Here is a 56,585-nt window from a genome sequence, read left to right on the forward strand (position 1 = left end):
CGCCCCGCGGGGGGGTTGCTGGTTTTTTTGACCTATAAGTTAAAAAAATTGACCGGCGGTCCCATTATAAAACTTGGGGGGGGGGGGGGGGGGGGGCGCCCCCCCCCCCCCCCCACGACGGTGAGAGTGGGCTTTATGCCGCGCGGATCTTGCCGAGGAAGTCGCTGACCTCGTGGCCGAGCTGGTTGCTCTGGGTTTCGAGCATCTCGGAGGCGCTCTTCACGTTGTCCGCGGCCGCGGCTGCAGCATTGGCATCGGCTTTCACGCCGGTGATGTTGTCCGAGACGTTCTTGGTGCCCTGCGCCGCATATTGGGTGCTGCGCGTGATCTCCTGGGTCGCCGCGCCCTGCTCCTGCACGGCGGCCGCAATCGCGGTCGCGACCTCGTTGACCTCGCCGATGATGCCGCCAATGGTCTGGATCGCGTTGATGGCATCGCCCGCGACCTTCTGGATGTCGGCGATCTGCTCGGAGATTTCTTCCGTCGCCTTCGCCGTCTGGCTCGCCAGCGATTTCACCTCGGAGGCGACGACGGCAAAGCCGCGGCCGGCTTCGCCGGCGCGGGCGGCCTCGATGGTGGCGTTGAGCGCGAGCAGGTTTGTCTGCTGCGCGATGGTGTTGATCAGGCCGACGACCTCGCCGATGCGGCTTGCGGACTTCTGCAGGCCCTGCACGGTGCCGTCGGTCTCGCGCGCCTGGGTGACGGCGCGGCTGGCGATGCCCGCAGCGTGCGCCGCCTGCTGGCTGATGTCGTTGATCGAGGCCGAGAGCTCTTCCGCAGCCGCCGCGACGCTGTCGACGCTCATGGAGGCATCGTTGGAGGCCTTGCCGGCGACCTGGACTCGGTCGTTGGTCTGGCGCGAGACTGCGGAGAGATCGCCCGAGGTCTTGCGCATCCGCCCCGACGCATCGTTCAGCTCACCCAGCGTCTTGCGCACCGCGCCCTCGAACTCTCCGACATAGGCTTCCAGTGCGCGCTGGCGCGCGGCGGCTCCGACGTTGCGCTCGCGCTCGTGCTCCTCGATCTTGAGCTTTTCGGTGGCCTGCTGCTTGAAGGTTTCCAGCGCGCCGGCAAGGGCGCCGATCTCGTCCTGGCGATCGAGATAGCCGCTGTCGACGGCGAGATCGCCGCCGGCGAGCTTGAGCATGGCGTCACGGATGGTGTTGAGCGGATTGATGACGCGGCGGCTGACCAGCATGATCGCGCCGACGGCAAGGCCGATCGCAAGCGCGAGCAGCACGAGCTGCACGATCAGCGCGCGCTGCGCAGCGCCGCGCTGGTCGAGTGTGTGCGCCCTGGCGGCGTCGAGGGCGGCTTCGGCCACCGCGACCGCGCTCGCCATGCGGCCGACGGTGAGCGGGCTCCACTGGTTGGCGGTCAGCTCGGCCTTCTCGCCCTTGACCAGCGTGTCCGCGAGGCGGTCACGCAGGGTCAGATATTGCGGCTCGAAATAGGCGGTCTTGGCGCCGGCCATGGCGGAGGCGAGCGCCTGCGGCAATTGCATGCCCGAGGTCGACAATTCCAGCGCCTTCCACATCGCGCTCGTGCCGCCGACATATTGGGTATAGGCATAGCGGCTCTCGGGCGAGATTTTGCCGGCGTTAAGGCCGATCGAGACGATCAGCGAAGCTTCGCCCGCGGTGTTGCGTAGCAACCAGGCGTTCTGCTTGATCGACAGCAGCTGGTCGATCTCGGCATCCTGGTGGTTGACGGTGGCGGCCAGTGTGTTCCCGAGATTATCGAGCACGTCGAGCAGGCCCTGCGTCGTCTCCATGTATTCCTTTGGCAAGCCCGCGCGGCGCTGATCCTTGGACTTGGTGACGTCCTCCCAGAATTGCTTCTGCTCCTCGATCAGCAATTTGTTGAGGCGCGCGAGCTCCGGCACCAGCGTGCCGGACCGCGGGAAGTCCATGCTCGGCAGCAGCTCGAGCGCGCGTGCCATCGCCGGCATCTGCGCGTCGCGCAGCGCACGCAGGTATTTCTCGATCTCGGAATCCATCGGCTCGGTCGCGTTGAGGAGGCGCGTCGTGGTCGAGCGGTCGGTGCGCAGGTTGTGCATCGCCTTGAACAGGTCGGCGGAGGCGTCGGCGATCGCCGAGATGCGGTTGGCGGTCTTGAGGCGGTCCCAGGACTCGTAGGCGGTGAGCGAAAGTGCGATCACCACGCAGATCGACGTGATCGCGATCACCGTTTTCAACAGTGCGGACACGGTCAGGCGATTGAGCATCGAAGTCCCCCAAATTCCCATTTCAAAGTTCGGCAAAGACGCCCCGGCAAAATCGAGAGAACGGGGGCGGCAGCATCGGCAATTGCATACCGTTCGCGGCACGCGGGCCCGTACGGTTTCTGCATCTGAAACGAAAAGGGTAAAGTTTTAGGCGCTCAGCCTGCAGGTAGAATTACGCATTTACCAGAAGTTGCAGTGGGTTGCGTGCATGGAACCGGCGCGCGAGACAGGCGTTAGGATCTCGTTAGCAATTTGTCTTGAAGGGGGCCTTGCGATGCTTGTCGGCGTACTCGTCACCTTTCTCGTCGTCATACTCGTGCTTTATCTCATTAACATGCTGCCGATGGACGGCCGCGCCAAGCAGATCGCACGCGTCGTCGTCATCATCATCGGCATCGTGTCGCTGCTGAAATATCTGACGGTGTTTTAGCGGGGCTTCCGATCTCCAACAAAAAAGCCCCGGCGTCAGCCGGGGCTTTTGATGTTCGAGCGGCCTTGTCAGCCCGTCGCCTTCCTAGCCAAGCGCCTTGGCCTCGCGGCGGCGCGCGGTGAGGATGTATTCGGTGTAGCCGTTCGGCTGCTCGCGTCCCCTAAAGATAAGGTCGCTAGCCGCCTTGAAGGCTGTGCCGTCGAAGGCGGGCGCCATCGGCTTGTAGATCGCGTCGCCCGCGTTCTGCTTGTCGACGACGACGGCCATGCGCTTGAGCGATTCCATCACCTGCGCCTCGGTGATGACGCCCTGGTGCAGCCAATTGGCGAGATGCTGGCTGGAGATGCGCAAGGTCGCGCGGTCTTCCATCAGGCCGACATCGTGGATATCAGGCACCTTGGAGCAGCCCACGCCCTGGTCGATCCAGCGTACGACGTAGCCCAGAATCCCCTGGCAGTTGTTGTCGATCTCCTGCTTGACGTCGTCGGGCGCCCAGTTCGATTTCGACACCGGAATGGTGAGGATGTCGGAGAGTTTTGCGCGCGGACCGCTCTTGGCCAGCTCCTGCTGGCGCGCAGTGACGTCGACCTGGTGATAGTGCAGCGCGTGCAGCGTCGCCGCGGTCGGCGAGGGCACCCACGCCGTGGTGGCGCCGGCCTGCGGATGGGCGAGCTTCTGCTGCAGCATGTCCGCCATCTTGTCCGGCGCGGCCCACATGCCCTTGCCGATCTGGGCATGGCCGGGCAGGCCACAGGTCAGGCCCATGTCGACGTTCCAGTCCTCATAGGCCTTGATCCAGGCCTGCGCCTTCATCTCGTTCTTGCGGATCATCGGACCCGCTTCCATCGAGGTATGGATCTCGTCGCCGGTGCGGTCGAGGAAGCCGGTGTTGATGAACATGATGCGCTTGGAGGCGCGCTGGATGCAGGCCTTGAGGTTGACGGTGGTGCGTCGCTCCTCGTCCATGATGCCGACCTTGAGCGTGTTCTCGGGCAGGCCCAGCATCTTCTCGACGCGGTCGAAGATCTCGCAGGTGAGCGAGACCTCGTCCGGCCCATGCATCTTCGGCTTGACGATATAGGCAGATCCCGTGCGGCTGTTCTTGACCTTGGAGTTGCCTTTCAAGTCGTGAATGGCGAGAAGTCCGGAGACCGCGGCATCGAGCAGGCCTTCCGGGACTTCCTCGCCGGTCTCGTCCAGCACCGCATCAGTGAACATGTGGTGACCGCAATTGCGCATCAGCAGTAGGCTGCGGCCGTGCAGCTTGACCTCGCTCTTGCCGTCCGGCGTCTTGTAGGAGCGGTCGGCGTTGAGTGAGCGCGTCAGCGTCTTGCCGCCTTTTTCGAAGTCCGCCGACAGCGTGCCGTTCATCAGGCCGAGCGTGTTGCGATAGATCAGTACCTTGTCCTCGGCGTCGACCGCGGCGACCGAGTCCTCCATGTCGAGAATGGTCGACACGGCCGATTCCATGATCATGTCGGCGACGCCGGCCGGATCGTCCTTGCCGATCATGCTGTTGCGATCGACCTTGACCTCGACATGCAGGCCGTTGTTGGCGAGCAGCACCGCGCTCGGCGCGGCCGCATCGCCCTGGAAGCCGGCGAACTGCGCGGCGTTCTTCAGCGCGGTGGCGTTGCCGCTCTTCAGCTTCACCGCGAGCTGGCCTGCGACGACGCTATAGGCGGTCACGTCGGTGTGGCTGCCGGTCGCCAGCGGCACGGCGGCGTCGAGGAATGCCTTGGCCTTGGCGATCACCTTGTCGCCGCGTGCCTTGTTGTAACCCTTGCCGCTCTCGGACGGATCGTGCGGGATCGCGTCGGTGCCGTAGAAGGCGTCATAGAGCGAGCCCCAGCGCGCATTCGCCGCGTTCAGCGCGTAGCGCGCGTTGGTCAGCGGCACGACCAGCTGCGGGCCGCAGATCTTGCCGATCTCCTCGTCGACATCAGCGGTCTCGACCTTCTGCGTCGCGGGCTCGGGGACGAGATAGCCGATCTCTTTCAGGAAGGCGGTGTAGGCGCCGAGGTCGAACGCCTTGCCCTTGTTGGCGCGGTGCCAGTCGTCGATCTTGGCCTGCAGCGCGTCACGGAAGGCGAGCAGCGACCGGTTCTTCGGCCCCAGCTCCTTGATGATGGCGGCCACCCCGGCCCAGAACGCATCCGGCGCGATCCCCGTTTTCGGGGCGGCTTCCTTGGCAATGAAGTCGAAAAGGACGGGGGCGATCTTCAATCCGTGGGCGTCAACGCGTTTCATGATGGTCTTTCTTGTTGGAAATGGCTGTTTTTGGCTGCTTTGACCCGACAGCAGCAAAATGCGCCCGCGTGGGGCGGCTTTCGGGACCTATTAGCCCCAAAATCGGGGCGGTGAGAAGACCCCCGACGTCTGTCAAAATGTCAAGGAGAGGTGGCGGCTGCTCCGCGCGCCGCCGTCATTCCCCGCGAAGGCGGGCAATCCAGTACGCCGCAGCTTTTCCGTATCCCAACGCTGTCTCTGGAATACTGGGCGCCCGGTCAAGCCGGGCGACGACAGGTGCGGAAATGCGATCAGCTCAAATATTCGCGGCGAGGTCCACGACTTCGTCGAACAGCACGCCGGTGGTCTTCAGCATCTGCTCGATCTCGTCGGCCGCGTCAGCAACCGTCCGCGTCGAAGTGTCGATCACGAGCTCGGCGGCCTCGGGCCGCTCGTAGTCGTTGCCGATGCCCGTGAAAGAGGCAAGGGCGCCGGCGCGGGCCTTCTTGTAATGGCCCTTGGGATCGCGCTCCTCGCAGATTTCGGCCGGTGTCGCGACATGGATCTCGCGAAACGCGGCGTCAGCGATGCGACGTGCGGTGGCGCGGTCCTCGCGGGCCGGTGAGACGGCGGCGACGATGGCGATGTGGCCGTTGCGGGCGAGATGGGTTGCGACCTCGGCGAGCCTGCGGATATTCTCGCTGCGATCGGCTGCGGAGAAGCCGAGATCGCCATTGAGCCCGGCCCGCAGCGTGTCGCCGTCGAGCAGGATCGGCGAGCCGCCATTGGTGAAGAGACGCCGCTCCAGCGCGTTCGCCAGCGTCGACTTGCCGGAGGCCGGCAAGCCGGTGAGCCAGACCACGGCACCGTTGTGCTGATAGCGCGCGGAGCGCTCGTCGGGCCGCAGCGCCGATTCCACCGGCACGATATCGACCGGCACGGCGCGCTGGCCGGCATCGACCGACAGCACCAGGCCGCCGCCGGCGATGCGCCCGGAGACCTCGATCACGAGACGGCCGGTGCGCGGATTCTCGGTGTAGGGATCGGTCGCGATCGGATTGGACAGGGAGATGTCGATCTCGCCGACATGGTTGCGGCCGATCGCCTTGTTCTCGATGCTCGAGAGCTCGCCAGGATCGACCGCCTTTTCGATGGCGACGACGGTGGCGCGGCTCTCCTTCGGCCCGCAGCGGACCAGGAGCTGATCGCCCTTGGCGAGCGGCTTGTCGTGCAGCCAGAAAATGCGCGCGCGCAGCCGCCGCGTCTCGCGCGGGGCGGTGTCCGTATGCGCGATGATGTCGCCGCGCTCGATGAACAATTCGCGGTCGAGCGTGATGCCGACCGAGCGGCCGGCGCCCTGCCGTCCCGCGATCGGGGTCACCGGCCAGCTCTCGACCGTTTTGATCCTGGCGATCTTGCCGGCCGGCATGATCACGATCTCGTCGCCGGCAATCAGGCTGCCGGATTCGATGCGGCCCGCGACGATGCGGCGGTCGTCGAACTTGTAGATCGCCTGTACCGGCAGGCGCAGCGCCAGCGCTTCGAGCGGCCGCGCCGGCTCGAGTCCATCGAGCGCCTCGACCACGGTCGGCCCCTTGTACCAGCCGATGCGGTCGGTGCGCTCGGCAACGCCGTCGCCGTCGCGCGCGGAAATCGGGATGATCGCGGCCGGCGTCACGCCGAGGCCGTTGAGATGCGCGGAGATCTCCTCGCTGATCTCCTTGAAGCGGTCGGCGGAGAAATCGACGCGGTCCATCTTGTTGACGACGACCGCGACCTGCTTCACGCCGAGCAGATGCAGCAGATAGCCGTGACGGCGGGTCTGGTCGCGCACGCCTTCGAGCGCGTCGATGATCAGCACCGCGCCGTCGGCCTGCGAGGCGCCGGTGATCATGTTGCGCAGGAATTCGGCATGGCCGGGCGCGTCGATCAGCACGATGTCGCGCGAATTGGTGCGGAAGCGGATCTGCGTGGTGTCGATGGTGATGCCCTGGTCGCGCTCGGTCTGCAGCGCGTCGAGCAGGAACGACCATTCGAACGGCATGCCGCGCCGCGCGCTGACGGCTTTGAGCATCTCGAGCTTGCCGTCAGGCAGGCTCCCGGTTTCGTGCAGGAGACGGCCGACCAGCGTCGACTTGCCGTGGTCGACATGGCCGACGATGACGATGCGGACCTGCGGTCGCGTCGTGCCATTCGGCATCGAACTGGTGTCGTTCGGCGTGGCGGGCGAAGCGGGAGTGACGATCATGTTCATACGACTGCGCGTCCTTGATCAGAGATAGCCGGCGACGCGCAGGCGCTCGAAAGCGTCCTCGGTCTCGTGGTCGAGCGCACGGCCCGCGCGCTCCGGCACCTTGGTCTGCTCGAGCTCGGCCAGGATCTCGTCGATGTTCGACGCGCTCGATGCGACCGGATTGGTGATGTCCTGATCACCCAGCGAGCGATAGCGCTTGCCATTGTGCGAAAGATAGAGCGGGATGATCGGGATGTTCTCGCGCTTGGTATAGGCCCAGATGTCGGCCTCGGTCCAATGCAGGATCGGGTGGATGCGCAAATGCGCGCCTTGCGGCGGCGATGCGTTGAAATGATCCCAGAACTCCGGCGGCTGGTCGCGCACGTCCCAATTGCCTTCGAGGCCGCGCGGCGAGAACACGCGCTCCTTGGCGCGCGTCGCTTCCTCGTCACGGCGGATGCCGGCGATCAGGCCGTCGAAGCCGTATTTCGCCAGCGCCATCTTGAGGCCTTCGGTCTTGCGCGCGGCGGAACGGGCGGCCGGCGGCAGCGTTGGGTCGACGGCATCGATGGGCGGGCAGGGCTCGACGCGCAGGTCGAGCTCCCACTGCTTCCCGTAGTGATCGCGGAAGCGATACATCTCCGGAAACTTCTTGCCGGTGTCGACGTGAAGGGCCGGGAACGGCAGGCGGCCGAAGAAGGCTTTCCGCGCCAGCCAGATCATGACGTTGGAGTCCTTGCCGAGCGACCACAGCAGGGCGATCTTCTTCAGGCGGGCAAAGGCCTCGCGGAAGATGTAGATGCTCTGGGCTTCCAGCTGGTCGAGATGGTCCATGCTGGGGGCGGTCAGCGCGACGGGAATTTGCTCGGAAGCCGGGGCGCGGAGGTCCCGTCCATCTGCACCAGAATCGGTCCTGAGAAGATGCATCTCTGCCACTTTGCGTTTGGAGGCGAATTTTCTATAGTTGCGTTGCAGAAGAGAAGAAAAAATTTTCTCTTTGCGCGTCAGAAACGACACATATATAGAAAATAATTCCAGTCAACCCCGGATGTGGGGGAAGCGAGTATCGCATGCGGTTCTTGCCGGTGTTCCTAGATCTCAAGGCCGGTCCGGTGGTCCTCATCGGCGCGGGCGAGCTTTTGCGCGCAAAATTGCGCGTGCTCGCCGCTGCCGGTGCGCGTATCCGCGTGCATGCGATCGACGGCAATCAGGACCTGGGTCTCAGCTCCGATGACGCGGCGCGTATCGAGATCGCGACGGGCGATCCGCTCACCGCCGATCTCGCCGGTATCATTGCCATCGTCTGCGCAGGCGCGGGCGATGTCGGCGTGGCGATGTCGGCGCGGGCGAAGTCGCTTGGCCTGCCCGTCAACGTCATGGACGATCTCGAACATTCCAGCTTCATCTTCCCGGCGATCGTCGATCGCGGCGATGTCGTGGTCGCGGTCGGCACCGGCGGCACCTCGCCGGTGGTGGCGCGGCGCGTGCGGGAGAAGATCGAGGCGCTGCTGCCCGCGCGCATCGGCGCGCTCGCCGAATTCATCGGCGGCTTCCGCAAGTCCATCAACGAGCGCATTGCCGAGTTTCCGCTGCGCCGCCGCTTCTGGGAGCGCGTCGTCGACGGTCCGATCGGCGCCGCCGTGTTGGCCGGCCGCAAGGACGAGGCTGACGCAGCACTCAAGCAGATTTCCGATCCGTCCGCGTTCGCGCGCGCCGACAAGCCGGACGGCTCGGTGGCGCTGGTTGGCGCCGGCCCCGGCGATCCCGATCTCCTCACCATCAAGGCGCTGCGCGCGCTGCAGGATGCTGACATCGTCTTCCATGACGAGTTGGTCTCGCCCGAAATTCTTGACCGCATCCGTCGCGACACCGCGCGCATTGCCGTTGGCCGTCGTGTCGGCAAGCCCGGCATCGGCCAGGACGCCATCAACAGGCGCATGATCGAGGCCGCGCAAGCTGGCCAGCGCGTGGTGCGGCTGAAGGGTGGCGATCCCTTCGTGTTCGGCCGCGGCGGCGAAGAGGTGGAAGCGCTGCGCGCCGCCGGCATTGCTTATTGGATCATTCCCGGCATCACCGCAGGCCTCGGCGGCGCCGCTGATTTCGAGGTGCCGCTCACTTACCGTCACGAAGCGACCCGCATCACCTTCCTCACCGCGCATAAGGCGCGCGACGCAGAGACGGTGGATTGGTCGACGCTGACCGACACCAAAATGACTGTTGTGGTCTACATGGGCATGACCGCTGCGCCGGCCGTTCGCGCTGGCCTGTTTGCAGCCGGCCGTTCGCCGGAGACGCCGGTCGGCGTGTTCGCCCGCGTCACGCGGCCGGATGCGCAAGGCGCAATCGGCACGCTGCGCGACCTGCCCGAGCTCGTGCGGCGGACCAATGGCGGTCCCGCCATTCTCATCATCGGCGACGTGGTCCGGCATGCCGGTTCGCTTCGCCGTCAAACACCCAAACAAATCATCTCTGACCTATTGGATGCAGCCGAATGACCTCCCCGCTTGAACAGAAGAAGATCAAAATCGCCGGCCCCTCGGTCGTGACCGCCAACCGCACCTGGGATGGCATCGTGGTGTACCGCACCGCCGCCAAGAGCTGGTCCGCGGACCTGTCGGAAGCCGCGATCGTGCGCAACTCGGATGAAGCGAAGACGTTGCTTGCGGAGTCGGTCGCCGATGACGTCGGCGCGATCGGTCCCTATATCGCCCCGGTGGAGGTCGGCGCGGATGGCAAGATCGAACCCGGCAATCTGCGCGAACAGATCCGCCGCACCGGTGTGACCATCGGACAGCCGGCCCAGGTTTAAGGCATTCTCTTATGTACGCTTACGACGAAATCGACCGCACGCTCGTCAACGAGCGCGTCTCGGAGTTCCGCGACCAGGTGAAGCGCCGCCTCTCGGGCGAGCTTACGGAGGATGAGTTCAAGATCCTGCGGCTCCAGAACGGCGTCTATCTGCAACTGCACGCCTATATGTTCCGCGTCGCCATTCCTTACGGCACGCTGGCGACGAACCAGCTGCGGGCGCTTGCCCATGTCGCGCGCAAGTACGACCGTGGCTACGGCCACTTCACCACGCGGCAGAACATCCAGTTCAACTGGATCAAGCTCGCCGAGCTGCCGGATGCGCTCGCCGATCTCGCCGAGGTCGGCATCCATGCGATGCAGACCTCCGGCAACAACATGCGCAACGTCACCTCGGACCAGTGGGCCGGCGTCGCGCCCGGCGAGATCGAGGACCCGCGCATCTGGTCGGAGCTGATCCGCCAGCACACCACGCTGCATCCGGAATTCTCGTTCCTGCCACGCAAGTTCAAGATCGCGATCACCGCGTCGGACCATGATCGTGCCGCGATCAAGATTCACGACATCGGATTGAAGCTGATCAAGAACGAGAAGGGCGAGACCGGCTTCGAGGTGCTCGTCGGCGGCGGTCTCGGCCGTACCCCGTTCATCGGCAAGACCATCAAGCACTTCGTCCATGGCCGCGATATCCTCAGCTATATCGAGGCGATCCTGCGCGTCTACAACCAGTACGGCCGCCGCGACAACATCTACAAGGCGCGCATCAAGATCCTGGTGCACGAGCTCGGCATCGAAAAATTCTCACGCGAGGTCGAGGAGGAGTGGCAGCAGATTCGTAACTCCTCGCTCCAGATCGACGACGAGGTGATCGAGGACATCCGCTCGCGCTTCACCTATCCGAACTACGAAAAGCTGCCGCACATGCCGGACGAGCTGCGCCAGGCCGCGGCCGATGGCGACTTTGAGGCGTGGCGCAAGAACTCGGTCTCGCCGCACAAGGTGCAGGGCTACTCGATCGTCACGATCTCGCTGAAGCCGATCGGCGCGCCTCCGGGCGATGCCACGGCCGAACAGATGGATGCGCTGGCCGATCTCGCCGACAAATATTCCTTCGGGGAGATCCGCGTCGGCCACGAGCAGAACCTGGCGCTGCCCCATGTCGCCAAGCGCGACCTGCCGGCGTTGTGGAAGGCGCTCGACAAGCTTGGGCTGGCGACGCCGAACGTCAATCTGATCACCGACATCATCGCCTGTCCGGGTCTCGACTATTGCTCGCTGGCCAATGCACGCTCGATCCCGATCGCGCAGGAGCTGACACGGCGCTTTGCCAATCATGAGCTCGCCAATCTGATCGGCCGGCTGCACATCAACATCTCGGGCTGCATCAATGCCTGCGGTCACCACCACGTCGGCCATATCGGCATTCTCGGCGTCGAGAAGAACGGCGAGGAGGTTTACCAGATCACCATCGGCGGTCGTGCCGACGAGGGTGCTGCGCTGGGCAATCTGATCGGACCCGGCGTCAAGTTCGACGAGGTCGCCGACGTGATCGAAGACGTCGTGGAAGCCTATCTTGCGCTGCGCGAGCGGCCCGAAGAGCTGTTCATCGACACGGTGAAGCGCCTCGGCGTCGAACCTTTCAAGGAGCGCGTCTATGCCACTCGTTAACGGCGGAAAAATCGCCGACGACAGTTTCGTCAAGCTGGCCGTCGACACGCCGCTGCCAGAGAGCGGCGACATCCTGGTGCCCGCCGAGCGGTTCCTGGGCGATGCGGACGCGCTGCTCAAGCGCGGCGGCAAGATCGGTGTGATCTGGCCGAACAATCGCGACATCGCCGAGCTCGTGCCTTATCTCGGCAAGGTCGCCGTCGTCGCGCTGGTGTTCCCGACCTTCCGCGACGGACGCGCCTACAGCCAGGCGCGGCTGCTGCGCGAGCGCTACGGTTATCGCGGTGATTTGCGTGCCACCGGCCAGGTGCTGCGCGACCAGTTCGTGTTCATGCTGCGCGCCGGCTTCGATTCCTTCGAGGTCAAGAAGCAGGCGGATGCGGAAGCCTTCATGCAGACCGCGAAGCGCTACTCGGTGTTCTACCAGCCGACCGGCGACGGCCGGATCACGGCGCTGCACCGGCGCATGCAGCTGCGTCACTCCGAGGGAGTCGGTACGTGAACGCCATGGCTACTCAATTTGCATCCCAATCGACCTCGGAGTTGCCGACCGCGGCTGAGCTCGACCGCGCGCTGCGCGACGCCGCTCCGGCCGAAATCATTGCTGCCGCGCTGAAGACCGTCGGCCGCGATCAGCTCGCCGTGGTGTCGTCGTTCGGGACGGAGTCGGCCGCGCTGTTGAAGGTGATGGCTGATGTCGATCCGGCGATTCCGGTGATCTTCCTCGATACCGGCTGGCTGTTCGAGGAGACGCTTGCCTATCGCGACATGCTGATCGCCAAGCTTGGCTTGAGAGATGTTCGTTCGATCAAGCCGCTGGAGGAGGCGCTGAAGCGGGACGATCCCGATCAGGAGCTCTGGTTCTCCAATCCCGATGCCTGCTGCCGTATCCGCAAGGTCGAGCCGCTGGCGCGGGCGCTGAAGCCGTTTTCAGCGTGGATCAATGGCCGCAAGCGGTTTCAGGGCGGCGTGCGCGCCGACATTCCGGTCGTCGAGGTGGATGGCGGGCGGCTGAAGTTCAATCCTTTTGCCAATGTCTCGCGCGAGGAGATCAAGGACATCTACGCGCGTGCCAAATTGCCGCAGCATCCGCTTCAAGCGTCGGGTTTCATGTCGGTTGGGTGTATGCCTTGCACCAGCAGAACGACCGATGGCGAGGACGAGCGCGCGGGTCGCTGGCGCGGCCGCGCCAAGACAGAATGCGGCATCCACACGATGAAGACTTCGTAGCACAGGCAAGCTGCCGGGCTGCGAACAAGAAAATCCGGTTCCGTTGACTTGAGCGTGTTTCGCCACGAGTTTCGCCTGCATGCCTTCGCCGACAGTGACGTCGTCGAGGTGAATGGAGATGGACATGATGCGTCGTATCGTTCCGCTCGCGGCAGGACTGCTCGTGACAGGATTCTTGGCAAGCTCGGCTCTCGCCGCTGACATCAACCTCTTGAACGTGTCGTATGATCCGACGCGTGAGCTCTATGTCGAGTTCAACAAGGCGTTCGCGAACGCCTATAAGAAGGAAACCGGCAAGAGCGTCGAGATCAAGCAGTCGCATGGCGGCAGCGGCTCGCAGGCGCGCGCCGTGATTGACGGGTTGCAGGCCGACGTGGTGACGCTCGCGCTCGCCTATGACATCGACGCCATCGCCGGCAAGGGCCTCACTGCAGCCGATTGGCAGAAGCGGCTGCCGCAGAATTCATCACCCTACACCTCGACCATCGTGTTCCTGGTGCGCAAGGGCAATCCGAAGGGCATCAAGGACTGGGACGATCTGCTCAAGCCGGGCGTCGCCGTGATCACGCCGAACCCGAAGACTTCAGGCGGCGCCCGCTGGAATTATCTGGCGGCCTGGGGCTTTGCACAGAAGAAATACGGATCGGTCGACAAGGCCAGGGATTTCATCGGCAAGCTCTATCAGCAGGTGCCGGTGCTCGACACCGGAGCGCGCGGCGCCACCGTGACCTTCGTCGAGCGCGGCGTCGGCGACGTGTTGCTGGCCTGGGAGAACGAGGCCTATCTCGCGCTGAAGGAATTCGGCCCGGAGAAATTCGAGATCGTGGCGCCGCCGCAATCGATCCTTGCCGAGCCGCCGGTCGCGATCGTCGACAAGGTGGCCGACAAGAAGGGCACCCGCAACGTCGCCGATGCCTATCTCCAGTATTGGTACACCAAGGAAGGGCAGGAGATCGCAGCGCGCAACTTCTACCGTCCGCGCGATCCCGAGATCGCTAAAAAATATGAAAACTCCTTCGCAAAGGTCGAGCTGTTCACGATCGACGATGTGTTTGGCGGCTGGACCAAGGCGCAGAAGGAACATTTTGCCGACGGCGGCGTCTTCGATCAGATCTACAAGAACTGATCGGGCGCTGTCGGAGGGGTTTGAACAGGGGGCCTGGTGAGCGCAATCGCAGCACGACGCCGGACATTGCCGGGCTTCGGTCTCACGATGGGACTGACGCTGACCTGGCTGTCCGTCATCATCCTGATTCCGCTCGCGGGGCTGTTCCTGAAGTCGCTCGAGCTCAGCCCCGAGCAATTCTGGAACATCCTCTCGAGCCGCCGCACCCTGAACGCGCTCCGCGTCTCCTTCGGGCTCGCGTTTGCGGCGGCCTGCGTCAACCTTGTGATGGGCAGCATCATCGTCTGGGCGCTGGTGCGGTACCGCTTCTCGGGCCGGCGGCTGTTCGACGCCATCATCGATGTGCCGTTCGCCTTGCCGACAGCCGTTGCCGGTGTCGCGCTGACCTCCCTGTTTGCCGAGAAGGGCTGGCTGGGCGCGCCGCTTGCCGCGCTCGGCATAAAGGTCGCATTCACGCCGCTCGGCATCTTCGTCGCCATGATCTTCATCGGCATTCCCTTCGTGGTCCGCACCGTGCAGCCGGTGCTGCAGGATCTCGACCCCGAGATCGAGGAGGCAGCCGGTAGCCTCGGCGCCAGCCGCTGGCAGACCATCATCCGCGTGATCCTGCCTTCGCTTGCGCCGGCGCTGCTCACGGGGCTCGCACTCGCCTTTGCGCGCGCGGTCGGCGAATACGGTTCGGTGATCTTCATCGCCGGCAATCTGCCCAACGTCTCCGAGATCGCGCCGCTCTTGATCGTGATCCGGCTGTCCGAGTTCCGCTATGCCGACGCGACCGCGATCGCCGTCGTCATGCTCATCGTCTCCTTCGTCGTCATCTTCGCGGTCAACCGGTTGCAGCGCTGGGCGCAGAACCGGGTCCCGGTGCATTGAGGCGGGATGCGATGACGATGCAGATCGCCGATTCCGTTTCGCTGTCTTCACCCGAGGCAAAGGCGCGCGCGCATGCCGCAGCCGCGCGCAACAATCTCCGCACCGAGCCCAGGGCGGTGCGCATCGCCATCATCACGCTGGCGATATTATTTCTCTCCGTTTTCGTCGTGCTGCCGCTGGTGCTGGTGTTCGCGCAGGCCTTCTCGAAGGGCATTCTGGCCTATTTCGACGCGCTCGCCGAGCCGGAGGCACTGGCTGCGATCAAGCTGACGCTGCTGGTCGCGGCGATCTCGGTCGTCCTCAACCTCGTGTTCGGCCTCGTCGCCGCCTGGGCGATCGCCAAATTCGAGTTTAGAGGAAAAACCTTCCTGATCACGCTGATCGACCTGCCGTTCTCGGTGAGCCCGGTCATCTCCGGCCTCGTCTTCGTGCTGCTGTTCGGCGCGCAAGGCTATTTCGGCGGTTGGTTGAGGGATCACGACATCCAGATCCTGTTCGCGGTGCCCGGCATCGCGCTCGCCACCACCTTCGTGACCTTCCCGTTCGTGGCGCGCGCACTGATCCCCTTGATGCAGGAGCAGGGCACGCAAGAGGAAGAGGCCGCGATCTCGCTCGGCGCCTCGGGCCTGCAAACCTTCTTCCGCGTCACGCTGCCCAACATCAAATGGGGCGTGCTGTATGGCGTCCTGCTCTGCAACGCGCGCGCGATGGGCGAATTCGGTGCGGTCTCCGTCGTCTCCGGCCACATCCGCGGCGAGACCAACACCATGCCGCTGCTGGTCGAGATTCTCTACAACGAGTACCAGTTCGTCGCCGCGTTCGCGATCGCCTCGCTGCTGGCGATGCTGGCGCTGATCACGCTGATCGCCAAGACCATTCTCGAACGTCATCTCGACGAAGGACACGACGTCAATGACCATTGAAGTCAAAAATCTCGTCAAGAAGTTCGGCAGCTTTGTGGCGCTCGACGGCGTCGACCTCAAGGTCAATGACGGCGAGCTGCTCGCTCTGCTCGGCCCCTCCGGCTCGGGCAAGACCACGCTGCTGCGGATCATCGCCGGCCTCGACTGGCCGGACTCAGGCGAGGTCGCTTTCAACGGCGAGGATGCGCTGGCGCAGGGCGCGCGCGAGCGCCATGTCGGCTTCGTGTTCCAGCACTACGCGCTGTTCCGCCACATGAGCGTGTTCGAGAACGTCGCCTTCGGCCTGCGCGTGCAGCCGCGCGCGGTCCGCAAGGACGATGCGACGATCCGCGCCCGGGTCAAGGAGCTGCTCGACCTCGTGCAGCTCGACTGGCTCGCCGACCGCTATCCGAGCCAGCTCTCCGGCGGCCAGCGCCAGCGCATCGCGCTCGCTCGCGCGCTTGCGATCGAGCCGCGCATCCTTTTGCTCGACGAGCCCTTCGGCGCGCTCGATGCGAAGGTGCGGAAAGAGCTGCGCAAATGGCTGCGCTCGCTGCATCATGAGATCAACGTCACCTCGATCTTCGTCACCCACGACCAGGAAGAGGCGCTCGAAGTCGCCAACCGCGTCGTGGTCATGGACAAGGGCAGGATCGAGCAGATCGGCTCGCCCGACGACGTCTACGAGACGCCGGCGACCGCCTTCGTGCACGGCTTCATCGGCGAATCCATCGAGCTGCCGATCCAGGTCGAGGGCGGCGTCATCAGGCTCGGCGACCGGCCGCTGCGGCTTGTCGCAGACGGGCTTGCGCCTGGCGCGTCAAAACTGTTCGTACGGCGACACGACATGCTGGTCGGTCCACCCGGTTCGGGCGCCTTCGAGGGGGCGGTTCAGCATGTCCGGAATTTCGGCCCCGTGCAGCGAGCCGAGGTCGCATTGTCAGGCGGCGAGACCATCGAGATCGACGCTCCCCGCGACCGGGAACTGCGCGCCGGCGACACGATCGGCCTCGAGCCCCGCCGCTATCGCATATTTGCGGGCACCTGAGCGGGTCCCGACAGGTCGAATTTTCCTCAAAATTCACCTTTCAGCCACGGTTGGTATGCAACAACGGCCCCTCATTGGGGGCCCCGATTCATGCGCGCTGCGGCCGCAATTCTCATCACTTTGCTTCTCGCCGGCTGCGCCGGCAATGAAGCGCCGGTCCAGCAGCCGTCGATGTATGCCGACATGTCGGTCCCGGGCGCCAAGCTCGATGCGCCGGCGGCCGCGATCATGATCTCGCAGTACCGCCAGAACAACGCTCTCGGCACCGTCATCGTCGACCCCGATCTGATGCGGCTCGCCGAATCCCAGTCCAACGCCATGGCTGCAGCCAACAAGATGGACCACGACGTCCGCGCGCCGCTCGCCAAGCGCCTTGTCGCCGGCGGCTATCCCGCGACCGTGGCGGTCGAGAACATCTCGGCCGGCTATCATACACTGGCGGAAGCGTTTTCCGGCTGGCGCGACTCGCCTCCGCACCGCGCCAACATGCTCAAGGGCGGTGTCACAAAATTGGGCATAGCGGCGAGCTATGCTCCGGGCACCAAATACAAGGTGTTCTGGACCATGATCCTGGCATCGACCGATCCCCGATAAGCCAGACTTGATCCCGGGATGCATTGAAGTCGCGGCAGACTGTCGCCACGGTGGCTCGCCTTCTGCTAATGTTCCCGAATGACAGATCATAGCCCGGAAGTCGCAACAGTCCCCGCGAAGGCGCAACGTGTCCTGGTTCTTCAGGGCGGCGGCGCGCTCGGCTCCTATCAGGCCGGCGCCTATCAGGCGCTGTGCCATTTCGATTTTGAGCCCGAATGGGTTGCCGGCATCTCGATCGGCGCGGTCAATGCCGCCATCATCGCCGGCAATGAGGGCCACACCCGCGTCAAGCGGCTCAAGGAATTCTGGGAGATGGTTTCCGCGCCGGTGCCGTGGAAGCCGATCGGCAAGAGCGACCACAGCCGCGAACTGTTCAATTCGACCAGCGCCGCGCTGATCGCCACCTTCGGCGTGCCCGGCTTCTTCACACCGCGCATCCCGCCAGCACCGCTCTGGCCGCCGGGCAGCCCGCAGGCCGAAAGCTATTACGACACCGCGCCGCTGAAGAAGACGCTGGAGCGGCTGGTCGATTTCGACCGCATCAACGACCTGAAGACCCGCCTGTCGGTCGGGGCCGTCGGAGTCAGCTCCGGCAACTTCAAATATTTCGACAATTACGAGTTCAAGAAGCTCGGCAAGAAAATCGGCCCCGAGCACATCATGGCCTCCGGCGCGCTGCCGCCGGGCTTTCCGTCGGTCGTGATCGAGGGCGAGCATTATTGGGACGGCGGCATCGCCTCCAACACGCCGCTCGACTTCGTGCTCGATGCCGAGGTCGATCGCGACATGCTGATCTTCCAGGTCGACCTGTTCAGCGCGCGCGGCGATCTGCCGAATTCGCTGATCGAGGCCACCGAGCGCGAGAAGGACATCCGTTTCTCCAGCCGAACGCGGATGAACACCGACAAGAACAAGCAGATCCACAACGCCCGCCGGGCCGTGCGCGACCTGATCGGCAAATTGCCGGACTATCTGAAGAACGATCCGTCCGTCGAGTTCCTCGCGAAGGTCTCGCGCGAAAGCACCGTCACCGTGGTGCACCTGATCTATCGCAGCAAGAACTACGAATCCTCGTCCAAGGACTATGACTTCTCGCATGTCGCGATGGTCGAGCATTGGGAAAGCGGCGTGCGCGACGTGCATCTGTCGATGCGCCACAAGGACTGGCTCGAGAAGCCGCAGTCCGGCGAGACCATGGTGACCTACGATCTCACGGGGGACGTCACCGCGCCCCCGCCAAAAAGGAGCGAATAATATGGGTACTCTGTCAGGCAAAAACGCCGTCGTGACCGGTTCGACCAGCGGCATCGGGCTCGCCTATGCGCGCGCCTTTGCGGCTGCCGGCGCCAATGTCGTTATCAACGGGTTCGGCTCGCCGGAGGACATCGAGAAGGAGCGCTCCAAGATCGAGTCCGATTTCGGCGTGAAGGCGGTCTATTCGCCCGCCGACATGACCAAGCCGGCCGAGATCGCCGGGATGATCGCGCTCGGCGAGAAGTCTTTCGGCTCGGTCGACATCCTCGTCAACAATGCCGGCATCCAGTTCGTCTCGCCGATCGAGGAATTCCCGCCGGAGAAGTGGGACCAGATCATCGCGATCAACCTGTCCTCGGCCTTCCACGCCATTCGCGCCGCGGTCCCCGGCATGAAGAAGAAGGGCTGGGGCCGTATCATCAACACTGCGTCGGCGCACTCGCTGGTCGCCTCGCCCTTCAAGTCGGCCTATGTGTCGGCCAAGCACGGCATCGCCGGCCTGACCAAGACCGTGGCGCTGGAAGTCGCGACCAACAAGATCACCTGCAACTGCATCAGCCCCGGCTATGTCTGGACGCCGCTGGTGGAGAAGCAGATCCCGGATACGATGAAGGCCCGCAACCTCACCCGCGAGCAGGTCATCAACGACGTGCTGCTCGACGCGCAACCGACCAAGGAGTTCGTGACGTCGGAGCAGGTCGCCGCTTTGGCGCTGTTCCTGTGCAGCGATGATGCCGCGCAGATCACCGGCACGAACCTCTCGATCGACGGCGGTTGGACCGCGGAGTAAGGCGGCGCACTGTCATGCTCCGCGAAGGCGGGGCATCCAGTACGCCGCGGCCTATCGATTTGATCACGGCCATCTCGGAGTACTGGATCGCCCGGTCCTGATGCGCAATTGCGCATAAGGCCGGGCGATGACAGCGAGAATGGAATGGTGTTCTTTCGTTCGTCGCGTTGGCCTCAATGGCTCCAGGCCAAAGCCGTCACGATCGCCGATTGCAGGTTCAGCTCCGCGAACATGATCTTGCCGGCGACCACGACGAGGACGCTGGCGAGCGCCACACGCAACACCGTCTCCGGCACGCGCGTCGCGCTGTAGCTGCCGAGAATGATGCCGGGCAGCGAGCCCAGCAGCAGCACGCCCATCAAGGCCCAGTCGACCGAACCGAGCATCCAGTGTCCGATGCCGGCCACCAGCGTCAGCGGCACCGCGTGCGCGATGTCGGAGCCGATGATGGTTGCCATCGGCAGGCGCGGGTAGAGCAGCAGCAGCACGGTCACGCCGACCGCACCGGCACCGACGGACGAAATCGAGACCAGTACGCCGAGCACGACCCCGGTCACGACGGTCGCAATCAGGGTGGTGCGCTCGCTGACCTGCTCCGTGCGCCGGCGATACCGCTCCATGATCGACTTGCGGAAGATCAGCGATGTCGCGGTCAGGATCAGCGCAAAGCACAGCACCAGATTGACGAGATTGCGCTCGGCATCGCCCCTGAGATCGAGCTTCCACAGCACCAGCAGCGTTAATGCGCTCGCCGGGATGCTGCCACAGGCAAGCCGCAGCACGGCCGGCCAGTGCACGCTGCGCGACCAGCCATGCACCACGCTGCCGCCGGTCTTGGTGGCGGCGGCATAGAGCAGGTCGGTGCCGACGGCGGTGGTCGGGTGGATGCCGAACAGCAGGATCAGCAGCGGCGTCATCAACGAGCCGCCTCCCACGCCGGTCAGCCCGACAAGCAGGCCGACGCCGAATCCCGAGGCGACGTAAAGCGGGTCAATCATGGTCTGGGGGAATCTAGATTTATCTCGTCAGTTGGGCAATACGACGTAGAATAAATTTCCCCCAGGGCGCAACTGCTTGGGTGGAATAAGAAAAATTGTGCTCCGAGCTGGAAATCGGCAGGTGTTTCGCGCTGTCCTTGGGGTCGTTGCGAAACAGCCATTCCCCGAGGGGGCGGCCCAGGACGAGCGCGTCGTACCTATTTACCAAACGCCAGCACGTGCAGCCCCAGGCGCTGCCGCACGATCCAGAACAGCAGCACGGTCTCGAAGGTGAGCGAGATCGACGTCGCGGCCGCGGCGCCGTGGCCGCCGAAGCGCGGCACCAGCGCAATGCAGAGCACGACATTCATTGCGAAGGCCAGCGCGTAGGCCAGCGCGCAGATCTTCTGCTGCCCGAGCATGTTGAGCAGGCGCTCAACCGGGCCGATCGCGGCGCGCACCACGAGGCCGATCGCGGCGACGAACATGATGTCGTAGCCGACCACGAATTGCGGCCCGAACAGCCAGAGCAGCGGCTTGCCCAGCGCCAGCAGCACGGCGGTCGCCGCCAGCGACGGCCAGAACGTCCAGTTGATGGCGTGTGCGACATAGGCCGACAGCCGCGCCTTGTCGCCGAGCGCATTGTATTCGGCGAAGCGATGCGCCGTCGTTGCCGACATCGCGTAGTGGATAAAGGACACCAGCGCCAGCGTCTTCACCACGGCAAAGTAGACGCCGACCTCGTCGGACGGGCGGAACTGCTGCAGCACCAGCACGTCGGTGTAGGACAAGAGCAGGTAGAAGCTTTCGACCAGCAGGATCGGCAGCGAGACCGCGAGCCAGCCGCTGATGTCATAGGCCTTGGGGCCGGGCGCGACGTGATCGGCGAGCGCGCGGTTCAGCACCACCATCTGCCCGGTCATCGCGATCCACACAGCGCCGGCGCTCGCCACCATCGCGGCGATCGCGCCGAGATGATAGCCGAGCAGGAAGGCGCAGGCCGTGATGCCGATGATCAGCGCCTGGCGGATGATGAATTGCGGCATCAACCCAAGCTGCATCCAGTCGTGCGAGCGCGCGATGCCGTCCTGGGTGTTGGCGACGACGAAAGCGGGCAGCGTCATGCAACCGATATAGAGCGGCAGCTCCTCGGCCGGATCGATCCAGGGCGACAGCAGTTTGACAATTCCGGCAAGGCCGAGCGAGACCAGCGTGGAGACGGCGAAGGTGAGCCAGCGACTGCCGGAGAGAAAGCCGCGCAATAGCGCATGGTCACCGCTGGCGCGATATTCGGGAATGATCTTTTGCGCGGAAGCCGAGATGCCGAAATCCATCATGCTGCCGAGCAGCAGCACCCAGGTCCAGACATAGACATAGATGCCGTAGTCGGAGGTCCCCATCCAGCGTGCGAGCAGGATCTGCGAGAAATAGGCGAGGCCCGCGCTGATGACGCGTATGATGAAGATGGTGCCGGCCAGCCGCCGCGTCAGCGACGCTTCGCTCGAGCCGCCCGTCAGCCTGGCGCGCAGCCGCGCGATCAGCCCGGCCGGTCTGGTCGTTGCGGGTTCTGCATCCATCACGGCCACGTCGAGATCCCCGGGCGTCCCGCATGCTCCGGCAGGCTTGATGCGGTGGTCCCGGGGATTAGCAAGGATTCGTTAAGATTCGGTTGGGTGTGCGTCCCATCCTCGATGTCCTCGACAAGTGTAGCTCCTGGCAACGCGTAGCGTTGTCCGGCGCGGAGCGCAGATCCGGGACGACAGCTCAGACTCACTCCAACTTCGTATTGAACTCGTAGGATTTCTCCGCCCCCACCAGCGTGAACTTCAGAGCTGCACCGTCGGGCTTGGCGCCCGGTGGCAAGCCGTCGAGCTCGAAGGAAAATCGCTTCACGCCGGGCGGGCTGTGCGCGACCGGATCAGGAATGGGCAACGACCACTCGGGCGTCGGCCCTTCCACGAACAGATTGACGTTGCTGTTCTCAGGCGCAACGACGTCGACCACCACGTTCTTGGGACCGTCGCGCTTGACGTCGCGGATGGTCAGCGGATTGGCATCGCCGATCGTGGCAGGCTTCGGCACGGTGTCGAGCGCCGCGCGCAGATTGGCATCCTCGGTCGAGGCGACGTTGTTGAAGCCGAGCTCGACATTGGCCTCGACGGGAATGCAGAGCTTTTCGCAGACCGCGTAGTTGATCTCGGCGCGCAGCGTCACCGGCTTGTCGGCGGCCTTGGCGACGATGCGCAAGGGCAGCACGATCTGGTCGTGATAGCCGATCGAATGGCCGCCCGCACCGTCGTCGAACTTCAGCGGCGCCGGCCACATCACGGTCACCGTTTCGACATTGTCCGACTTGGAGAAGTCGAACCGCGGCGGCACGCCGGAATCGCCCGGCATGCGCCAATAGGTCTTCCAGCCGGGCTGGAGCTGGAAAGCGATACCGCCGAGCAGGACCGCGCCGCTGCGCGATCCCGCGAGCAACCGCACCGCGGAATGGCCGTCGCGCTGCCACGGTGAAGCATCGCCGGCATGGGCACCCATCGCCAGCGACGACGCAAGCAAGGTTGTCGCGACGCCAATCGCCGCATGCAGGGGAACTCTTGTCAGCATGGCACGTCTTTACAGGGTCGTTCCGGGGCAAACCATTGAATTGCTTGTGATGGATGCACTTGATTCAGGTCTCTGCAAGCCTTGATTTGACAGCAGGTCGGCCCGACATCAGGATAGGAATTGAACCCGGAGTGCTTTATCCATGGCTCCCACAGGCAAGAGGACGGGCGAAAGCACCCGCGGCGCGGGCCCTGCGCCCCCCAATTCGGCCGGCTATCTCGACGGCCGGCTCCTGATCGCGATGCCTGTCATGGGCGACTCCCGCTTCGAGCGCTCGGTGATTTACCTTTGTGCGCATTCGGCCGAGGGCGCGATGGGCATCATCGTCAATCATCCGGCCGGCAGCATCGATTTCCCGGAGCTGCTGGAGCAGCTCGGCATCGTCAAGAAGGGCGAGCACATCAAGCTGCCGCAAAATGCCGAAAGCATGAAGGTGCTGGCCGGCGGCCCGGTCGACACCGGCCGCGGCTTCGTGCTGCATTCCAGCGACTTCTACATCGAGCACGCGACGCTGCGGATCGATGACGGCGTCTGCCTCACCGCGACCGTCGACATCCTGCGCGCGATCGCCAATGGCTCCGGCCCCAAGCACGCCATCCTCGCGCTCGGCTACGCTGGCTGGGCGCCGGGCCAGCTCGAGACCGAGATTCAGAGCAATGGCTGGCTGCACTGCGACGCGGATGCGGATCTGATCTTCGGCGACGACGTCGACGAGAAATACGGCCGCGCCTTGCGCAAGATCGGCATCGATCCCGGCATGCTGTCGAACGAGGCCGGGCACGCGTAGCCTCATTCTCCGCTGGATGCCCCGCGAAGGCGGGGCATCCAGCACGCCGCGGCCTATCGATTCTCGCAACCGTCTCGGAGTACTGGATCGCCCGGTCAAGCCGGGCGATGACAGCAGTTGTTGACGCGCGCCTACTCCGCCGCCTGCTGCTGCACCGTCGGCTCGGTCCCGGCCACCGTCGCGCGGCGCATGTCGCGCGGCTGCGACTGGTCGTAACGGCGGACGCGGTGCATAGTCTGGCGGTTGTCCCACATCACGAGATCATGCAGCTTCCATTTGTGGACGTAGACGAATTCTGCTTGCGTCGCGTGCTCGTTGAGATCGCGCAGCAACAGCCGTCCCTCCGGCACGCTCATGCTGACGATCTTGCCGGCATGCGATGAGAGATACAGCGACTTGCGGCGATGCACGGGATGGGTCCGCACCAGCCGCTGCAGCACGGGCTTGAACATCGCTTTCTCGTCGTCGGTGTATTCGGTGAAGCCGAGCGATCCGCGCGAGTACATCAGCGAGTGCTCGCAGACGAGATCGTCGATCTCGGCCTTGGTTTCGTCGTCGAGCGCGTCATAGGCCGCGCGCATGTCGGCGAATTCGGTGTTGCCGCCCTTCGGGTTCACCACGCGCGCCGACAGCAGCGAGAATTTGGCCGGGATCGGGCGGAACGAGCTGTCGGAATGCCACAGGCAGTTGCCGAGATTGAACAGGTGCGCGCGGCTGTCTTTTGCCAGCGGCTTGCCGTCCTTGCCGAGATTGGAGACGTCGTTGAGGCCGGATTGCAGCCGGTAGTCTTTTTCCTTCGTCACCGTGCCGCCGCGTGCATCCTCGCGTTGACCGAAGTTGAGCGCGAAGGCCATCTGCTGCTCGTCGTTGATGTCCTGGTCGTGGAAGACCAGCACCGCGTATTTGTCCATGGCGGCCTCGACCTCGCGGGCCTCATCCGGTGTGAGAGGCTGTCGCAGGTCGAGGCCGGAAACCTCGCCGACAAAATGCTTCTGAAGCTGCCGGATGGCGATCGTCATGGCGTCTCTCCCGCGAACCGCGAGCGGTTGGCCCGCTCTGTCGATGAAAAAGCTACTCCGAGGCCGGTTGATGTCAACGCCGGGCGTGCATGGCTCTTACGCGTTCCGCGCCATCAACCCGCCGTCAACCGGGATCACGGCGCCGGCGTTGGGCTCTTGTTTCTTGTTCCGAGATCGACAAGGCTTGCATCGATCCGCAGACAGGTCAAACGAGCAAAACAAAAGGGGAGGCCGCGATGGCGAACGAGCTCGATTTCTCAGGCAAGCAGGTTCTTGTCGTCGGCGGTTCAAGCGGAATCGGCAACGGCATTGCGCAAGCTTTTCGCGCAAGGGGCGCGCATGTTGCGGTGTGCGGCACACGTGCTCGGCCCACGGAATATTCGGCGGAGGAAGGCTCCGATCTCACCGGTCTTGCTTACGCGCAGCTCGACGTCAGCAATGCGAGCGCGATCGAAGCGTTCAAGCCGTCGTTCGACCGGCTCGATATTCTGGTGCTCGCGCAAGGTGCGGTGATCTATCGCCGCGGCGAGTTCGAGATGGCGGGCTTTCGCACGGTCGTCGAGGTCAACCTGATGAGCCTGATGGCGTGCGCGACGCGATTTCATTCCATGTTGCGGGATGCGAAGGGCGCGCTGATCATGGTGTCGTCGACAGCGGCCTATCATTCCACCATGGGCAATCCCGCCTACAACGCGTCGAAGACCGGCGCGGTCGGATTGACGCGGACGCTGGGCGAGGCCTGGGCCGAGGACGGCATCCGCGTCAACGGCATCGCGCCCGGTCTCGTCGACACCAAGATGACGAAGGTGACGACCGACAATCCCAAGCGGCTCGAAGGCGCGCTGGCGCGCATTCCGCTGCGGCGATTGGGCACGCCGGCCGACATGGCAGGGGCGGCGCTGTTCCTGGCGTCGCCATTGTCGTCGTACATTATCGGCCAGACACTGGTCGTCGATGGCGGGCTCATTCTCTAGGCATGCAACGGAACCGCGTTGCTTCTGATCGGTTACTCCGGCTGATCACCGAGGAGGATTATCATGGACGCGGATCGGATTATCGGATCAGCCAAGGAAATGGCGGGCGGCGTGGAAGGCACTGTGGGCGAGATGGCCGGAGACGCGAAGACCCAGGCTTCAGGGAAGGCGCGCGAGGCCGCCGGCACCGTGCAGAACCTGTACGGTCAGGCGAAAGATGCGGCGCGCGATGCTACGGACACCGCCGCGAACTACGCCAAGGAGGCCTATGAAGCAGGCCAGGACACGTTCCGCGATGGCTCGCAGGCGATCGCGCAGAAGGTGCACGACAACCCGCTCGGCGCGCTGCTCGTCGCCGGCGGCATCGGCTTCGCGCTCGCGCTGCTGATGTCGCGTCCCGCCCGTCGCCCGCCGCCACGCTGGCGCTATTACGGCTGAGCCGGCATTCCGGGGCGCGCCTTTGGGCGCGAGCCCGGAATCCATGTATCGACATTGATTGTGGCACGATGGATTCCGGGTTCGCGCCAAGCAGCGTGCCGGAATGACAGCGACTAGCGAAACACTTCCGCCGAACGCCCGACGTTACCGGGCGGACGCGGGATCGCGGGATTGGGATTCGGATTGCGCGGGGCCGGCGCGAATTGCCGCGGCGGTGGCTGCGGCGCGCCGAAGCCGAAGAAATCGCGAATTGACGGCGTCGCCTGAGCCGGCTGCTGCTGCGGCGCCGGCTTCTTCGGTGCGAGCTTGGGCGGTGCGATTGCAGCGGCAGCGCCCGGCGTGCCGGGAGCCGAAGCACCACCCTCAGGCGTCGTCGCCGCCATCGGCGTATCGCCCTTGGCCTGCTCGCGACCAACTTCGCGGCGCGGCCAGGCATAATCGTCGGCGCGACCTGCGGGCGCTGCCAGCGGCTCGCCCTTCACCAACGTCTTCGCAGCGAGTGCATCGACGGCGGCGGGGCGCGTGCCCGGTCCACCCAGCAATTGATCGGTCGAGATCGAGGCCGCGACCAGCGGCACGATCGGGCCTGCGAGCGGCCGCGGCGCGGGCTTGCCGGGCTCGGCGCTGGTGTCCGGCGTCCCCGGCTCACTCGGCAGCGCGATCGGGCCGGAGCGTCCCGCCAGCAGGCGCGTGATCTCGCGTTCGACATAATGGGCGAGCTTTCGCGCGCCCGGCTTGGTGAAGTAGACGCCGTCACCGCTGCGCAGCTGGCGGATCTGGCCTTCGAAATCCGGGCCCTTCTGCAGGAAGCGACCGGCTTCGTCGACAAAGCCGTCCCAGACGTCGACATAGGTGATGCCGGCCTTGGCCGCGCCCTCGCGATAGAGCGAATCCAGGAACAGCATGTCCGCGGTGCCCTTCGGTCCACGGATCGCGGGCAGGCCAACCCAGAGCACCGGCACGCCCTTGGCCTTGAGGACGTTGGCGAGCTCCTCGATCTTCTTGCCGTAGAGCTCGACCCAGTGGTCGTCGCGGAATTCGTAGAGGCCGTTCGGATTGCGCGCGGTCTTTTCGGGCGCGGCGGCCGGCGCATCGGCGTTGTCGGCATCGTCCTGCGGCAGGTCGGTGTCCACTGGCTTGTCGTCAGGCTTGGCGGCGGTGTCGGGCTTGGCGTCGCCGGGCTTGGCCGGCGGCTTGGCCTTTGCGCCCTTGTCGTTCTTCTTGTCCTTGTCGGTCGCCTTGTCGGATTTGTCTGCGACAGGCTCGCGGATCGAGATGCGGTCGTTGAGGCCGAGCATGACGACGATGATTTCGGGCTTTTCGGTCTCGAGGATTCCCTTCGCAGCAGCCGTCCAATCCGAGGGCTCACCCTTCGGCTGGTATTTGATCAGGCCGGACGTCGTCTTGTGCTTGCGGATCACGCCCATGTCGGGCTGCTCGGTGTAGGCGTCTTCCAGGCCGTAGGCGAGCCAGTCGGCCATGGCGTCGCCGATCACCAGCACGTTCTTGTCGGGGATCGTGTCGCGCTTGGCGGGCGAAGGCGCCCGCGAAAAATCCTGGCGCGGGGCCTGCTGTTGCTGCTGCTGGAACGGTTGGAAGAAATCGCCGCCGAACCAACCGCCCCCACTGCGCGGCGGGGCCTGGCGCTGCGGCGGGCCACCGAAGCCGGGGAAGTTGAAGAACTGCGCCGAAGCCGGTGCCGCGACCCCGACCATGATCGCAAGCGCCGTCCCCAGCGCGATCAACGGGCCGGTCTCGGTCAGCGCCTTGAAGAAAGATTTTGGCTTCGACATGCGATCTCGGGCGCGCGCAACAGGGTCTGGATGTGTCTCGATATAATAACGGAATCGGGCGCCAAACGGGCAAATTCTCTTGCAGATTCTTTGGGGCAATAACGGAGATCGGCCAAAATCCCGCTTCAGGGTTACTTTCGGCGCGATTTTACCGCCCGCGCAGTCGGTCCAGCACGTCGGAGGAGGCAAACCCGTCGGCGGGCGCCCCGATCGAGGCCTGGAAGTTGCGCAGCGCGTCCCGGGTCTGGCCGCCGAACTGGCCGTCCGGGGTGCCCTTGTAGAAGCCGCGTTGGACCAGCAATTGCTGGAGTTCCAGCCGCTCGCCCCTCGACAATTCCCGCTCCTGCCGCGGCCAAGGCTGCACGAAGGGCTGGCCGCCGCGCAGCCGGTCGGCGAAATGGCCGATCGCCATCGCATAGGCCTCGGCCGGATTGTACTTCATGATGACCCGGAAATTCTGCAGCATCAGGAAGCCGGGCCCCTGCGCGCCGGCCGGCGCCAGCAGGTAGGCCTTTTCCGCCGGATGCGGGAAGGGCTGGTTGGTCGCGCGCTTGAGCCCGAGCTTTTCCCATTGCGCGATCGTCATCGCCTTGGCGCGATCGGCCAGCATGTAGTTGAAGCCCTCGGGCACCAAGACCTCAAAGCCCCAGGTCTGGCCGCTCTGCCAGCCGTCCTTCTTCAGATTGTTGGCGGTGGAGGCGATCAGGTCGCTCGCGTTGTCGACGACGTCGCGCCGTCCGTCACCGTCGCCGTCCACGGCAAAGCGCTTGAACGCGGTCGGCATGAACTGGGTCGGGCCGAAGGCGCCGGCCCAGGAGCCGCGCATCTGCTCCGGGCGCAAATCGCCGCGGTTGAGGATCTCCAGCGCGGAGAGGAATTCGTCCTTGAAGTAGGCCTGGCGGCGGCCGACGCAGGCGAGCGTCGCGGTCGATTGCAGCACGCTGCGGTCGCCCATCTGGGTCGAATAATTAGACTCGATGCCCCAGATCGCGGCGATGATATAGCGGTCGACGCCGTAGGCCTTCTCGGTCGCGTCGAACTGCGCCTTGTACTTGGCGAGGACTTCCTTGCCCTTGGCGAGGCGGTTATCGTTCACGAGGATGTCGAGATAGTCCCAGATCGATTTGCTGAATTCGGGCTGCGAGTCCATCAGGTCCATGATGCGCAGATCGGGCGAAAGCCCTGCGGTGAAGCGCTGAAAATTCTCCTGCGTGATGTTGCGGCGTGCGGCATCAGGCCACATCCCGGCAACGCAATTGTCGAAATTGCCGGCCGCCTCGCGGATCGCGGCAGCCGTCATCAGCGGATGGCCGGAGGCGCCGTCCTCGCCGCTCCAAGGCTGAGCTCCCGTTTGGGCACCGCCGGGGCCGGGCGCGGCTTGCGAGGGCGCCGGATTCGGGCCGGAGAAAATACCGCTGAACAGGTTCGACAGGCCGTTTTGCCCTTGTTGTGCTTGTTGCCCTTGCGCCTGCGCGGACATGGGGAACAGGAGCGCGGCCGCGAGCATCGTCGCGCCGGTCAAAGATAGAGTTACCGCTGTCACCAATTGCCTCATGTCTCACCCGTCCGGCCAAAAATCAGCCATCAGGAGGCCTCGTTACGGTTGCCAATATCTTAACAAAGGTGAAATTTTGCCGGTCACCTTTTTCTCGAATTCATTGAGCGGGAGCCCTACATCCGCCTTTGTTACCGGCTGCAAAACGGCTAGCAAGATACCATTGCTTCTTTCACGTGTGCCTCAAGGTATTCGATCAATCACATGAAAATCCGCAAAGCTGTGTTCCCCGTCGCCGGCCTCGGCACCCGCGTTTTGCCCGCCACCAAGGCGATGCCGAAGGAAATGCTCACCATCGTCGACAAGCCGCTGATCCAGTACGTCTATGACGAGGCGAGGGAAGCCGGCATCGAGCACTTCATCTTCGTCACCGGCCGCAACAAAAATGTCATCGAAGATCATTTCGACAAGATGTTCGAGCTCGATGCGACGCTCGCTGCGCGCGGCAAGAAGGCCGAGCAGGAGATCCTGGCGCAGAACCAGCCGGAAGCCGGCGCCGTCAGCTTCACCCGCCAGCAGGCGCCGCTCGGTCTCGGTCACGCGGTCTGGTGCGCGCGCGACATCGTCGGCAACGAGCCGTTCGCGGTGGTGCTGCCCGACGAGCTCGTGCTCAACACGCCCGGCTGCCTGAAGCAGATGATCGAGACGGCAAGCAAGCTCGGCGAAAAATCCAACGTCATAGCGGTCGAGGCGGTGCCCGACCATCTCACCCATCAATACGGCATCTGCGGCGTCGGGAAACGCACCGGCAAGATGTTCGAGGTCGACGGCATGGTCGAGAAGCCGGCCAAGGGCACCGCGCCCTCCAACCTCTCGATCACCGGCCGCTACATTCTCCAGCCCGAGATCTTCAAGATCCTCGAGACCCAGGAGCGCGGTGCCGGCGGCGAGATCCAGCTAACCGACGCCATGATCGGCCTCGCCAAGTCGCAAAAATTCTACGGCGTCGAGTTCGAGGGCGAACGCCATGATTGCGGCTCCAAGCCCGGCTTCCTCCGCGCCAACATCGCCTACGCGCTGAAGCGGCCGGAATTGCGCGAGGGGCTGATCGCGGAGATGAAGAAGTATCTGGGGCAGTAGGCCCTCAAGCCACCAGCGACAGCTTCGGCAGGCTCGCCACCACCGACTGATTCCGCCCGCCGGCCTTTGCCGCATAGAGCGCCTTGTCGGCGGCGGCGACCAGGATGGCCGAGTCCATGCCGCTTGTCGGCGCGAGGCTGGCGATGCCGCAGGAGACGGTCGATCCCGCCCCGCCGTCGGACCAGCCCAGCACCTTGGCCCGGATGGTCTCGGCGACCTTGAAGGCGTCGGTGGCCGAGGTGTTCGGCAGCAGCACGGCGAATTCCTCGCCGCCATAGCGCGCGGCGCAGTCGCCGGGGCGGCGCACCGAATCGGAGATGCAGATGGCGATGCCGACCAGCACCTGGTCGCCGGCCTGGTGGCCGAAGGTGTCGTTGTAGGCCTTGAAGTGATCGGCATCGATCATCAGCAGCGCCACCTGCGTCTTCTGGCGCATGGCGCGGCGCCATTCGATGTCGATGACATGGTCGAACTTGCGGCGGTTGCGCAGGCCCGTGAGCGCGTCGGTCGTCGCCATCTCCTCGAGCTTGCTTTCGGCATCCGCCCGCCGGCCGATCTCGCGGGCGAGCACGATCGCCGAGCCCAGCACGAACAAAGCGAGCACCAGAACCACGCCGCCGATCCGAAGCGCTTCCTTCTGCCACAGCGCGAACACCGCGCTCAGCGGCTTGCCCGCCACCACGAACAGCGGGCCGGTGTCGCTGCTGCGCACATAGAGCCGCGCGGTCGGATCGACCGGGCCCTGTCCGGCAAACGAGCCGCCGACGCGGAGATTGTCGGCCTTCCAGCGCTGGCTGTCGTTCAGGTTCCTGCCGATGATGTCGAGATCGAACGGCCGCCGCATCATGATGGTGCGGTCGCGCTTGAGCACGGTGATGGTGTCCTCGGGGTCGAGGCTCAGCCGCTCGAACAATTCGTGGAAATAGGTGAAGCGGATCGAGCCCGCGACGACACCCATGAAGCCGCCGTCGGTATCGCTGAGACGCCGGCTCAGCACGATCGAATAGGCGCTACGAAACAGCATCGGGCGGCTGATGAACAGGCCGACGTTGGGATTGTCGCGATGGACCGAGAAATAGTCCTCAGTGCCGCGGTTGTCGGGCACCGGGTCGAGCGTCGAGGCATCGATGGTCAGATTGCCGTCCGCATCGAACACCTGGATGGCGCCGAAATGCTTTGCGGTGGTGGCGTGGTCGAACAGGATGAGCTGGCGGATCGGCTTGGAGACCGTGTTGATCTCGGGCAGCAGCATGTTGCTGGCGACCGCCTTGAGGGACAGGTCGTAGATATCGATGTTGCGGCTGATGTCGGCGTCGATCGACGTGGCCAGGTTTTTCAGCGTCTGGCGGGCCAGCGCCTCCTCGCCGCGGCGCATGTCGAGCATGACGTTGACGCAAATGGCGGAAAAGCCGATCACCGTCACGACGGACGAGATGATCAGCAGCTTCGCCGAAATGCGCCAGGGCCGGCGGGCCGTGGCGTCGCGCCATGCAGACAGCATCCTTTGCTCCCGAACCTAGTGGATGCGCCCGAAATCTTGCGTAGTGTTTAAGCCGCGACGGCGCTGCTGCAATCAGTTAAGGATTGGTTTCCGCCGGTATCGCTTTTGAGCAGGTCAGACCGCGGACAAGGGGATAGAGGACGGCGGTGAACGATTACGACGCGCTACGCGATTACCTGCTGCGGCAGAAGCAGACGGAGTTCGTGCTGAGCTTTGAGGAGATCGAGGAGATCATCGGCGCGGCCCTGCCGCGTGCGGCGAATCGCGCCTCCTGGTGGGACACCTCGCGCAGCCCGGATATCAAGATGCCGCACCGCGAAGCCTGTATCGCCGCGGGCTTCAAGGCCACCCGGATGCCGGACGGCCAGACCGTGCGGTTCACGAAGCAGAAGAGTGACCGGCGCAGGCCAACGGCCAAGAGCGACTAGCTCGCCGCTTCGAGCCGCACTTCGGTCAACAGCCGCATCGCCGCGTCGGCGTCCATCGGCTCGCCGAAGGCGAAGCCCTGCGCGTATTCGCAGCCCAATTGATACAGCTCGACCGCGTCGGAATCGGTCTCGGCGCCTTCCGCCACCACGTCCATGCCGAGATCATGCGCGAGCGCGATGATCGACTTCAGGATCACCGGCCGCGTGCCGCGATTGGTGGTGCGGACGAACGACTGGTCGATCTTGATGGTGTCGAACGGGAAGCGCTGGAGATAGGCCAGCGACGAATGGCCGGTGCCGAAATCGTCGAGCGATAATCCAGTTCCGAGCTCGCGGATCCGCGTCAGCATTTGCGCCGCGTGCTCCGGATTCTCCATCACCAGCGATTCCGTCAGCTCCAGCTTCAGCGTGCCGCGCGCCACCGAGGAGCGCGACAGCACGGTGCGGATGTCGTGGATGAGGTCATGGCGCAAAAGCTGCCGCGAGGAGACGTTGACGCTGGCGAAGATCGGCTCGCGCGAGCGCATCGCGCGCTGCCAGATCGAGAGCTGCTTTGCGGTCTGGTCGAGCACGAACATGCCGAGATCGACGATCAGGCCGGTCTCTTCGGCAATGGTGATGAATTCCGACGGCGCCATGCGCCCGAGTTTCGGGTGATCCCAGCGCACCAGCGCCTCGAAGCCGGCGACCGAACGGTCCTCCAGCCGGACGATCGGCTGGTACAGGATCGTCAGCTCCTGCCGCTCGATGGCGCGGCGCAGCTCGCTCTCCAGCGTCAGGCGATCGGTCTTTCGCGCGCGCATGGCGGGCTTGTAGACGTCGATGCGGTCGCCGCCGATGCGCTTGGAATGGTACATCGCAAGCTCGGCGTCCTTGATGATCTCGTCCGTCAGCTGAACTTGCGGATCGGAAAGGGCCAGCCCGATCGAGGCGGTCAGGAAGATTTCGCGCTCGTTGAACGCGATCGGCGCGCGGATGGTCTTGCGGATGGTTTCGGCAAAAGCGGTGATGCGGGCGGGATCCTGCTCCGACAGCAGGATCAGGCCGAACTGGTCGCCGGCGAGCCGCGCCAGCGTGTCCTGCGGCTTCAGGATGCGGGTGAGGCGGCGGGCCAGCGTCAGCAGGATGGAATCGCCGACCGCGATGCCGACGGAATCGTTGACCTGCTTGAAGCGGTCGAGGTCGATCACCATCAGGGTCGGCCGCAGCGTCGGCATGGTCTTGGCGAAATGCGCGACTGCTCCGAGCCGGTCCATGAACAGCTTGCGGTTGGGCAGGCCGGTCAAATTGTCATGCACGGAATCGTGCAGCAGGCGTTCCTCGGCGTTGCGGAGCTCAGTGACGTCGGTGAGCGTGCCGACCACGCGTGAGACTTCGCCGTCCGAGCCGACCACCGGGCGCGCCTTCAGCGCGAACCACATGAAGTGGCCGTCGGGCGTGCGCAGGCGGAAATCCTGCACGAGGCGGCCGCGGCGCTGGTCGAGCACGCTGTCCAGCGCGGCGCGGAAACGATCCTGGTCGAGCGGATGCAGCACCTCGAGCCAGGAGGCCGCCGGGCCTTCCAGCGTGCCACGCTTGAGGCCGAGCAGGGCTTCGGTCTCGGGGCTGGTGAACACCTTGTCGGCGGAAACGTCCCAGTCCCAGATCAGATCGCCGGAGCCGGCCAGCGCCAGCGCCCGTCGCTCGATGTCGGAGACCACGCCGGTGGTGGCGCCGCCGCCGGCGAAGGCGTGCTGCATCACCGTGAAGCCGATCAGCATCACGATCAGCACGAGGCCGCCGAGCAGTGCCGGGCCGACGATGTCGTTGGTGACGGAACCGGCAACGGTCATACCGGCCGCGACCACCCAGACCACGAGGAGGAACCAGGTCGGGATCAGCAGCACCGCGCGGTCGAAGCCGTGGGTCGAGAGATAGACGATCAGCGCGAAGCCGGCGAAGGCGATCAGCACCAGCGAGATGCGCGCGATGCCGGAGGCGACGGCCGGGTCGAACAGGGCGAGCGCCACCAGTGAGCCCAGAAAGGCGAGCCAGCCCACCGTGATGTGGGAATAGCGCACATGCCATCGACTGAGGTTGAGATAGGCGAACAGGAACACCAGCAGCGTCGCCGCCAGGATCGCTTCGCCCGCCGCGCGCCAGATGCGCTCGGCGTTGTTCGACATGTCGAGCACCTTGCCCCAGAAGCCGAAATCGACGCCGATATACACCAGCACCGCCCAGGCCAGTGCTGCGGCGGCCGGGAACATGATGCTGCCCTTCACCACGAACAGAATCGTGAGCACGAGCGCCAGGAGCCCGGAAATGCCGATCACGATGCCCTGGTACAGCGTGAACGAATTGACTTTGTCCTTGTAGGCTTCCGGTTCCCACAGATAGAGCTGCGGCAGCTTGTCGGTGCGCAGTTCCGCGACGAAGGTGATGACGGCGCCGGGATCGAGCGTGATGCGGAAGACGTCGGCGGTCGGGCTTTCCTGCCGCTCCGGCCGGTCGCCGGTCGAGGGCGTGATGGTCGCGATGCGTGACAGCCCGAGGTCGGGCCATAACAGCCCCGAGGACACGATGCGGTAATGCGGGGCGACGATCAGGCGGTCGAGCTGGTCGTCGGTGTTGTTGGCGAGCGCGAACACCACCCAGTTCTGGCCGCCCTCGCGGGCGCGCACCTCGATACGGCGGACGATGCCGTCGGTGCCGGGCGCGGTCGAGACCTGGATGCGGTCGGCGTCGCTGCGCTGATGCTCGAGCACGCCGGTGAGGTCGATGGCGGGCGCGTCGCCGCGGACGCTGACAGCGTCAAGCGCGCGTGCAGGGGACGCGGCGACAAGAATCATGAGGCCCAGCGCGATGGGCGCGAGGCACCTGATTAGACGCAAGGTGAGTTCTCCGCGTTCGACGCAAACTCTTCAGTGCAAGGCTCAGTGCAAGGCGATTTCCGAACAGAACGAGATGGTTCGGCGCGTCGCGATAGATGCCACGAAAGCGAGGAAAATCAAAGGGTTTCCGCCCTGCCCAGTGGGCCAGAGGCCTAGAGCTCCAACACAATTTTGCCAATATGTGCCGAGGTCTCCATGCGCCGATGTGCGTCGGATGCCTTTTCCAGCGGGAAAGAGCTGTCCATCAGCGGTTTGACCCGGCCTTCGCGCAGCAGCGGCATCACTTTCGCTTCAATCGCAGCCACCATCGCCGCCTTGTCCGCATTACTACGGGGACGCAAGGTCGAGCCGGTATGGGTCAACCGCTTCACCATCACCTTGGCGATGTTGACGCTGACCTTGGGCCCGTTGAGGGTTGCGATCTGCACGATGCGGCCATCGACGGCGGCGGCATCGTAGTTGCGGTCGACGTAGTCGCCGGCGACCATGTCGAGGATCAGGTTTACGCCGGCCTTGTCGGTCGCTTCCTTGACCACGGCGACGAAGTCCTCGTTCTTGTAGTTGATGGCGCGGTCGGCACCCAGCTTGAGGCAGGCATCGATCTTGTCCTGTGATCCCACGGTGACGAACACCTTTGCGCCGAACGCTTTCGCAAGCTGGATTGCCATGGTGCCGATGCCGGAGGAGCCGCCATGGATCAGCAGCGTCTCGCCGGCCTTGAGCCCGCCGCGCTCGAACACATTGTGCCAGACCGTCATCAGGGTTTCCGGCAACGCGCCGGCTTCCTTGATCGACAGCGCCGGCGGCACGCTCATCGCCTGGGCGTCCTGCGCGATGCAGTACTGCGCATAGCCGCCGCCGGCGACTAGCGACATCACCTTGTCGCCGATCTTGTGCCGCTTGGCGTTGCTGCCGACGGCAACCACTTCGCCCGCAATCTCAAGGCCGGGCAGGTCGCTGGCGCCGGGCGGCGGCGGATAGGCGCCGGACCGCTGGGCGATGTCGGGCCGGTTCACGCCGGCGGCCTGCACCTTGACCAGGATCTCGTCGGGACCGGGCTGCGGAACGGTGCGTTGTTCCGGCACCAGGACCTCCGGTCCGCCGGGCTTGGAGATGGCGACCACGGTCATTTGCGCGGGCAGCTTGTCCATGATGTGTCCTTGAGCAAAGGTGCGAGAGGGGACGAGGCCTTTGATTAGCCAGCGCAGTCCGGGCTGGCAACCGCCCCAGCCGCAGGTGGCGCGAACGCAGGAGGAACGACGATGCCGACGGAAGACGACGACCGCCCGCGCAAGAAGGTCACCCACGAGATCGGGCAGGATCTCTCACTGTTGTCGGTCGAGGAACTGACCGAGCGCGTCACCCTGCTGAAGACCGAAATCGCAAGACTGGAAGAAGCCGCCACCAAAAAGCGCGCTTCGCGCGATGCGGCGAACAGCGTCTTCAAGTCGTAAGAATTCGAAGGAGGAGCGCAAGCGTTTCTACGGCGTCATGGCCGGGCTTGTCCCGGCCATCCACGTACTTGATCTTTCGCCGACAGAAAGAACGTGGATGCCCGGGCCTTCGCCTCGCCGAAGCGGCTTCGGCCGCGCAGGCGGGACAAGCCCGGCCATGACGGGCAGATTGTTCCGCGAACCCCCTCGGCCTCTGGCCGACATGGCTAACGAACCCTCAAAAAATTCGCTCGTTTACTCCACATTAAGCTTTTCGCTTTATGACTGGAACTGTCCTCGTTTGGACACCGAGTGGCTCCTGTCCACTCTGTTTGACGCCTCCCTGTTATCAACTTTCAAAGCCGCCGGTTTTCCGGCGGCTCTTTTTTGCGTCTCGTTCCGGTTGAATTCCGGGGAATGACCCGCGGAAACCATATCCGCGCTTGTCGCTGGACTCCGCGATCCCTACGCGCAATGATTTGTTCATCATAAGCCGGCGCCAAAGCCGGATGGGTAAACAGTTGCGTAAGGGGCGTTAACCATGGAACGTTTGCAAGCCGACGGCGCTCTCGTTCAACTCAGCGAGCGGTTCACCAATTCTGCGGCGTTCGGCGCCCTGTTCCGCGAAGGCATGGATCTCGTCGAAGAGACCGCCGCCTATCTCGACGGCGCCGGCCGCAACGAGGCCAAGGCGCTCGATCGCGCCGTCAGCCTCACCTACGCGACTGAGAGCATGCGTCTCACCACCCGCCTGATGCAGCTCGCCTCGTGGCTGTTGCTGCATCGCGCGGTGAAGGAAGGCGAGATGACGCTGGGCCAGGCCAACCGCGAGAAGACCAAGGTCAAGCTCTCCGCCGCCGATCCCGGCCCCGCCGACACGATCGAGAAGCTGCCGTCGCAGCTCCAGGAGCTGATCCATCGCTCGATGAGCCTGCAGACCCGCGTGCGCCGCCTCGACACCACCATCCACACCCCGCCCGTCGATTACCCTTCGATCGGCAATCCGCTGGTGCCGCAGCTCAACGCCCTGAAGGCCGCGTTCGAGCGGTAAAGCTCCAACAGCCCGTCATTGCGAGCGAAGCGAAGCAATCCAGGAAGCCTCCGCAGAGGTAGCCTGGATTGCTTCGTCGCAAGAGCTTCTCGCAATGACGATAGCCCCAAAACAAAAACGCCCCCGGTCTCCCGGGGGCGTTTTTCGTCTCCAGCCTTGCGGCCAGGATCAATCCTTTTTGAGGAAGCCCGAAAACTTCTTCTGGAAGCGCGAGACGCGGCCGCCGCGGTCCATCAGCTGGGCGTTGCCGCCGGTCCAGGCCGGGTGCGACTTCGGGTCGATGTCGAGGTTCAGCGTGTCGCCTTCCTTGCCCCAGGTGGAGCGGGTCAGGTACTCGGTTCCGTCGGTCATCACGACCTTAATCGTATGATAATTCGGATGAATCTCGGCTTTCATGGCAATTCCTGGGGCGCCCGGCGCCTTGCTTGAGTGGCTATCGAATGACGGATTTGCCGGGTCTATACCCCAGAGACCCCCTCAAAACAAGCCATTGTGGGCACAGCAGAACCGGGCGGTCCCCTAAGGGACATCCCCGATTTGCCACGACCGGCGCCCCGGCCTATCTGGAGCAGACTTATCTCTTTTGGTCGGATCTCATGAGCGCAGTAGAACGGCTTGAAACCGGGCCGGCAGAAGCCCCGTCGATCGAAGTCGAGCTGATCGAGCAGCCCGAGAAGGGCCGCGCCAGGCTGCGGCCGCTGATGGCGCTCGCGCCTTACGTGGCCCGCTATCGCGGCCGGGCGGCGCTCGCCTTTGTCGCGCTGACGGTCGCAGCCCTGACCACGCTGCTGGTGCCGGTCGCGGTGCGCCGGATGATCGATTTCGGCCTGACGCCGGAAGGCATCGCGCTGATCAACAGCTACTTCTCGGTGATGATCGCGGTGGTCGCCGTGCTCGCGCTCGCGAGCGCGGCCCGCTACTACCTCGTGATGACGATCGGCGAGCGCATCGTCGCCGATCTCAGGCGCGATGTGTTTGCGCATCTGCTCTCGCTGTCGCCGGCGTTCTTCGATTCGGCGCGCAGCGGCGAGCTGGTGTCGCGGCTCACCGCCGACACCACGCAAATCAAATCCGCCGTCGGCGCCTCCGTGTCGATCGCGCTGCGCAATCTGATGATGTTCTTTGGCGCGGCGGCGATGATGGTGATCACCAGCCCGCGTCTGTCCGGCTTCGTGCTGCTGGCGATTCCCCTGATCGTGCTGCCGCTGGTCGCCTTCGGGCGCTGGGTGCGGCGGCTGTCGCGCAACGCGCAGGATACGCTGGCCGATGCGTCCGCCTATGCGGGCGAGCTGATCGGTGCGATCCGCACCGTGCAGGCCTATACCAGCGAAGGGCTGGCTGCGAAGCGTTTCGGCGGCGAGGTCGAGCAGGCCTATGAGGCGGCGCGCACGTCCACGCAGGCCCGCGCGGTTCTCACCGCCATCGTCATCTTCATCGTGTTCGCAAGCGTGGTCGGGATCCTCTGGATCGGCTCGCATGACGTGCTCACAGGGGCAATCACGCCGGGCCGGCTCGGCCAGTTCGTGCTCTATGCGGCCTTCGCGGCCGCGGGCCTCGGCCAGCTCAGCGAGGTCTGGGGCGAGGTCTCGGCCGCATCCGGCGCTGCCGAACGCCTGTTCGAGATTTTGCATGTGCAGCCCGACATCAGGGCGCCGGCGTCGCCGCGCGCGCTGCCGGTGCCCGGGCGCGGCGAGGTCGGCTTCGATCGCGTCAGCTTCTCCTATCCCGCGCGACCCGATGTCAACGTGCTCGACGCCGTGTCGTTTGCGGTGCGGCCCGGCGAGAAGGTTGCGATCGTCGGCCCGTCCGGCGCCGGCAAGAGCACCATCTTCCATCTGCTGCTGCGCTTCTACGACCCGCGGGGTGGTGCAATCTCGCTCGACGGCGTGCCGGTGAAGGCTGCCGATCCGCGTGACTTCCGTTCACACATCGCGCTGGTGCCGCAGGAATCGAACGTGTTTGCCGCGAGCGCGCGCGAGAACATCCGCTTCGGCCGGCCCGATGCGAGTGATGCCGAGGTCGAGCGCGCCGCCGAGCTCGCACATGCCACCGAGTTCATCCGCCGCCTGCCGGAAGGTTTCGACACCCCGCTCGGCGAGCGCGGCGTGACGCTCTCCGGCGGCCAGCGTCAGCGCATCGCGATCGCGCGCGCCATCCTGCGCGACGCACCGCTGCTGTTGCTCGATGAAGCCACCTCCGCACTCGACGCCGAAAGCGAGACGCTGGTGCAGACCGCGCTCGAGGAGCTGATGAGCCACCGCACCACTCTGGTGATCGCGCACCGCCTCGCCACCGTGCTGTCCTGCGATCGCATCCTGGTGATGGACCAGGGCAAGATCGTCGAGCAGGGCACGCATGCCGAGCTGGTTGCGGTGAACGGGCTTTATGCCAGGCTGGCGAGGTTGCAGTTCGAGGGGGCGTGAGGCGGGGCCTCATTCTCTCGTCATTGCGAGCACAGCGAAGCTTCCCTCGTCATTGCGAGCGCAGCGAAGCAATCCAGAATCTTTCCGCGGAGGGACTCTGGATTGCTTCGTCGCATCAGCGCAAAGTCCCGATTTTCAGGACGCCAAGGTTCGCACCTTGAAGATTTCCGGGACACCGGCCCCATGACAACTTTCGAATTTGACATGACTATCCCTCCATTGGTTGCGGCCTGAAGGCTGCTTGGAGGAGGCAATCAGTGAAATATCTCGCCCGTTCTTCAATTGCGATTTGCCTCATCGCAGCTGTTTGCACGACTGCCGCCGCGGTCAGCGGGTTGGCTGCGGCCGAGGACTTTCCCCATCGCACGATCAAGATCGTCGTACCCGTGCCGCCGGGACCGTTGTTGGATGTCGTACCCCGGATTGTCGCCGAGAAGCTGTCAGCGAAATGGGGCGTTGCCGTCATCATCGAGAACCGACCCGGGGCGGCTCAGAATCTCGGTGCCGAAGCCGTGGCCAGGTCGGATCCCGACGGATACACGCTCTTGGCCTCGCCCCCGGGGCCGCTCGTTGTCAGCGGTCATCTTCGGAGCAAGTTGAACTTTGATCCGGACGCGTTCGTGCCGGTGAGCCTGATGGTCAGACTTCCGACGGTGCTCGTCATCAATCCGAAGGTGCCGGCCTCAAATCTCCAAGAGTTGCTTGCCTATGCCAAGGCCAATCCCGGCAAACTCACATTCGGATCGCCAGGAACGGGTAGCACGCCGCATCTCGCCACCGAGCAATTGATGAAGGCCGCCGACATTCGCCTGGTCCATGTGCCTTATCAAGGCATGGCGCCGGCGATGAATGACCTGATCGGTGGTCATATCGACATGATGATCGACCTCTACGGCAACGTCGCAGGCAACATCAAGGAGGGCAAGCTCAGGCTTCTCGCTGTTACAACGCCAGCACGACTGCAACAGGAGCCTGCCGTTCCGAGCATTTCCGAGGCAGTGCCGGGATTTGCTCACGAGGAATGGTTTGCGATCGTCGCTCCACCAAAGACGCCGGATGCTATCGCCGCAAAGCTTTCCGCAGCGATCAGAGAAGTCCTGGCGCTTCCCGATGTTGCCGGACGCCTGGCCGATCTCGCAGCGGTTCCGGTCGGCAGCAATCCGGATGAATCCGCCGCCTTCATCAAGGCCGAAAGCGCCCGCTGGAGGGAGCTGATCGACACGACCGGCCTCAAGATCAACTGACACCGCGTCAGGCCAGAGCCCCTGAGATGAGCAAACCCCACGCCCTGGTCATCGGTGGCTCCCTGAGCGGACTGCTCACGGCGAACCTACTACGATCCATCGGGTGGCATGCCGATATTTTCGAACGCGCACGCGGAGATCTCGCCGGGCGCGGGGCCGGACTTGGTGCGCAAGCCGACTTGTTCATGGTCATGCGGCAGATTGGAATCCGTATCGACAGGTCGATGTGGACGGAGGTGCGCTCGCACGTCTGCCTCGCCCGGAGCGGTGAGTCGATTTGCCAACTGCCGGTGCGAGAAGTGACTACGGCATGGGACCGGGTCTACCAGTCTCTCAGGGAAACGTTCTCGACCGGACCCTACCATGGGGGAATGACGCTCATCCGCTGCGAACAGAGGGAACGCAGTGTTGTTGCCTTGTTCGAAAATGGGGCGCGGGTCGAAGCTGATCTGCTGATTGGGGCGGATGGTATTCGTTCAACGGTGCGCCGGCAGTACATGCCTGAAATCGTCCCGCGCTATGCCGGCTATGTCGCATGGCGAGGCATCGTCGAGGAAAACAGCATCTCGCCGCAATGGCGCGCCACTACACTCCAGGACATGGTATTCTGCCTGCCGAACGGTGAACTCGCGTTTTCCATCCCGATCGCAGATCGTGATGCGGTTGGCGGCCGCAGATGCATGTTTGTCTGGTTTCGTCCGGCCGACTTCGATTCCACGCTGCGGGAGTGGTGCACCGATGCGACGGGGTATTGTCACGGAGATTCGATACCGCCGCCTCTCATTCGAAAAGAGGTCATCGCCGAACTCAAGCTGACCGCTCGCACATTGCTGGCTCCTCAGCTCGCCGAGTTGGTCGCCGGCAATCAACAGCCGATTCTTTCTGCAATCTTTGACCTCGAAACGACGTGCATGACGTTCGATCGTGTCGTACTCGTTGGCGACGCGGCTTTCGTCGCTCGACCGCATGTCGGCACCAGCGTCACCAAGGCTGCGCAGGACGCCTGGGCGCTTGCCGATGAGCTTGCCAAAGGTGACATTGGCGGCGCATTGCTCGCCTACGAGCGCCGCCGAAAGCATGCGGGCAGAGAACTTGTCGCGCGCGGCCGTCGCTTGGGCCAATATCTCGAACCCACAGGCGGGGGCACACGGCCTCCGATTGATACCCTTCTAAGGGAATACGGACCCGGCAGCATTGGCGCGTGGCCCTCGACGGTCTAGTCATGAACATGGTAACTTGATGCCATAGATCGTGCTAGAGCCGCACACCCCCGTGGGTCCCCGTGTTGCCTCCAACGCAGCAGATTCGTTTTTGCGCCAGCCGCGATGGCACACGCATCGCTTATGGAATATGTGGCAGCGGACCTCCGCTGGTGTGGGTCGCGCATTTTGTCCACCACCTCAATTTTGATTGGGACAGCCCGGTCTGGCGGCCTTGGATCTCGGCGCTGGCAAAGCGGCACACCCTGATCCGCTACGATTTTCGCGGGACCGGCCTATCCGATCGTTCGGGTGTCGAGTTCACCTTCGAAAAGCTCGTTGAGGATTTTGAAGCCGTCGTCAACGCGTCTGGAGTCCGCAATTTCGCACTCCTGGCCATGTCCGGTGGCGCGCGGATCGTTCTCCCCTTTGCCGTGCAGAATCCTGATCGCGTCAGCCGGCTCGTGCTGTATGGCACATCGCCGGCGGGGCCATTGACGGCAAAGGCTCCGCCTGAGCGGGTCGAAAATATGCAGGTACAGCTCAAGGCGTTCGAGTTGGGTTGGCCGCAGGACATTCCCGGATTTGGGACCTTCCTGACATCTCTGCACATTCCAGACGCGACTGCGGAGCAGGCTCGCTCTTTCAATGAGCTGCTACGCTTGACAACTTCTGCCGCAAACGCGGTCGCGCTGCTGCGCACCCTCGTGGAGAGTGATATGCAGGACCTGCTGCCGAACCTGCGCTGTCCAACGCTTGTCTTTCATTCCCGTCAGAGCGCGGTGTTGCCCTTTGATGATGGTCGCAGGGTCGCCGCGCTAATTCCAGACGCGCGATTTGTGCCCCTCGAGAGCCGCAATCACATTCTGTTGGGCACCGAGCCGGCCTGGAAGCAGTTCGTGTACGAGCTCGACGAATTCCTTCCCTGTACCTCTCATGACGGCGCGACCGAGTCATTCGACGAATTGACAGCGCGGGAGCGCGATGTCGTCGAACTTCTTGCGCACGGTATGAGCAATGCCGATATCTCTGTCCGGCTGAAGATCTCGGCAAAGACTGTCCGCAATCATGTCTCGGCTGTCTTGGGGAAACTCGGAGCAAACAGCCGCGCCCAAGCGGTCGCTGTTGCTCGCGACGCGGGCTACGGCCGAAGAATGATGGCGCGTACCGGAAGTAGACAGCGCTCTGATTAGCCCTAAGTGTGAACTGGCGTTAGGCGCCCGCGAGGACCCGCTACCTTATCATCGGCTACTGTGCATGGGGTTGTTTTCGTCGTTTCGGTTGAGGCGGCCGCGTTCACGGGCACTTCGGCGAGCCCATTGGCACGTTCGGCCACGGCCAGTTCTTCCAGCTGCCGCCCTCGCCGATGCAGGCCGACCCGCCATTGGCCGGAGCCGGGCTGTCTGTCGGAGCGGGAGTGCTCGCCGGCGCCGTCTCACTCGCCGTCGCACTCGTGGTCGTGGGCGGCGGCGCGAGGCGCTGGTCGACATAGATCGTCGAGACACAGCCGGTGACGATGACGGCCAGAAACACCGAAGACCCCTTGGCCAGATCGCTCAGCCGCATCGATCCTCTCCATCTGCTTGCCGTCACGGCCGCCACGCCATCTTCAGCACCGGCCGTCCCGACGTCGGGTTCACATCCTCGCCGGCATGGGCAAAGCCGTTGCGCTCGTAGAAGCGGATGGCGCGGCTGTTGTCCTTGTTGACCAGCAGCGTGACGCCCGATGGTGACAGGCGCTTGGCCTCGTCGACCAGCAGCCGTGCCGCGTCCGAGCCCCAGTGGTCAGGATCGACCACGAGCTGGTCGAGATAGCCTGTGCCGTCGATGGTGACGAAGCCGGTCAGCGCGCCGTCCTGCTCGGCAACCACGATCGCGGCGTTCGGCACCAGCTCGTTGCGCCAGCGCTCGCGCCACCAGTCCACCCGCGCGGCAAAGTCGATCTGCGGATAGGCCTGCTGCCAGGTGCGGTGCCACAGCTCGATCGTGGCCTCTTCGTCGGCGGCCACGTAGGGGCGGAGGTGGAGCGTGCTCACTACCGCTCCGTCAGCTTCAGCTCGATGCGGCGGTTGCGCTTGTAGGCGTCCTCGGTGTTGGCGCTGTCGAGCGGCTGGAATTCACCGAAGCCGGCGGCGACGAGGCGCTGGGCCGGCACGCCCAGCGAGATCAGGTACTGCACGACCGAGATCGAACGGGCGGCCGACAGGTCCCAGTTGGATTTGAAGTTCGGACCGCTCACCGGCCGCACGTCGGTGTGGCCATCGACGCGGAGCACCCAGGCGATCTCGTTCGGGATCTTCTTGTCGAGCTCGATCAGTGCGGCCGCCACGGTGTCGAGCTCAGCGCGGCCTTCGGGCAGCAGCGTTGCCTGTCCGGTGTCGAAGAACACTTCCGACTGGAACACGAAGCGGTCGCCGACCACGCGAATATCAGGACGGTTGCCGAGAATGGCGCGCAAGCGGCCGAAGAATTCCGAGCGGTAGCGCGACAATTCCTGCACGCGCTGCGCCAAGGCAACATTCAGACGAGACCCCAGATCGGCGATGCGGTTCTGCGATTCCTTGTCGCGCTTCTCGCTAGCGTCGAGTGCCTCCTCGAGTGCCGCCAATTGCCGGCGCAGCGCGCTGATCTGCTGGTTCAGCACCTCGATCTGCGCCAGCGCCCGCGCCGAGACCGCTTTCTCGGAGTCGAGCGCCTTGCCGAGCTCGGAGGTCTTGCCCTGCGCGTCGTTGCCGGCGGTGGCGAGTCCCTCATAGAGGCCCTTGATGCGGTCGCGCTCGCTCTCGGCCGAGGCGAGGCCCGCCTTCAGCTGCGAGACCTGGTCGTCGAGCGAGAGCTTGCCGAGCTTCTCCAGCGATAGCAGCTCGTTGAGCTGGGCGATCTTGGCGTTGAGCTGCTCCAGCGCCTTGTCCTTGCCGGTCACCTCCTGCGACAGGAAGAACTGCACGACCAGGAACACTGACAGCAGGAACACGATCGATAGCACCAGCGTCGACAGCGCATCGACGAATCCGGGCCAGTAGTTGAAGGCGCCATCGCTGCGGCGGCCGCGGGCTAGAGCCATTGTCGTCGGTCTCCCATTCCTTGTCCCGGACGCGGTGCGGCGTGCAACGCTGCTCCGCAGAGCGGGACCCATTCCTCGTTTTTTTCTGGGCCCCGGCTCAGCGACGCATCACTTCGTGCTGCGTCGCGTGCGGGGCACGCGAGCGTCTAACTCTTCTCGGGCTGGCGCGCGATGCGCTCCAGCAGGCGACGGATCTCGCGGTTCTGCTCGCCCTGGCCGTCGGCCCATTCGCGAATCATCTGCTGCTCGGTGCGCATATGCGAGACCAGCGCCTGGATCGCTTCGGCAAGGCTCGCCATCGACGCGGTGGTGCTGCGGCTGGCGGTGCCTTCCTCGAGCACGGAGCGCAGCCGCTCGACGGCCGCTTGGAGCTCGCCGCTGGCAACTCCGCCGCCGCTCGATGCGACGGCCACCTCGCCGCTGCCATATTCGCGCACGGTGGTGGCGAGCCAGTCCTCGAGGTCGGTGTAGAAGCGGTTCTGCGCCTGGCTCGATTGCAGGTCGAGGAAGCCGAGGATCAGCGAGCCGGCGAGGCCGAACAGGGAGCTCGAGAACGAGATGCCCATGCCGCCGAGCGGGGCGGCCAGGCCCTCCTTCAGCGTGTCGAACAGTGCGCCGGCATCGCCGCCGACCTTGAGGCCGTCGATCACCTTGCCGACCGAGCCGACCGTCTCGATCAGGCCCCAGAAGGTGCCGAGCAGGCCGAGGAAGACCAGCAGGCCGGTCATGTAGCGGGAGATGTCGCGGGCCTCATCCAGGCGGGTCGCGATCGAATCGAGCAGATGCCGCATGGTGGTCTGGGTGATCGACATCCGCCCGGTGCGCTCGCCGCCCAGGATCATCGCCATCGGTGCCAGCAGTTTGGGGTGCCGGGCCGGCGCCAGGCCGGGATCGGCGATGCGGAAATTGTTGACCCAGGACACCTCGGGATAGAGCCGGATCACCTGGCGGAAGGCCAGCACGATGCCGATGAACAGCACGGCCCCGATCAGGGCGTTCAGCCCGGGATTGGCGAAGAAGGCCTGGACGATCTGCTTGTAGAGCACCACGCCCACCAGGGTGCAGAGCACCAGGAAGACCAGCATCCGCACCAGGAAGACGCTGGGCGAGGAGAGCTTGGTGTACTCGATGTCGAGGGAGGAGCGGGGCGAGGCGCCTGACGGCATGGCCGGTATCATCCGTTACGAAAGCTTGCTTGCATCCGCACTATGGCACAGCGCTCGCCCAAAAAAAGCGCCGGATGTGCGGATTTCGGGAGGGGATCGGGGAACCCAAAGCTGAAACCCGGCTTTGATACACGTATTGTGTAAAACTTCGGTATTCCACACACTTAGGTCGGATTCTTGGCATGGCGACGTTTCCTAGGGGACTGACGGCCATCGCACTCTCGGCGGTCTATCCGTGGGCCTGGGCCCGTCTGCTTGCGCCTGTTTTCATGTACCGGATCCTGGTCCACATCACCGGCATCCCGCCTTTGGAAGCGCAGATGCTGCGATCGCGCGGCGAGCGCTACTGCAACCATCAATCCCGAACCAGCATGTTCTTTCCCCTGCCACCCAGAGAGGGAATGGCCGCATGAGCGTCGTCTCCGCGATCATCGGGACTGCCGAACGCGTGCCGCTGCCGGACCTCGTGGTCCGCGCCGCGATCCAGCGGCTGTGCTCGCGCACCGCAACGCGCCTCGCCGCGCACACCGCAGCCGACGATGCCGCTTTCGCCGGACGCATGATGATAAGGCCGATCGCCGAGCACACCGAGACGGCCAACAGCCAGCATTACGAAGTGCCGCAAAGCTTCTTCGCGCAGGTGCTGGGCCCGAACCGCAAATACTCCTCCTGCTTCTACAAGACCGATGCGACCACCTTGCGGGAGGCTGAGGAGGAAGCGCTGCGCCAGGCCGTCGAGCATGCGGGGATCGCCGACGGGCAGACCGTCCTCGAGCTCGGCTGCGGCTGGGGCTCGCTGTCGCTGTGGATCGCTCGGCAATTTCCGCATGCGAAGGTGACCGCGGTGTCGAACTCGCAGTCGCAGCGCGCCTATATCGAGGAGATGGCGCAGAGCCGCGGCCTGTGCAATTTGCGCGTCGTCACCGCCGACATGAACGTGTTCGCGCCGGAGGGCCAGTTCGATCGCATCGTCTCGGTCGAGATGTTCGAGCATATGATGAACTGGCGCAAGCTGATGACCCGGGTGCTCGCGTGGCTTGCGCCGGAGGGGCGCTTCTTCATGCACATCTTCACCCATCGCGCAGGCTCCTACGCGTTCGACCGCGCCAATCGCGAGGACTGGATAGCGCAGCATTTCTTCACCGGCGGCGTGATGCCGAGCCATCAACTCGTCAGGCAGTATGACGATATCTTCGCCATCGAGAAGGAATGGCGCTGGAGCGGCACGCATTATCAGCGCACCGCAATTGACTGGCTCGCCAATTTCGATGCACGTCGCGACACGATCGAAGTTTCATTGCGGAACGTCTATGGCGGGGACACCGCGTTGTGGATGCGGCGCTGGCGCTGGTTCTTCCTCGCCACCGCCGGCCTGTTCGGCTACGCCGACGGAACCGAATGGGGCGTCAGCCACTATCGCATGAGAGCCGCAGATTAGGGCGCCTACGGATCAATCGTGCGCCGGGGACGAAGCAGCGGTCCCTGCTTGCAAACAATTCCGGCGGTGATCGGAAACGTCGGGCTCCTCGGCGGTTATCGGCGTAAGACCCTGAGGAGGAAACACCATGCGACATCTCGCACTCGCGGCAATTGCTCTGGTGGCCGGCTTCACGGCACCGGCGATGGCGCAGCAGGCCTCGCCATCGCACAATCTCCAGAATGAAGCCGACAAAGGCATCAAGACTCAGAACTCCGGTGCATCGGGTTACGTCTCGGAACAGGAGAAGCCCGGGTCGGCGGCTCAAATCCCGGGTAGCCCTCCTCGCGCCGAGTCCGGCAGCGCGGCAACCGCGCCGAGTGCGCAGAACTCGGGCGCAGGAATTGCGGGTGCTCCCGGCAACAAGAACGGGCCGCCGGCTGGTACTGGCACGGTTGGCTCGGCGTCTCAAAATCAATCGGTGCAGGAGCAGGATCCGGCGAACGTCAAGGGATTGCCGGGTAACAAGAGCGGTCCGCCCGCCAAGCGATAAGGTCGCTACCGTTCCGCAGCCCCCGCGAACGGCATCATCGCCAGCGCGGGGTCGCGCGGCGGTCACGTAATGGATGATGCTGTTTTTGGAGGGCAGGTGATGTTGCGGCCAATCGCCGAATATCCGGACGCCCCAAGCGTTCAGCACTACGAAATGCCCGCGGCTTTCTTCGAGCAGCTTTCTTCACACCGGCGGGCGCCGTAGTCCAAAGCCTACCTAAGAAAGCCTACCTAAGTATGGTCACTTCATACCTGCGCGCGATGGCAACGACCAAGTGTTGGTGTTACCGATACATCCGGAGTGAAAAGCAACGGAACCGGCCTGCGAGCCGGCAGTTGCAGGACAAGGCCGGCGGCGTAGCGCCCACCGGCCTTTCTCCCGATCTAGCGGCGCTTTGCCGCTCAACCGATGCTTACTGTCACAGGTGGTGCAGCGAGTACGCCATGAGAAACATCGCCGGAAACATCGCCGATCTCCTCATGCGGCTCTGGCAGGGAAGCCAGCCCGCGTCCAATACTCAGGTTGCGGCCATGGCTGACAACCGAGATCGATCCAGCATGGCTGATTTTGTTCGGATCCTGCAGGCCTGCGATCAAGCCCAGTAGTTCGTAGGTAGAGCGACTTGTCCGCCGTAGCTCGAAGAGCGAAGGCGGAAGCGAACCCCATCAAACTCCGTCCGCGCAGTGACATCGAGCTGAAAACCACGAGCAGACGCTGCGTCTGCCCGTCAGGGCGATGGGTTTCGCAAGAGCTCAACCCATCTTATGAAGCTGACAGAATTCATCGTGGCCCCAGTCCCTTGCGATCTTCTGTCGCAGCGCGCGACGACGGAACCCGACTCACAATCCGGTGAGTCCCAAAAATAAGCCTGAAGTCAGCGCGATAGCTCATGTGACATTGAGCCGCCCGCCGCATGCGTTGCGCCGCAGCAAGTCCATTCTATCTTGATCGCATCAGGCGCGCAGAAATTGCCCGGGACGGGCGCTGCGCGAGAAGCGTGATCAGTTTCAACAAATTTGGGGCACCCCACTTCATGTCAGGACTTCGAGCGCGATCGGCATGCGTTGCAATGATGCTCGCGGCCTTTGCGCCGCTGCTAGGCGCTTGCGACGAATCCTCTTCCGCCGTCTCCGCTGCCCAACCCATCGAACCCGATGTCAGCGTCGTCGTCGTCAAGCAGCAGGCCCGCGCCGTGGTGCGCGAGCTGCCCGGCCGCATTTCGCCGACGCGCGTCTCCGAGGTGCGGCCGCGCGTGTCCGGCATCGTGGTCGAGCGCCTGTTCCGCCAGGGCAGCGAAGTGAAGGCGGGCGATGCGCTGTACCGCATCGATCCGCGCCCGTTCGAGGTCGAGGTGATGGCCAACGACGCGGCGGTCGCCAAGGCCGAGGCCGCGTTGATGCAGGCGCAGCAGCAGGCGCGCCGCATCGCGACGCTCACCAGCCAGCGCGCCGCGCCGGAAGCCGAGAACGAGAAGACCATCGCCGCCGAGCGCCAGGCCCAAGCCGAGGTCGAGGGCCGCAAGGCCGATCTCGCGCGGGCAAAACTCAATCTCGATTATGCCACCGTGCGCGCGCCGATCGACGGCGTGGTCGGTGCGGCCCTTGTCAGCGAGGGTGCGCTCGTCATGCAGAACGAGACCAATCTTGCCACCGTGCAGCAGCTCGATCCGATCTATGCCGACTTCACCCAGTCGGTGACCGAGCTCAACCAGCTGCGTCGCGCTTTCGAGAGCGGCGATCTCGATCGCATCGAGGCCGATGCCGTCAAGGTGCGCCTCGTGCTCGACGACAACACCCTCTATGCGCTCGACGGCAAGCTTCTGTTCTCGGACGCCAAGGTCGATGCCCATACCGGCCAGGTGACGCTGCGTGGCGAGTTCCGCAATCCCAGGCGCGAGCTGCTGCCGGGCATGTATGTCCGCGTCCGCCTCGACCAGGGCCTGGACTCCGACGCGATCGCGGTGCCGCAGCAGGCGGTCCAGCGTAATGGCGGCGGTGGCAGCGAGGTGTTCGTCGTCAAGGACGACAACCGCATCGCCGTGCAGCAGATCCGCACCGGCTCGGTGCAGGACGGAATCTGGTTCGTCACCGAGGGCCTCAAGGCCGGCGACAAGGTGGTGGTCGAAGGCTTCCAGAAGTTTGCGGCCGGCGACAAGGTCAATCCACAATCCTGGTCCGAGGCCGAGGCGAGCGCGGACAACCGGCACGCCCTCAAGGTCACGCGGTAACGCACCATGGCCAGCTTCTTCATCGACAGGCCGATCTTCGCCTGGGTCGTCGCGCTGTTCATCTGTCTGATCGGCGCGATCTCGGTCCCGCTGCTGCCGATCGCGCAATATCCGATCATCGCGCCGCCCTCGATCTCGGTCTCGACCAGCTATCCCGGTGCGTCGCCCGAAAACCTCTACAACAGCGTCACCCGGCTGATCGAGGAGGAGCTCAACGGCGCCTCCGGCATTCTTAATTTCGAATCGACCAGCGATTCGCTCGGTCAGGTCGAGATCATCGCCAATTTCCAGCCGGGCACCGATACCAGCGCTGCGTCCGTCGAGGTGCAGAACCGCATCAAGCGCATCGAGGCACGGCTGCCGCGCGCGGTCATGCAGCAGGGCATCTTGATCGAGGAAGCATCCAGCGCGGTGCTTCAGATCATCACGCTCAATTCGACCGACGGCAGCCTCGACGAGGTTGGCCTCGGCGACTTCATGATCCGCAACGTGCTCGGTGAAATCCGCCGCATTCCCGGCGTCGGCCGCGCCACGCTCTATTCGACCGAGCGCAGCCTTCGCGTCTGGGTCGATCCGGCAAAGCTGGTCGGCTATGGGCTGACCGCCGATGACGTCAACAAGGCGATATCGGCGCAGAACGCGCAGGTCGCCTCGGGCAGCATCGGCGCGGAGCCGTCGACCGACAGCCAGCGCACCTCTGCGCTGGTGCTGGTCAAGGGCCAGTTGTCGTCGCCGGACGAGTTCGGCGCCATCATCCTGCGTGCCAATGCCGACGGCTCGACCGTGCGGCTGCGCGATGTCGCGCGGGTCGAGGTCGGCGGCCTCAGCTACCAGTTCAACACCCGCCTGAACGGCAAGCCGACGGCCGGTCTCTCCGTGCTGATGTCGCCGACCGGAAATGCGCTGGCGACCGCAAGCGCGGTCGAGGAGAAGATGAAGGAGCTGTCGCGCTTCTTCCCGGCCAACATCTCCTATGAGATCCCCTACAATATCACGCCCGTGGTCGAGGCCTCGATCAAGAAGGTGCTGACGACGCTGGTCGAAGCCGTGGTGCTGGTGTTCGTGGTGATGTTCCTGTTCCTGCAGAACATCCGCTACACCATCATTCCGACCATCGTGGTGCCGGTGGCGCTGCTGGGTGCCTGTACCACGCTGCTGCTCGCCGGCTACTCCATCAACATGCTCTCGATGTTCGGCATGGTGCTCGCGGTCGGCATCCTCGTCGACGACGCCATCGTCGTGGTCGAGAATGTCGAGCGCATCATGAGCGAGGAGGGCCTGCCGCCGACGGAAGCGACGCGGAAAGCGATGTCGCAGATATCTGGCGCCATCATCGGCATCACGCTGGTGCTGATGGCCGTGTTCGTGCCGATGGCGTTCTTCCCGGGCTCGGTCGGCATCATCTACCGCCAGTTCTCGGTGACCATGGTCGCGGCGATCGGCTTCTCCGCATTCCTAGCGCTGTCGCTGACGCCGGCGCTGTGCGCGACGCTGCTCAAGCCCGTCGCGGCAGGTCACGGCCATGCGAAGAAGGGCGTGTTCGGCTGGTTCAATCGCATGCTCGAAGGCGGCAAGGAGGGCTATTCCCGCACCGTCGTCTTCTCGCTGAAGCGCACCGGCCGCTTGATGCTGGTTTATGTCGCGCTGCTCGCCGGCCTGTCCTGGGCCTTCGTCAATCTGCCGGGCGGCTTCCTGCCCGTCGACGACCAGGGTTTTGTGACTACGGACGTGCAGACGCCGTCGGATTCGTCCTACGGCCGAACCGAGGCCGTGATCGAGAAGGTCGAGAAATATCTCGCCGAGCGACCAGGCGTGAAAGACGTCACCTTCCTCACCGGCTTCAGCTTCTCCGGCCAGGGCATGAACACCGCGCAGGCCTTCATCACGCTGAAGGACTGGTCCGAGCGTGGACCGACGGAGTCCGCTGCCGCGATCGTCAACGACACCAACCGCGATCTGTCGTCGTCGATCCGCGACGCCAAGATCTCGGCGCTGCAGCCGCCGCCGATCGACAATCTTGGCAACTCGTCCGGCTTCTCGTTCCGTCTCCAGGATCGCGGCCAGAAGGGCTATCCGGCCCTGATGCGCGCCGCCGACCAGTTGATCGCGGACGCCAATGCGAGCCCGGTGCTGCAAAAGGTCTATGTCGAGGGCCTGCCCGAGGCCGGCGTCGTCAATCTCGTGATCGACCGCGAGAAGGCGGGCGCCTTCGGCGTCACCTTCGAGGATATCAACAACACGATCTCGACCAACCTCGGCTCGAACTACATCAACGACTTCCCGAACCGCGGCCGCATGCAGCGCGTCGTTGTGCAGGCCGACAGCCGCGACCGCATGAGGACCGAGGACATCCTCAACTACAACGTCAAGAACTCCCACGGCCAGCTTGTGCCGTTCTCGTCCTTCGCGACGGTCGAATGGTCGCGCGGTCCGACCCAGATCGCCGGCTTCAACTACTATCCCGCCGTGCGCATCTCGGGCGAGGCGAAACCCGGCTTCACGTCGGGCGATGCGATCGCCGAGATGGAGAAGCTCGCCGGAAAACTGCCGCGTGGCTTCGGCTATGAATGGACCGGACAGTCGCTTCAGGAAAAGCTGTCGGGCTCGCAGGCGCCGTTCCTGCTCGCGCTCTCCGTGTTCGTGGTGTTCCTGTGTCTGGCCGCACTATACGAGAGCTGGACCATCCCGCTCGCGGTGCTGCTCACCGTGCCGCTCGGCATCGTCGGTGCCGTGGTTGCGGCCATGCTGCGCGGTCTGCCCAACGACGTCTATTTCACCGTCGGCCTCATCACCATCATCGGGCTCGCGGCCAAGGACGCGATCCTCATCATCGAGTTCGCCAAGGACCTGCGGAAGGAAGGCAAGCCGCTGGTGGAGGCCACCATCGAGGCCTGCCGTCTCCGTTTTCGCCCGATCCTGATGACCGGTCTCGCCTTTATCTGCGGCGTGCTGCCAATGGCGATCGCTCACGGCGCCGGCGGCGCCAGCCAGCAATCCCTCGGCACCGTCGTGATGGGCGGCATGATCGCGGTGGTGATCCTGGCGCTGCTGATGGTGCCGGTGTTCTTCGTCTCGGTGCAGCGCGTGCTGGGCGGGGATCGGCAGAAGGCAGAGAAGGAAAGCGAGGCGTATGGGCCGCCGGCGCCGGTGAAGCCATAGGGCACACTGTCATGCCCGCCTAGTGCGCACTTGCGCACGGGGGCGGGCATCCAGTACGCCGCGGCCTTTCCGTGTCCAACAGACGCCTGTGGAATACTGGATCATCCGCCTTCGCGGATGATGACAGTCGAGTGTGGAGCAGCCGTCTCCGGCCCAGACTGCTCAGCACATTCTCCCGCGCCGGCGAGGGCAGGCCACTGAACGCGGGATCGGGCGGCTTGCTTTCTCGGGGTGGTCAATCCAGACTACATCCCTGAATTGAAATAGCATGTATTCGCACCGCAGCGCGAATGCACAGCCAACCCGCCGATTGAGAGCGTGTGATGCGTCCGACCGACGTTGCGATTTCCAACTATCGCTCCATTCGGCAGCTCTCGATACCCATCCACCCCTTGTCCGTGTTTGTGGGTGAGAATGGTGTCGGCAAATCCAATCTCTACAAGTCCTTGTCGCTGTTGCGCGACGCGGCGGCAGGTCGAATCACGCGCACGATCGCCGAGGAGGGCGGATTAAATTCCGTCTGTTGGTCCGGCCTTCGCAAGCGAGGAGAAGATGGTCGACTGCGTTTGTCGGCCAAATTCGATCGTCTCAGATATTCCATTGAGCTCGGATTTCCCGGCCCGGTTGAGGCGGCATTTTCCGGCGAGCCGATGATCAAGGCCGAAAGCATCGAAGCGACGCAGGGCAAACGAAAGGTCCTGTTGATGGAACGGAAAAATTCGCTCGTCAGCCTCCGCGGCGAGAGCGGTGCCTGGGTTAGCCACAAGGATGCGGTGCTGCCGTCAGAGACGGCGCTTGCGGGTTTTTCCGATGGCAAGGAACGCCCTGAAATCGACCTGATCAGAAACGCGATGCTGGGCTGGCGATTCTATCATGATTTTCGCACCGATCCGGCGTCGCCGATACGAAAGCCGTGTCTGGCGATCACGACGCCCTCGCTCAGTGCCGACGGAACCGATTTGGCTGCCGCCCTGGCGACGCTCTATTCCATTCGGGAAGATGCCACCGACTTGCAGGACGCGATCCAGGATGCATTCCCGGGCGCTGAGCTCCGCGCATGGGAAGAAAATGGTTGGTGTGAATTTGATTTGCAGCTGGCGGATATGCCGCGGCCGTTTAGGGCTCATGAACTGTCCGATGGGACGCTGAAATACATCTGCCTGCTCGCAGTGTTCATGGGCTATCGGCTGCCGCCCTTCATCGCGCTGAACGAACCGGAGACCAGCCTGCATCCGTCGCTGCTGGCGCCATTGGCGCGGCTGGTCGCCAAGGCGTCACGCCGCGCCGACGTCTGGATAGTCACCCATTCGGAACAACTGATGGAGGCATTGCGAAGCGAGAGTTCAGTCCCGCCTCGCCGGGTGATCAAGCCGAAAGGCGCCACGACGATCGAGGGCCTGACCATCGGCGGTGAATATCGGGACGAGGAATCCGACGAAGACGACTCTTAGTCGTTGCAGGTCGTGCCGTCGTGCGACGGCTACTTCCGCAAAATCTTCACCAGTTCCCCGTGCGAATGGCCTCCCAATCGAACGACATCGCCGCGGAACGATATCGCCGATCCACCGCTGTTCTAATCTGAATATTCCCAGAAATCGTCCGGAATAGAGCTTCCCATGGCAGCCCGCATGGCATCCCGAAAAAGCCTCGCTGCGGGCATTGGACGAAAAGCTAGTGTGCGATCGACGATGAATCCCTCGTCGTTTTCTTCGATAAGATCGAAGCTTTCCAGCTCGTGGCCCTGAATTTTTCCCTTCCATCTCAGTAGGGTTCTTCGGTCGTCTAGCTTCCATTCACCCGTATAGGCACCCTCCCGTAGCGTGGTCGACGTCGCGAAAATCTTCGCAACTACCGCACGACCTTCTGCAGTTCGTATCAACACGGGACTGTGAAAAACAACATTTGGAGCGAGAAGCTTTTCGTAGTCAGCAACAGTGGCGTGGCCCGACTCACGCAGTTTGCGAATTGCATGCATGGTGGACGGCTCCTTGGATGGCTGCAACCCTATGCCTGCTTCTTGGTGACATTTGGCGAGTATAGCGGCAACGCCGCCCGCTTGAAAGCGATTGCGAACGGCGCCGTTTCGGCCCCGCACCCTGACGAAATCGCTCGAAGCCTTCCGCGTTTCGGAAGGAGACTTCTCAGTTTTCCCGTCTGTTGCACCGACAGTTTTCGCTCCACTCTCACCCAACGGCGCCGCCC

General features: G+C 64.2%; 49 protein-coding genes and 1 pseudogene. 30 read left to right on the forward strand and 20 right to left on the reverse strand.

Annotation, left to right across the window (positions count from 1 at the left end):
• Positions 1 to 133: 133 nt before the first annotated feature.
• Positions 134 to 2,227: a methyl-accepting chemotaxis protein gene (locus ABIC09_RS34660; RefSeq protein WP_354112065.1), complete on the reverse strand. Its 2,094-nt coding sequence runs from the start codon at positions 2,225 to 2,227 to the stop codon at positions 134 to 136.
• Between the two features lie 274 nt (positions 2,228 to 2,501).
• On the opposite strand from ABIC09_RS34660, the gene ABIC09_RS34665 reads away from it, so the two are divergent.
• Positions 2,502 to 2,657: a Thivi_2564 family membrane protein gene (locus ABIC09_RS34665; RefSeq protein ID WP_354032404.1), complete on the forward strand. Its 156-nt coding sequence runs from the start codon at positions 2,502 to 2,504 to the stop codon at positions 2,655 to 2,657.
• Positions 2,658 to 2,741: 84 nt separating this feature from the next.
• Here ABIC09_RS34665 and ABIC09_RS34670 read toward each other — a convergent pair whose 3' ends face one another.
• The 3 genes from ABIC09_RS34670 to cysD form a co-directional block, all read right to left on the reverse strand.
• Positions 2,742 to 4,907 carry a malate synthase G gene (locus ABIC09_RS34670; RefSeq protein ID WP_354112066.1) on the reverse strand — a complete coding sequence of 722 codons (2,166 nt, stop codon included), beginning with the start codon at positions 4,905 to 4,907 and terminating at the stop codon, positions 2,742 to 2,744.
• Positions 4,908 to 5,202: 295 nt separating this feature from the next.
• Positions 5,203 to 7,140 carry an adenylyl-sulfate kinase gene (gene cysC / locus ABIC09_RS34675; protein WP_354112067.1) on the reverse strand — a complete coding sequence of 646 codons (1,938 nt, stop codon included), beginning with the start codon at positions 7,138 to 7,140 and terminating at the stop codon, positions 5,203 to 5,205.
• 18 nt (positions 7,141 to 7,158) lie between these two features.
• Positions 7,159 to 7,953: a sulfate adenylyltransferase subunit CysD gene (gene cysD / locus ABIC09_RS34680; protein ID WP_148755250.1), complete on the reverse strand. Its 795-nt coding sequence runs from the start codon at positions 7,951 to 7,953 to the stop codon at positions 7,159 to 7,161.
• A gap of 236 nt (positions 7,954 to 8,189) precedes the next feature.
• Between cysD and cysG the strand changes: the two genes are divergently transcribed.
• From cysG to ABIC09_RS34740, 12 genes are all read left to right on the forward strand, one after another.
• Complete coding sequence (cysG, locus tag ABIC09_RS34685; protein WP_354112068.1) at positions 8,190 to 9,614, forward strand: siroheme synthase CysG; 1,425 nt, start codon at positions 8,190 to 8,192, stop codon at positions 9,612 to 9,614.
• Entirely contained in the window at positions 9,611 to 9,928 is a 318-nt protein-coding gene (locus ABIC09_RS34690; RefSeq protein ID WP_354112069.1) for a DUF2849 domain-containing protein, read from the forward strand. The genes cysG and ABIC09_RS34690 overlap by 4 nt, the downstream gene beginning before the upstream one ends.
• 11 nt (positions 9,929 to 9,939) lie before the next feature.
• A complete protein-coding gene (locus ABIC09_RS34695; protein ID WP_354112070.1) occupies positions 9,940 to 11,595 on the forward strand; it encodes a nitrite/sulfite reductase in 1,656 nt (551 codons plus the stop codon).
• Positions 11,582 to 12,097 carry a DUF934 domain-containing protein gene (locus tag ABIC09_RS34700; RefSeq protein ID WP_354112071.1) on the forward strand — a complete coding sequence of 172 codons (516 nt, stop codon included), beginning with the start codon at positions 11,582 to 11,584 and terminating at the stop codon, positions 12,095 to 12,097. The genes ABIC09_RS34695 and ABIC09_RS34700 overlap by 14 nt, the downstream gene beginning before the upstream one ends.
• Positions 12,098 to 12,102: 5 nt before the next feature.
• The gene (locus ABIC09_RS34705) at positions 12,103 to 12,825 is read left to right on the forward strand and encodes a phosphoadenylyl-sulfate reductase (RefSeq protein WP_502917731.1); all 723 of its coding nucleotides are present in this window, start codon (positions 12,103 to 12,105) and stop codon (positions 12,823 to 12,825) included.
• A gap of 124 nt (positions 12,826 to 12,949) precedes the next feature.
• On the forward strand, positions 12,950 to 13,951 hold the full coding sequence (locus ABIC09_RS34710; RefSeq protein ID WP_354112073.1) for a sulfate ABC transporter substrate-binding protein: 1,002 nt from the start codon (positions 12,950 to 12,952) through the stop codon (positions 13,949 to 13,951).
• 36 nt (positions 13,952 to 13,987) lie between these two features.
• On the forward strand, positions 13,988 to 14,824 hold the full coding sequence (gene cysT / locus ABIC09_RS34715; protein WP_354112074.1) for a sulfate ABC transporter permease subunit CysT: 837 nt from the start codon (positions 13,988 to 13,990) through the stop codon (positions 14,822 to 14,824).
• Between the two features lie 11 nt (positions 14,825 to 14,835).
• Entirely contained in the window at positions 14,836 to 15,747 is a 912-nt protein-coding gene (gene cysW, locus ABIC09_RS34720) for a sulfate ABC transporter permease subunit CysW (protein WP_354112075.1), read from the forward strand.
• A complete protein-coding gene (locus ABIC09_RS34725; protein WP_354112076.1) occupies positions 15,737 to 16,774 on the forward strand; it encodes a sulfate/molybdate ABC transporter ATP-binding protein in 1,038 nt (345 codons plus the stop codon). The genes cysW and ABIC09_RS34725 overlap by 11 nt, the downstream gene beginning before the upstream one ends.
• Positions 16,775 to 16,864: 90 nt before the next feature.
• Complete coding sequence (locus tag ABIC09_RS34730; protein ID WP_354032395.1) at positions 16,865 to 17,368, forward strand: CAP domain-containing protein; 504 nt, start codon at positions 16,865 to 16,867, stop codon at positions 17,366 to 17,368.
• Positions 17,369 to 17,446: 78 nt separating this feature from the next.
• On the forward strand, positions 17,447 to 18,622 hold the full coding sequence (locus tag ABIC09_RS34735) for a DUF3734 domain-containing protein (protein WP_148755239.1): 1,176 nt from the start codon (positions 17,447 to 17,449) through the stop codon (positions 18,620 to 18,622).
• Position 18,623: 1 nt separating this feature from the next.
• Positions 18,624 to 19,412, forward strand: coding sequence for a 3-hydroxybutyrate dehydrogenase (locus ABIC09_RS34740; RefSeq protein WP_148755238.1), 789 nt, complete (start codon positions 18,624 to 18,626; stop codon positions 19,410 to 19,412).
• Between the two features lie 173 nt (positions 19,413 to 19,585).
• On the opposite strand, the gene ABIC09_RS34745 is transcribed toward ABIC09_RS34740, so the two are convergent.
• From ABIC09_RS34745 to ABIC09_RS34755, 3 genes are all read right to left on the reverse strand, one after another.
• A complete protein-coding gene (locus tag ABIC09_RS34745; RefSeq protein WP_148755237.1) occupies positions 19,586 to 20,410 on the reverse strand; it encodes a sulfite exporter TauE/SafE family protein in 825 nt (274 codons plus the stop codon).
• Between the two features lie 197 nt (positions 20,411 to 20,607).
• Positions 20,608 to 21,975: an oligosaccharide flippase family protein gene (locus tag ABIC09_RS34750; protein WP_502916392.1), complete on the reverse strand. Its 1,368-nt coding sequence runs from the start codon at positions 21,973 to 21,975 to the stop codon at positions 20,608 to 20,610.
• Between the two features lie 184 nt (positions 21,976 to 22,159).
• Positions 22,160 to 22,999: a protein-disulfide reductase DsbD domain-containing protein gene (locus tag ABIC09_RS34755; RefSeq protein ID WP_354085579.1), complete on the reverse strand. Its 840-nt coding sequence runs from the start codon at positions 22,997 to 22,999 to the stop codon at positions 22,160 to 22,162.
• 142 nt (positions 23,000 to 23,141) lie between these two features.
• Between ABIC09_RS34755 and ABIC09_RS34760 the strand changes: the two genes are divergently transcribed.
• Positions 23,142 to 23,786, forward strand: a complete 645-nt coding sequence (locus tag ABIC09_RS34760; protein ID WP_148755234.1) for a YqgE/AlgH family protein — start codon at positions 23,142 to 23,144, stop codon at positions 23,784 to 23,786.
• 131 nt (positions 23,787 to 23,917) lie between these two features.
• Here the strand turns inward: ABIC09_RS34760 and ABIC09_RS34765 are convergent, their stop codons facing one another.
• Positions 23,918 to 24,805 carry a TauD/TfdA dioxygenase family protein gene (locus tag ABIC09_RS34765; protein WP_354112077.1) on the reverse strand — a complete coding sequence of 296 codons (888 nt, stop codon included), beginning with the start codon at positions 24,803 to 24,805 and terminating at the stop codon, positions 23,918 to 23,920.
• A 236-nt stretch (positions 24,806 to 25,041) separates the two neighbouring features.
• On the opposite strand from ABIC09_RS34765, the gene ABIC09_RS34770 reads away from it, so the two are divergent.
• Positions 25,042 to 25,779, forward strand: coding sequence for an SDR family NAD(P)-dependent oxidoreductase (locus ABIC09_RS34770; RefSeq protein WP_354112078.1), 738 nt, complete (start codon positions 25,042 to 25,044; stop codon positions 25,777 to 25,779).
• A 63-nt stretch (positions 25,780 to 25,842) separates the two neighbouring features.
• Positions 25,843 to 26,217, forward strand: a complete 375-nt coding sequence (locus ABIC09_RS34775) for a CsbD family protein (protein WP_354032390.1) — start codon at positions 25,843 to 25,845, stop codon at positions 26,215 to 26,217.
• A gap of 113 nt (positions 26,218 to 26,330) precedes the next feature.
• Here ABIC09_RS34775 and ABIC09_RS34780 read toward each other — a convergent pair whose 3' ends face one another.
• Together ABIC09_RS34780 and ABIC09_RS34785 are read right to left on the reverse strand one after the other, a co-directional pair.
• A complete protein-coding gene (locus ABIC09_RS34780; RefSeq protein WP_354032389.1) occupies positions 26,331 to 28,010 on the reverse strand; it encodes an SGNH/GDSL hydrolase family protein in 1,680 nt (559 codons plus the stop codon).
• Positions 28,011 to 28,158: 148 nt separating this feature from the next.
• Complete coding sequence (locus tag ABIC09_RS34785; protein ID WP_502917732.1) at positions 28,159 to 29,517, reverse strand: lytic murein transglycosylase; 1,359 nt, start codon at positions 29,515 to 29,517, stop codon at positions 28,159 to 28,161.
• 252 nt (positions 29,518 to 29,769) lie between these two features.
• Here ABIC09_RS34785 and galU point away from each other — a divergent pair, with 252 nt between their 5' ends.
• The gene (gene galU / locus ABIC09_RS34790; protein ID WP_148756370.1) at positions 29,770 to 30,645 is read left to right on the forward strand and encodes a UTP--glucose-1-phosphate uridylyltransferase GalU; all 876 of its coding nucleotides are present in this window, start codon (positions 29,770 to 29,772) and stop codon (positions 30,643 to 30,645) included.
• 4 nt (positions 30,646 to 30,649) lie between these two features.
• Here the strand turns inward: galU and ABIC09_RS34795 are convergent, their stop codons facing one another.
• Positions 30,650 to 32,146: a GGDEF domain-containing protein gene (locus tag ABIC09_RS34795; RefSeq protein WP_354032387.1), complete on the reverse strand. Its 1,497-nt coding sequence runs from the start codon at positions 32,144 to 32,146 to the stop codon at positions 30,650 to 30,652.
• Between the two features lie 146 nt (positions 32,147 to 32,292).
• On the opposite strand from ABIC09_RS34795, the gene ABIC09_RS34800 reads away from it, so the two are divergent.
• Positions 32,293 to 32,574 (forward strand): DUF7662 domain-containing protein, encoded by a 282-nt coding sequence (locus ABIC09_RS34800; RefSeq protein WP_354112080.1) that lies wholly within the window; start codon positions 32,293 to 32,295, stop codon positions 32,572 to 32,574.
• Here ABIC09_RS34800 and ABIC09_RS34805 read toward each other — a convergent pair.
• Both ABIC09_RS34805 and ABIC09_RS34810 read right to left on the reverse strand, forming a co-directional pair.
• Positions 32,571 to 35,447, reverse strand: coding sequence for an EAL domain-containing protein (locus ABIC09_RS34805; protein WP_354112081.1), 2,877 nt, complete (start codon positions 35,445 to 35,447; stop codon positions 32,571 to 32,573). The two genes, ABIC09_RS34800 and ABIC09_RS34805, sit on opposite strands and share 4 nt — an antisense overlap.
• Positions 35,448 to 35,599: 152 nt before the next feature.
• Complete coding sequence (locus tag ABIC09_RS34810; protein ID WP_148756367.1) at positions 35,600 to 36,598, reverse strand: NAD(P)H-quinone oxidoreductase; 999 nt, start codon at positions 36,596 to 36,598, stop codon at positions 35,600 to 35,602.
• Between the two features lie 111 nt (positions 36,599 to 36,709).
• On the opposite strand from ABIC09_RS34810, the gene ABIC09_RS34815 reads away from it, so the two are divergent.
• Positions 36,710 to 36,901 carry a DUF1192 domain-containing protein gene (locus tag ABIC09_RS34815; RefSeq protein ID WP_148756366.1) on the forward strand — a complete coding sequence of 64 codons (192 nt, stop codon included), beginning with the start codon at positions 36,710 to 36,712 and terminating at the stop codon, positions 36,899 to 36,901.
• 520 nt (positions 36,902 to 37,421) lie between these two features.
• On the forward strand, positions 37,422 to 37,931 hold the full coding sequence (gene rcdA, locus ABIC09_RS34820) for a protease adaptor protein RcdA (protein WP_148756365.1): 510 nt from the start codon (positions 37,422 to 37,424) through the stop codon (positions 37,929 to 37,931).
• 168 nt (positions 37,932 to 38,099) lie between these two features.
• On the opposite strand, the gene rpmE is transcribed toward rcdA, so the two are convergent.
• Entirely contained in the window at positions 38,100 to 38,327 is a 228-nt protein-coding gene (rpmE, locus tag ABIC09_RS34825) for a 50S ribosomal protein L31 (RefSeq protein ID WP_007599895.1), read from the reverse strand.
• A gap of 200 nt (positions 38,328 to 38,527) precedes the next feature.
• On the opposite strand from rpmE, the gene ABIC09_RS34830 reads away from it, so the two are divergent.
• The 4 genes from ABIC09_RS34830 (at position 38,528) to ABIC09_RS34845 (ending at position 43,990) form a co-directional block, all read left to right on the forward strand.
• Positions 38,528 to 40,354, forward strand: a complete 1,827-nt coding sequence (locus ABIC09_RS34830) for an ABC transporter ATP-binding protein/permease (protein WP_354112082.1) — start codon at positions 38,528 to 38,530, stop codon at positions 40,352 to 40,354.
• 257 nt (positions 40,355 to 40,611) lie between these two features.
• Positions 40,612 to 41,598 (forward strand): Bug family tripartite tricarboxylate transporter substrate binding protein, encoded by a 987-nt coding sequence (locus ABIC09_RS34835; protein ID WP_354112083.1) that lies wholly within the window; start codon positions 40,612 to 40,614, stop codon positions 41,596 to 41,598.
• Positions 41,599 to 41,624: 26 nt separating this feature from the next.
• The gene (locus ABIC09_RS34840) at positions 41,625 to 42,818 is read left to right on the forward strand and encodes an FAD binding domain-containing protein (protein WP_354112084.1); all 1,194 of its coding nucleotides are present in this window, start codon (positions 41,625 to 41,627) and stop codon (positions 42,816 to 42,818) included.
• 152 nt (positions 42,819 to 42,970) lie between these two features.
• Positions 42,971 to 43,990, forward strand: coding sequence for an alpha/beta fold hydrolase (locus ABIC09_RS34845; RefSeq protein WP_354112085.1), 1,020 nt, complete (start codon positions 42,971 to 42,973; stop codon positions 43,988 to 43,990).
• 103 nt (positions 43,991 to 44,093) lie between these two features.
• Here ABIC09_RS34845 and ABIC09_RS34850 read toward each other — a convergent pair whose 3' ends face one another.
• The 4 genes from ABIC09_RS34850 to ABIC09_RS34865 all read right to left on the reverse strand — a co-directional run bounded on the left by ABIC09_RS34850 (position 44,094) and on the right by ABIC09_RS34865 (position 47,027).
• Positions 44,094 to 44,363 carry a hypothetical protein gene (locus ABIC09_RS34850; protein ID WP_354112086.1) on the reverse strand — a complete coding sequence of 90 codons (270 nt, stop codon included), beginning with the start codon at positions 44,361 to 44,363 and terminating at the stop codon, positions 44,094 to 44,096.
• 23 nt (positions 44,364 to 44,386) lie between these two features.
• Positions 44,387 to 44,833: a GNAT family N-acetyltransferase gene (locus ABIC09_RS34855; RefSeq protein ID WP_354112087.1), complete on the reverse strand. Its 447-nt coding sequence runs from the start codon at positions 44,831 to 44,833 to the stop codon at positions 44,387 to 44,389.
• On the reverse strand, positions 44,833 to 45,861 hold the full coding sequence (locus ABIC09_RS34860; RefSeq protein ID WP_354112088.1) for a peptidoglycan -binding protein: 1,029 nt from the start codon (positions 45,859 to 45,861) through the stop codon (positions 44,833 to 44,835). The genes ABIC09_RS34855 and ABIC09_RS34860 overlap by 1 nt, the downstream gene beginning before the upstream one ends.
• Before the next feature lie 146 nt (positions 45,862 to 46,007).
• The gene (locus ABIC09_RS34865) at positions 46,008 to 47,027 is read right to left on the reverse strand and encodes a flagellar motor protein MotA (protein WP_354085566.1); all 1,020 of its coding nucleotides are present in this window, start codon (positions 47,025 to 47,027) and stop codon (positions 46,008 to 46,010) included.
• Positions 47,028 to 47,239: 212 nt separating this feature from the next.
• Here ABIC09_RS34865 and ABIC09_RS34870 point away from each other — a divergent pair.
• From ABIC09_RS34870 to ABIC09_RS34880, 3 genes and pseudogenes are all read left to right on the forward strand, one after another.
• Positions 47,240 to 47,440 (forward strand): annotated as a pseudogene (locus ABIC09_RS34870) (DUF1295 domain-containing protein); the annotation flags it as partial.
• Positions 47,437 to 48,465: an SAM-dependent methyltransferase gene (locus ABIC09_RS34875; protein ID WP_354032380.1), complete on the forward strand. Its 1,029-nt coding sequence runs from the start codon at positions 47,437 to 47,439 to the stop codon at positions 48,463 to 48,465. The pseudogene ABIC09_RS34870 and the gene ABIC09_RS34875, both read left to right, overlap by 4 nt.
• A 307-nt stretch (positions 48,466 to 48,772) precedes the next feature.
• On the forward strand, positions 48,773 to 48,997 hold the full coding sequence (locus ABIC09_RS34880) for a hypothetical protein (protein ID WP_354032555.1): 225 nt from the start codon (positions 48,773 to 48,775) through the stop codon (positions 48,995 to 48,997).
• 401 nt (positions 48,998 to 49,398) lie between these two features.
• On the opposite strand, the gene ABIC09_RS34885 is transcribed toward ABIC09_RS34880, so the two are convergent.
• Positions 49,399 to 49,593 (reverse strand): hypothetical protein, encoded by a 195-nt coding sequence (locus ABIC09_RS34885; RefSeq protein WP_354112089.1) that lies wholly within the window; start codon positions 49,591 to 49,593, stop codon positions 49,399 to 49,401.
• Positions 49,594 to 50,030: 437 nt separating this feature from the next.
• Between ABIC09_RS34885 and ABIC09_RS34890 the strand changes: the two genes are divergently transcribed.
• The 3 genes from ABIC09_RS34890 to ABIC09_RS34900 all read left to right on the forward strand — a co-directional run bounded on the left by ABIC09_RS34890 (position 50,031) and on the right by ABIC09_RS34900 (position 55,834).
• Positions 50,031 to 51,224, forward strand: a complete 1,194-nt coding sequence (locus ABIC09_RS34890; RefSeq protein WP_354112090.1) for an efflux RND transporter periplasmic adaptor subunit — start codon at positions 50,031 to 50,033, stop codon at positions 51,222 to 51,224.
• Positions 51,225 to 51,230: 6 nt separating this feature from the next.
• Positions 51,231 to 54,383: a multidrug efflux RND transporter permease subunit gene (locus tag ABIC09_RS34895; protein ID WP_354112091.1), complete on the forward strand. Its 3,153-nt coding sequence runs from the start codon at positions 51,231 to 51,233 to the stop codon at positions 54,381 to 54,383.
• A 323-nt stretch (positions 54,384 to 54,706) separates the two neighbouring features.
• A complete protein-coding gene (locus tag ABIC09_RS34900) occupies positions 54,707 to 55,834 on the forward strand; it encodes an AAA family ATPase (protein ID WP_354112092.1) in 1,128 nt (375 codons plus the stop codon).
• A gap of 122 nt (positions 55,835 to 55,956) precedes the next feature.
• On the opposite strand, the gene ABIC09_RS34905 is transcribed toward ABIC09_RS34900, so the two are convergent.
• Complete coding sequence (locus ABIC09_RS34905) at positions 55,957 to 56,358, reverse strand: hypothetical protein (RefSeq protein WP_148756407.1); 402 nt, start codon at positions 56,356 to 56,358, stop codon at positions 55,957 to 55,959.
• Positions 56,359 to 56,585: the final 227 nt, after the last annotated feature.

This window comes from Bradyrhizobium sp. S3.12.5 (assembly GCF_040548225.1).
Taxonomy (GTDB): Bacteria; Pseudomonadota; Alphaproteobacteria; order Rhizobiales; family Xanthobacteraceae; genus Bradyrhizobium; species Bradyrhizobium cytisi.

Bases quoted from the DNA above. Each gene is read 5' to 3' on its own strand.
- ABIC09_RS34740 (WP_148755238.1), top strand. From the start codon at position 18,624: ATGGGTACTCTGTCAGGCAAAAACGCCGTCGTGACCGGTTCGACCAGC.
- ABIC09_RS34735 (WP_148755239.1), top strand. From the start codon at position 17,447: ATGACAGATCATAGCCCGGAAGTCGCAACAGTCCCCGCGAAGGCGCAA.
- ABIC09_RS34900 (WP_354112092.1), top strand. From the start codon at position 54,707: ATGCGTCCGACCGACGTTGCGATTTCCAACTATCGCTCCATTCGGCAG.
- cysD (WP_148755250.1), bottom strand. From the start codon at position 7,953: ATGGACCATCTCGACCAGCTGGAAGCCCAGAGCATCTACATCTTCCGC.
- ABIC09_RS34770 (WP_354112078.1), top strand. From the start codon at position 25,042: ATGGCGAACGAGCTCGATTTCTCAGGCAAGCAGGTTCTTGTCGTCGGC.
- ABIC09_RS34860 (WP_354112088.1), bottom strand. From the start codon at position 45,861: ATGGCTCTAGCCCGCGGCCGCCGCAGCGATGGCGCCTTCAACTACTGG.
- ABIC09_RS34850 (WP_354112086.1), bottom strand. From the start codon at position 44,363: ATGCGGCTGAGCGATCTGGCCAAGGGGTCTTCGGTGTTTCTGGCCGTC.
- ABIC09_RS34705 (WP_502917731.1), top strand. From the start codon at position 12,103: ATGGCTACTCAATTTGCATCCCAATCGACCTCGGAGTTGCCGACCGCG.
- ABIC09_RS34695 (WP_354112070.1), top strand. From the start codon at position 9,940: ATGTACGCTTACGACGAAATCGACCGCACGCTCGTCAACGAGCGCGTC.
- ABIC09_RS34775 (WP_354032390.1), top strand. From the start codon at position 25,843: ATGGACGCGGATCGGATTATCGGATCAGCCAAGGAAATGGCGGGCGGC.
- ABIC09_RS34810 (WP_148756367.1), bottom strand. From the start codon at position 36,598: ATGGACAAGCTGCCCGCGCAAATGACCGTGGTCGCCATCTCCAAGCCC.
- ABIC09_RS34875 (WP_354032380.1), top strand. From the start codon at position 47,437: ATGAGCGTCGTCTCCGCGATCATCGGGACTGCCGAACGCGTGCCGCTG.
- galU (WP_148756370.1), top strand. From the start codon at position 29,770: ATGAAAATCCGCAAAGCTGTGTTCCCCGTCGCCGGCCTCGGCACCCGC.
- ABIC09_RS34745 (WP_148755237.1), bottom strand. From the start codon at position 20,410: ATGATTGACCCGCTTTACGTCGCCTCGGGATTCGGCGTCGGCCTGCTT.
- ABIC09_RS34690 (WP_354112069.1), top strand. From the start codon at position 9,611: ATGACCTCCCCGCTTGAACAGAAGAAGATCAAAATCGCCGGCCCCTCG.
- ABIC09_RS34815 (WP_148756366.1), top strand. From the start codon at position 36,710: ATGCCGACGGAAGACGACGACCGCCCGCGCAAGAAGGTCACCCACGAG.
- cysW (WP_354112075.1), top strand. From the start codon at position 14,836: ATGACGATGCAGATCGCCGATTCCGTTTCGCTGTCTTCACCCGAGGCA.
- ABIC09_RS34865 (WP_354085566.1), bottom strand. From the start codon at position 47,027: ATGCCGTCAGGCGCCTCGCCCCGCTCCTCCCTCGACATCGAGTACACC.
- ABIC09_RS34710 (WP_354112073.1), top strand. From the start codon at position 12,950: ATGATGCGTCGTATCGTTCCGCTCGCGGCAGGACTGCTCGTGACAGGA.
- cysG (WP_354112068.1), top strand. From the start codon at position 8,190: ATGCGGTTCTTGCCGGTGTTCCTAGATCTCAAGGCCGGTCCGGTGGTC.
- ABIC09_RS34700 (WP_354112071.1), top strand. From the start codon at position 11,582: ATGCCACTCGTTAACGGCGGAAAAATCGCCGACGACAGTTTCGTCAAG.
- ABIC09_RS34905 (WP_148756407.1), bottom strand. From the start codon at position 56,358: ATGCATGCAATTCGCAAACTGCGTGAGTCGGGCCACGCCACTGTTGCT.
- ABIC09_RS34670 (WP_354112066.1), bottom strand. From the start codon at position 4,907: ATGAAACGCGTTGACGCCCACGGATTGAAGATCGCCCCCGTCCTTTTC.
- ABIC09_RS34780 (WP_354032389.1), bottom strand. From the start codon at position 28,010: ATGTCGAAGCCAAAATCTTTCTTCAAGGCGCTGACCGAGACCGGCCCG.
- ABIC09_RS34830 (WP_354112082.1), top strand. From the start codon at position 38,528: ATGAGCGCAGTAGAACGGCTTGAAACCGGGCCGGCAGAAGCCCCGTCG.
- ABIC09_RS34890 (WP_354112090.1), top strand. From the start codon at position 50,031: ATGTCAGGACTTCGAGCGCGATCGGCATGCGTTGCAATGATGCTCGCG.
- ABIC09_RS34795 (WP_354032387.1), bottom strand. From the start codon at position 32,146: ATGCTGTCTGCATGGCGCGACGCCACGGCCCGCCGGCCCTGGCGCATT.
- ABIC09_RS34760 (WP_148755234.1), top strand. From the start codon at position 23,142: ATGGCTCCCACAGGCAAGAGGACGGGCGAAAGCACCCGCGGCGCGGGC.
- ABIC09_RS34895 (WP_354112091.1), top strand. From the start codon at position 51,231: ATGGCCAGCTTCTTCATCGACAGGCCGATCTTCGCCTGGGTCGTCGCG.
- rpmE (WP_007599895.1), bottom strand. From the start codon at position 38,327: ATGAAAGCCGAGATTCATCCGAATTATCATACGATTAAGGTCGTGATG.
- ABIC09_RS34725 (WP_354112076.1), top strand. From the start codon at position 15,737: ATGACCATTGAAGTCAAAAATCTCGTCAAGAAGTTCGGCAGCTTTGTG.
- ABIC09_RS34665 (WP_354032404.1), top strand. From the start codon at position 2,502: ATGCTTGTCGGCGTACTCGTCACCTTTCTCGTCGTCATACTCGTGCTT.
- rcdA (WP_148756365.1), top strand. From the start codon at position 37,422: ATGGAACGTTTGCAAGCCGACGGCGCTCTCGTTCAACTCAGCGAGCGG.
- ABIC09_RS34730 (WP_354032395.1), top strand. From the start codon at position 16,865: ATGCGCGCTGCGGCCGCAATTCTCATCACTTTGCTTCTCGCCGGCTGC.
- ABIC09_RS34765 (WP_354112077.1), bottom strand. From the start codon at position 24,805: ATGACGATCGCCATCCGGCAGCTTCAGAAGCATTTTGTCGGCGAGGTT.
- ABIC09_RS34785 (WP_502917732.1), bottom strand. From the start codon at position 29,517: ATGCTCGCGGCCGCGCTCCTGTTCCCCATGTCCGCGCAGGCGCAAGGG.
- ABIC09_RS34840 (WP_354112084.1), top strand. From the start codon at position 41,625: ATGAGCAAACCCCACGCCCTGGTCATCGGTGGCTCCCTGAGCGGACTG.
- cysC (WP_354112067.1), bottom strand. From the start codon at position 7,140: ATGAACATGATCGTCACTCCCGCTTCGCCCGCCACGCCGAACGACACC.
- ABIC09_RS34755 (WP_354085579.1), bottom strand. From the start codon at position 22,999: ATGCTGACAAGAGTTCCCCTGCATGCGGCGATTGGCGTCGCGACAACC.
- ABIC09_RS34660 (WP_354112065.1), bottom strand. From the start codon at position 2,227: ATGCTCAATCGCCTGACCGTGTCCGCACTGTTGAAAACGGTGATCGCG.